A 43,590-nucleotide genomic window follows, 5' to 3' on the forward strand; every position below is an offset into this window, starting at 1 on the left:
GGCTTCTACCAGCATGGTAAACACCTGGTTTCCGGCTTCGTAGTAGGCGTCGGCTTCGGCCGGGCTTACGACAACGACTTCGTTGGTCAGATACGATAGCGTGTCGGTTCCGAGCATCCAGTTCCAGCCAATGTTGCGGAGTTGCTGATCCGGCGAAACCGGTAAAGAGCGGGTGTTGATCATATTTGATGTGGTTTACGGTATTCAGTTTACGGTTTTCGGGAGCTGTCGCACGCTTACAAAAAGAATGCGTCAGCCGCCGTAAACTGAAAACTGAATACCGAATATTGATTTAGGTCGGGTGACGATAAAATAAATGGATAAACCGGCCAGCAGGGCAGACAGCCCTTCGCGAATGGGCCATTCGGGGGCGAAGAAAATCTGGTTGCGTTGCACAACGGCCCGGGGATCACCGTCGGAACTGCTCCAAAGCCAGCGGCTGCGAAACACGCTGGAGGAGTTGAAGCGCAGTTCGCGACCGTCGTCAAACGTCAGGGAAAGTCGTCCCCACCAGCCGGTTCGAACCGTGGCAATGGATGATCCGCCCGCATCGGTCACGGCAATGGTGGTGGCTGGCGTCTGTCGCCGAATGCAGTAGCTGCCAAAACGCGAGTCGAGCGTTGCGTACTGGTGCGTTTCAATGGTTAAAACCGCCTGTGGTAGTCCCAGTTCCGAATAAATCTCGTACCGTTCAGCATCGGAAGGCTGAATCCAGTTCAGGATGGTTCGGTGCTGGGGTGCGGGATGCATGGATTAATGTTTTTTTGCCCCCACCCCCCTAAAGGGGCTTTTCATCCGGCAAAAGCCCCTTTAGGGGGTGGGGGTGTTTTAAAACCAGCCTGCGCCGGGAATGCGGAACGGCCACGGGATCGAAATCAGGATGGCAAGCAGTCCCAATCCAAAGAAGATAAAAACCGTCCGGTGTTTCTGAACAGGTCCGCTGATCCGGCGCGATTTGGAGCGGCCAATCGTGATCAACACCACGGCGATCAGCATTCCGGTAATGTGTTCGATGGTGTAAAACCGGTACAACGCCGTTTTCATGATGGTGCCCATATCGATTCCTGAATCAAACAGAGGGACTTTGGGGCTGATAAAATACAAAATCAAACCGATCAGAAACTGCGTGTGCGTGGCAATCAAGGTGAAGAGGTACAATTTGTTATTGCCCGGCGTGTATTCATCGCGGCCCTGCCATTTCCGAAATGCGGTGACGATGGCGGCAAGCAACAGAATCAATACAACCCAGCGAAGGCCCGAGTGGGCACGAACCAGTATAGTATAAAACATAGAGTGAGTAAGTTTGTCTGGAGCAAAGAAACAACATTTGTGGCTAAGACGAATGAGAAAAGCCGCAAGATTCAGGACAAAAACGACGAATTTACTGTTACTCTTTTTCAATTGACCATTGACTATCGTCCATTGACCATTGTCCATCGTCTAACTTCTTTTATTCATGATTCTTTACAACCTGACGATTAACATTGACAAAACCGTTGAGCGGGAGTGGTTACACTGGATGAAGGCCGAACACGTGCCGGCGGTGATGGCAACCGGCCTGCCGCTGAGCCACAAAATTTTGCATTTACTCACGGAAGTCGACAACAACGGTGCGACGTATACCTTTCAGTATTCCTTTCGAATCAAGCTGGATTTTTACCGCTTTCAGAAATACCACGGCGATGAACTGATGGACAGAATCCAGGCGCGGTTCGGAAATCAATTCGTCTCGTTCCAGAGTTTGCTGGAGGAAGTTTGAAAAGGGTTTAGCGTATTCAGTTTGTGGTGGCTGACACATCCAAAAATCACGAATATTGAATAGCGAATAACGAATGTAGAATGCGTCAGCCACCGTAAACGGTAAACCGAATACTGTAAACCGATTACTATACTGCACTTTCATTATTCAGCAGTTCCTTCCGGCTTTTCCTTTTGTCGAGCGAGAGCAGGAAGGCGGGGAGAAGAATCAGGTTGGCGGCCATGCCCATCAACAGCGTAATCGACACCAGAACCCCCAGCGCCACGGTTCCCTGAAAAGTCGAGAAGGCGAAAATGGCGAAACCGGCGAAAAGGATAAAAGCCGTGTAAATCATGCTGATACCGGCCTGGTGGATGGTGTTGGTGATGGCTTTGGAAATGCTGAGGCCCCGCCGGAGTTCTTCGCGATACCGGGCAATGAAGTAGATCGTGCCGTCGGACGCAATCCCGAATGCAACGCTGAAAATCAGGATGGTCGACGGTTTGAGCCGAATGCCGAAATAGCCCATAATCCCCGCCGTGATGATCAGCGGAACAATGCGGGGCAGCGAGCAGATGATAATCGTTCGGACATCGCGGAGTAAAAGAGCCAGCAAGGCCGTAATCAGAATCACCGCCAGATACACGCTTTCCTTCAGGTTATCCACCAGGTACTCATTGCCTTTCGTGAAAATGCTGCTGCTGCCGGTCAGCCGAACGTCGTACATGTCGCCGTTAGAAACACGTTTGCCGGTTTCACGGTCGATGTTAAAAATGGAATCTACCCGGGGTTGCAGGGTAGTCAGTAGCTCCCGGATGCGCACCGTGCCGACGTCGGCCATCTGGAAACTCACGCGGGTGTAGCGGCTCGTGCTGTCGATAAATCCTTTGAACAGATTGGCTTTCCCTTTCATCTGGGGCGCATAGCTGGCTACTTTGGCCATTTCCAGCGCACCGGGCAAAACGTAATATTTCGGGTCGCCCCCGCGATACGCCTGATACAGAAACTTGGCGGCTTCGACCACCGACAGCGGGCGCGTAAACTCCGGGTATTTCTCAAATTCGCGCTGCAAAAGCCGCATCTTGGTCAGCGTCTGGGGCGTCAGCACCCGGCCCGGCTGGCGGGCGTCGATGGACACTTCAAAGGGCAGAACGCCCCGGAAGTTTTTCTCGAAAAATTTCAGATCGGTATAAATCGGGTCGTTCTTCGGCAAATCATCGACCACGTAACCAACGGCCTGGATGCGCATGGCCCCGATCAGGCTGACGATCACCAGAATACCGATAAAGGCATAAATGGCCCGACGGCGGTGGTGAACCGTGTGATTGACCCAGTTCAGAAACGAAACCACCCAGCGGCTTTCCAGATGACCCCGCTGCCGCGACGACGGCTCGGGCAAATACCCGAAAACGATCGGAATCAGCACCAGGCAGAGGGCGTAGGTGACGACAACCCCCAGCGAAGCCACCAATCCAAACTGGGCCAGCATGGGGCTGCTGGCAAAATAGAAGACAAAAAAACCGATGGCGGTGGTGACGTTGGCAAAAAACGTCATCTCACCGATGGCTTCCGTAGCGGTATTCAGTGCCCGGATTTTGTCGCCGTGGTGGCTGAACTCCTCGAAGTATTTATTGATGAGAAAGATGGTGTTCGGAATCCCGATGACGATGATCAGGGGCGGCAGCAAACCGGTTAGCAACGTGATTTTGTAGCCAAACAGCACCAGAAAGCCCAGCGACCAGACCACACCCACCCCAACGATGCTGATGGCCGCCAGAACAGCCACGACGGACCGGAAGAAAAAGAGCAGAATGATGGCCGTGACGCCGAACGCCAGCGCCATGAACAACACCATTTCGTTGCTGACTTTGCCCGTAAATTTGGTGCGGATGTAAGGCATGCCCGACATGTGAACCGGGATGTTGTAGGTGGCTCCGAAGGCCCTCACTTTCTTCTCAATTTCCAGAACAATGCCGATACGGTCTTTGGTATTCAGCTTTTTCTGGTCGAACGTGACGGCCATCAGGTGCGACCGACCGGCGCTGTCGGAAACAAACCCCTGATAAAAAGGCAGATTAGCCACTTTTAAACGAATGCTGTCTACTTCAGCCTGCGTGGCGGGTGGCTGCGGAACGAGGGGCAAAAACTGAAACTGTTTGATACTGTCGTTACGGACGATGTGAAACAGACTGGCGGCCGACAACACATTTTGGACGCCATCCGATTTCTTAATGGCCTGATTTAGTGCATACCAGCCGTTAAAAACCGGCAACGTATAGAGGTTGGGCGTTTCGATGCCGATGACCATCACGCTGCCATCTTCGCCAAACCGTTTTTTAAACGATTCGTAGAGTTCAAAGTCGGGGTCGTTGGAAGGTAGAATCCGGGCAATTTCGTAGGAAAGCTGGATGCGGGTGGCCTGATAGGCCATGAATACCGTTCCTACGAAAATGACAATGAGCAGGAGAATGCGATTTTTTAAGATGAAATCCGAAACGCGGTGCCAGAACATCAAGCCAGAACAGAAGTTAAGCGCGCAAGGTACAAAATTTGGGTGTGTTTTTGAAAACGAAGGTCGAACGTTCAGCTTTGCCGTTGGTTTCTATTCCCAAGAACCGGGTCCAGGATAATTCCGCCGTAAATAAATTAAACAAATCGTGTTATTGGGAGTTAATCAGTTAGCATCCACACATAAAAGGTCGGTCATTCTTTGCTTAGTTAAATTACAAGTGCTCCAGGATTATTTCTATACCATTATTTCCATGAATAATTATGAATCTTGCTACCTTACAAAACGCGTCCCCTAGTGTGCACATGCCTACCAGTGTGGCATTTATAGGCGATTATTTACCCCGTAAGTGTGGGATTGCCACATTTACTTCTGATCTATATAAATCATTTACAGCGTTTTATCCGGAATCTTCGGCGATGGTCGTGTCGGTGAATGATGTACCGGAAGGGTATGACTATCCGGATGAGGTACGGTATGAATTTTATCAGCATGATTTGAATTCCTACAAAAAAGCCGCCGAATTTCTGAATTCCATGAATACCGAAGTCGTCTGTCTGCAGCACGAGTATGGTATTTACGGTGGGACGGCGGGCAACTATATTCTGACCTTGCTTCGGAATCTGACGATGCCGGTGGTAACAACCTTTCATACGGTGTTGCGCAATCCGGATCAGGATCAGCTCATGGTGCTGAAAACCATCGCCGATCTGTCGGCGCGGGTGGTGGTGATGACCGAGAAAGGCCGTCAGTTTCTGAAAGATATTTATGAGGTTCCCGAGGATAAAATCGACGTCATTGCCCACGGCATTCCCGACATGCCGTTTGTCGATCCGCATTTTCACAAAGACCGGTTTGGCATCGAAGGCAAGCAGGTGTTGCTGACGTTCGGGTTGCTGTCGCCCAACAAGGGGATCGAGAACGTCATCAAGGCACTGCCCCGCATTGTTGAGCGGTTTCCGGATACTGTCTACATCGTGCTGGGTGCCACACACCCCAACCTCATCCGGGATCAGGGTGAAGTGTATCGCGACAGCCTGAAAAAACTGGCTGCCGACTGTGGCGTCAAAAATAATGTGCTGTTTTTCAACCAGTTTGTCGAGCTGGACAACCTGATGGAGTTTTTAGGGGCGGCTGATATTTACATCACGCCCTACCTGAACCCGGCGCAGATTACGTCCGGGACGCTTTCCTACGCTTTCGGATGTGGCAAGGCCGTGGTTTCGACACCCTACTGGCATGCTGAAGAATTGCTGGCCGATGGCCGGGGCGTTCTGGTGCCCTTCAACGACTCGGAAGCCGTTGCCGATGCCATTATCAAGCTGATGAGCGACGAACCCCTGCGGCACGGAATGCGCAAAAAAGCGTATATGCTGGGACGCAGCATGATCTGGGAACGGGTGATGGAACGCTACGTTCAGTCGTTTGTTCAGGCCCGTCAACAGCCGATTGCGTTACCGGGAAGTCCGCTGGCGTTAATCAATGGCAATGGGGGAGGCACCTACAAATTACCGCCGATTCGGCTCGATCACCTCTATCGCCTGACGGATTCGACGGGCATCATTCAACACGCCCGCTACCATTTGCCGCACTATGAAGAAGGCTATTGCACCGACGACAACGCCCGTGCGCTGATTCTGACCGTGATGGTGGAGGAAGCCGGTATGGGAGATCGGAAACTGGCCAAACTCACCGACGATTTTGCGGCTTTTCTCAACTACGCTTACCTACAGGGGCGGGGTCAGTTCCGGAATTTTATGGGCTACGACCGCCGTTGGCTCGAAGAAGTGGGTTCCGACGACAGCACCGGCCGCGCCATCTGGGCGCTGGGAACCTGTGTCGGTCGTTCGGCCGATAAAAACCTGATTACCTGGGCGATGCCAATTTTACACCAGGCCTTGCCGTCCCTGGTTGACCTGCCCTCACCCCGGGCCTGGGCTTTCGGCATCATGGGCGCTTGTGAGTACCTCAAACGCTTTGCGAATGACCGGCTGGTGAAAACCATTTTACAGCAATTGGTAGACAAAATGCTGATCCGGTATCAGGATGGTAAATCCAAAGACTGGCCGTGGTTCGAGGGCTATTTGACCTACGACAATGCGAAGTTATCCCACGCGCTGATTTGTGCCGGTGAAACTTTGCAAGACACGAAGGTGACCGATCTGGGTATCAAAACACTGGAATGGCTGATCAGTTTGCAGATGACGGGCAACGGAATCGCCAGTACCGGTTATTTTCAGCCGATCGGTTCCAACGGTTTTTATACGAAAGGTGGAAAACGGGCGTATTTCGATCAACAACCGGTGGAAGTGCAGGGATCGGTCTCGGCCTGTCTGGCGGCTTATCGGATCACCCGCGAAGCCGTCTGGCTGAAACGGGCCACGAAGATATTCAAGTGGTTTACCGGCCATAACGATCTGGGTCTGTCGGTTTATGATCCTAACACGGGTGGTTGCCGCGACGGTTTGCATGTTGATCGGGTCAATCAAAACCAGGGTGCCGAATCGACACTCGCGTATTTAATGGCACTGACCGAACTGCATTTAACCCAAAAACAAATTTCCGACGCTGAAATTGCAAATACGGCACTAACCTTGTTAGTTTAAACGTTGAAGGCAGAGACATTGAGGGAATGAAACGCACTGTTCCGAAAACAGACGTTCATTCCCTCATTCCATAAACCTGCTGTCTGTCAACCTTTTAGTTCTTATGATAAAGGCAACCCGTACCGGCATTGTATTGCGCCCTGACCCAACGCGCGTTCTCTTTCGGCCCTTTGAACACAGTAGCTCAACGCGAACCCTGAAAATTATTGCCCGGGTCAATGCCATGACTGAGGAAGAAGCCGAGCGGAAGCTGGGCGAGGTGATTCGTGAATTTGGCAGTCGGCATTACAAACTGGAGCGGTTTTTCCTGAAACGCTTCAATCACATTAAATCCCAGCTTCTGACCGACGAGCCGTTGACACTGGAGCGGAAATTGCTGCTGGGCGCGTATTTCACCATGGAATACTCGCTGGAATCGGCGGCTTTGTTCAATCCATCGATGGTGTGGCATCCCGACCAGACCAACGTTCCGCCGGGTTTCAAACGGTTTATCCTGAGCATGCGGGCGACGGGCGAAGGCCACATTTCGTCGATCACCTTCCGCATGGGCTACATCGATCAGGACAGCAAGATCATCCTGCGCAAACCGTCGCGCTACGTGACTTCCCCGGAAATCGTGCCGAACCACCGGTTCAACCGGGCGCAGTTTGAACGGAAACTCTACGAACTCCGGTTGTCGAATCCCATTTCGGAAATGATGATGACCGGCTTAGGCGAGGAGTTTGCGCTGGAAGAAATGGAAGACCGGCTGAAACGGGTTCTGAGCCAATATCGACATCACGCTGAATATGAGGCCATTGCGAGTAGCTTGCGTACGCTGGCCCGCTCCAATTACGAACTGGATTTTGACGAAGACCAGAGCCTGGACGAACGGTGTATTTTCCCGACATCGCCCAATGAAACCAACGGAATTGAAGATGCCCGCTTCGTACGGTTTGTCGAAGACGACGGCGAAGTAACGTATTACGCGACGTACACCGCCTACAACGGCCAGGTTACCTTTCCGCAACTGCTGCTCACCCGCGACTTTACCCACTTCAGTATCAGCACCTTAAACGGAGCCGAGGTGCAGAACAAAGGTATGGCGTTGTTTCCCCGGAAAATCAACGGGCGGTATGTCATGCTTTCCCGTCAGGACGGGGAGAATATTTACATCATGTATTCGGATGATCTGTATTTCTGGCAAACGAAGGAAATATTGCTGAAACCGACCTATCACTGGGAGTTTGTTCAACTCGGCAATTGCGGATCGCCCATCGAAACCGAGGCCGGTTGGCTGGTGCTGAGTCACGGGGTTGGCCCGATGCGGAAATACGCCATTAGCGCTTTTTTGCTCGATCTGAACGATCCCGGCAAAGTGATTGGCCGCCTGACCGAACCGTTGCTGAGTCCCGACGAAAACGAACGTGAAGGCTATGTACCGAATGTCGTGTACAGTTGTGGGGGCCTGATCAACGGCAATGAACTCATCATTCCGTACGCCATGTCGGACTACGCCAGCAGCTTCGCCACCGTCAATGTGCAGGAACTCCTGAATGAACTGACTGGCAGCCAGAAGCAGGTTGAAGTGAACATCGAAGAACAAAGTTTGTAGGATAACTTAATGCGAGCTACGAGATTAGATAGTTTATAGTGAGTCGAATAAGTGCCGTTGGCACGACTCATTTTGTAGCCAAAAATGCCTTTTCCGTTTTTCAGCGTGCCTTTGGGCACGCAACCTTACTCTCAAAGTTCGAGTGAACTTATCAGTATCAAAAACCGCCCCTGTTAACGGGGGCGGTTTTTGATTTTACAGGAAATAGACTGCCTCTAAATTGTTGTCTGATTACAAGATAAAATAGGTATTATCTGTTATTTTGCAGTACATTAGGCACTGACAGAAAAACGGGCCGTAACCATCTTATGATCAGGCAATTCATTGGCAACCAAATGCTAAAGTCGCTTTGCTGGCTTTGGGTGGCCGTGCTAGGCTTGAGTTGTGATGCCTGGGAGTTACCGCGTAAACAATTTACGGTGGCAACGGGGCCGGTTGGTTCCTATTCACTCAACGGCAGCACGCTCGATGCCAGTGGCAACAACCTGCACGGGGTCTTGAAAAATGGTGCCTCCTACGGCCCGGATCGTAAATCGAACGAAAATTCAGCCCTGTTGCTGGACGGTATCGACGACTATTTTGAGATTCCCGATCACGTGCTGCTGCGACCGGCGGTTTTGTCCATCAGCCTCTGGATAAAACCGCAGCGGGTTACGTCAACGACCCAGATTTATTCGAAAGCGGTTTTTAAAGACAACGTCAATAACCAATACACGGCGCGAATTACCCCGCCTTACACGACCGGTTCAACAACGGGATACGAGATCATTGCGGATATTGAGCAGGACGGCAATTGTGAGCAGGAGGACAAAACAAAAAAGCGGGTTTTGTATTTTGATCCCGGCTTTCAACTGAATCAGTGGGTACACATCGTCACCGTTTTTGAAGGCAAAACTGGTACGTTTTACCTGAACGGGCAAAAGCAAATAGCCAATACCGAATTCAAGGACGGCCCGATCGACGCCTGTTCGGGGAGCCCGTTGCGGTTTGGCGCGGCCTGGGAGGGTGATCTCAACGAATTTTTGGGGTTGATGGACGACATTCGCATTTACAACCGCGCCTTGACGGATTCTGAAATTAAAGCCCTCTACCAGCAGTGAACCGGCTCCTCCTTTTGCTCGCTCTCCTCCTGACCGGCACCGCCTACGGGCAACCCCCGGGAAATGCCCGGCTGGCGGTTTCCAACGTTCGCGTTGAACTGGATACGCAGCGGGTGAAAATTGTCTACGATGTGGCCCATCTGATCGCTACCGATTCGGTATACATTCAGGTTGAAAGCCGCCGGAATGGATTTTTCAAGCCCAAAACCGTGACCGGAGCCGTTGGAACAGGTCTTTCGTCCGGAACCAACCAGACGATCTACTGGGATTACCGCCTGGATGGGGTCATCATCGACGATGAGATTCGGGTGACGGTTCTGGCCAAACCAATGATGCAACCGGTTTCGGGCGGAGGTCCTGCCAACGCCCTGCTGTCGGCGCTCGTACCCGGTCTGGGAAGCATACGGGTTCAGCCCAATCGGAAAATCGGCTGGCGGCCGGTCATCACGGCAACCTACGGCGGGTTGCTTGCCTACGGTCTGGTGCAACGCAGCCGGTCGAAACAGGCTTATCGGAACTACGAAAGTCAGCCCAGCGAACAACAGGCGGAACCGTATTACAACCAGGCGACGCAGCACCATCACCGGTATCTGGTGGCAACGCGGGTGGCGGCTGTGGTTTGGGCCGCCGATGTTGCGTATACGGTTTTGAAAGGAATGAAAAACAGGAAGGAAAAGCGGGTGTCGCTCCGAAATGTGGTGGCCGGTTGGGTGGGAACGACGCCAACCCTGGGGATTTCGATGCGGTTTTAAAAACCGCTGATAACCTTTTGTCTTTTTGAAGATATGCTCTGTACCGGATTCTGGACCATCACTTATGAAAAACACGCTACGTTCTCTGCTCCTCTTTCTGATCGTCTCCGGAACCGGAATGGCCCAGCAGCCTCCGGCGGTTTCGGCCCAGAGCGATTGGGTGAAAATGACGAAACCGCCCGCCGTCGCGCCACGCATCACCTGGCGAACTCCGCTGGCCCGGCGGGTGACGGAGTCCAGACCGGTTTACCGACTGAGTGTCTGCATCGAGTCGGCAGAACCCGTTACAAAACTTCTGTTTTTTTACAACGATAAAGAAATCAATGGTTTACAACGGGGCATCATCAAAGTGGCCTGCGGTACGGAATACGCCGAAGAAATTCAACTGGTGAGCGGTGCCAACGAGGTCTATGTCGTGGCTACCAATGCCGCCGGAACGACCACGTCGGAGACGCGGCTGATTATTAACCAGCCCGAAAAAACGGAGATTGCTGTCAAGTCGGCGGCTCCCAAACGGCTGGCGCTCATCATTGCCAACGGGAAGTATGCAAAATACCCGCTCAAAAATCCGGCAAACGATGGTAAAGCGGTAAAAAAGCAACTCGAAAGCCTGGGATTTGCAGTTACCTACAAAGAAAACCTGCCGCTTCGGGAGCTAAAAACCAGCTTCGATACCTTCCTGGCCGACTTGGGAAATCACAACACCGGGCTTTTCTACTACGCCGGACACGGTTTGATGGTCAACGGCGAAAACTACGTGCAGCCGGTGGACGCCGACCCGACCGCCGAGCCAGATGTTGAGTTTGAGTGTTACCCGCTGCGGAGGCTCGTTGCCCGAATGGCCAGCACCAATCCGAATGGTTCGAATGTGATTTTCTGGGATGCCTGCCGGAACAATCCCTATCGGTCGTGGCACCGGGGCGCGGGCGAACCGACTTTTGCACCTGTTCAGCCCGCCGTCGGAACGCTGATAATCTACGCCACCGAGCCGGGGAAAGCGGCCTATGATGGCAACGAAGAAAATGGACTTTTCACGAGCGAACTGGTCAAACACATCGGCCAGCCCAACGTCGATATTTTTGAGATGGTCGACCGGATCGATCGGGGCCTGGAAGAACGCGGTTTTAAACAACCGCCCTACATCGAGGGCCGGTTGCGGGGAAAATTTTTCTTTCAAATGCCATGAAAACAGGTGGTTGCCCAACGCTAACGGTTCTGTTCTGCCTGATTTTTAGCACGTTCGGCCAGGCCCAGACGTTTTATGCCCTTGTGGTGGCCGACACCAAAGACCCGGTTTTGATCGATGCCTGCAAACGGGACATGGACGTGATGCACAGGCAATTTGTTCAGATGGCGGCCGCCATTCAATACCCCCTGGACGAGCGGATTGTGGCCCAGGATGATTTCGGCCAAAAACAACTTCGAGCCGTGTTGCAGGAAATCAACCCCCAACCGAATGACATTCTTTTTCTGTATTATACTGGCCACGGCTACAACCTGAAAAACCGCACCGACCGGTTTCCGATTCTGATGCTGGAGAAAGAGGACGCCCTTGCCGCCCAGAATCCGAGCCTGTTGAGCCTACATACTCTGCTGAAAAAGAAAGGAGCGCGGCTGTGTATCACCCTGGGGGATTGCTGCAACGAAGTGATCGATGCCACCCGCACCGCCGGACGCAAACGGATTCCACCGAAGCCACTGGTGCTGACCAACGATTCCCTGAATCAGGCGTATCGGAAACTCCTGCTGGACGTCACCGGCGATGTTCTGATTGCCAGCAGCCGCCCTCCGCAGGAAGCCTGTGCGCATCCGGATTCGGGCAGTTTCTACACGCGTGCGTTCGACGAAGTGCTGGAGGTCGCGGCTCGTTCGGGAGCCGATCTGTCATGGGAAACCGTGCTGAAAAACACCCAGACGCAACTGTCCCGCTACATCGCCACGCGCTTCAAACAATCGATGTATGAAGCCAATCTGCGCGAAACCCGGCCGTCGCCGGGGCGGCTGACGGTGTATTCGTCGCCGGAACAGCCCTTGCTGAACCGGGAGGGCGTGGTGGAGGAAAACCAGCTTACCGAACAGCAACTCCTTGATTTCCGGGCGTTGACGGAGCAAAAAGTGAACGAATTTCAGCGGTATTTATCGGTTATTGCCGATCCTGAGCAGCAGGACAACATCCGGGAACTCGCCATTGAGAACGCCCTGCTGTTGTTTTTGAACGATGCCACCATGCAGGTCGGTTCGTCCAATCCCAAAACGGCGGTGAAAACCTACCCGCTCGCGATTTACCTCCGGCGGCTGAAAAACCTGGAGAAGCGGTATTTCGACATCGACATTGCGTTCTATGATCTGGCGCTGGTGGCCGACTGGGAAAAAACCGTCAGCGGGTATGAAACCACGGCGACGTACTTTCAACATTTTCAGGCCTTTAATCCAAAAGGACAGCTACTTTATGCGGCCAAAACCGCCAAGCAGATAGCGGTCGATCTGCAATCCCGGAAAGACCCTTTCTACGAAGAAAACCGCTGGACGGTGTTGTTGGGGGATGTCAGGCTCACGGAAAAAGGGATTGGAATCGGGAACAAAGCCGTCAGCAATGAGAAAAAAGACGGAAAGACAAGCAAACGCCCGTAACCGGTCAGGTTCGTTACACCCATCACTTCCCTCTAAAATGAATCAAGCGGTTTTTCGGATCATTCTGATTTTCAGTGTCTTCGCTGCAATTCGATCGGCGGTGGCGCAGACCTACTCGCGGGCTGACCAACTGAAAATTGCCGATAATGCCCGTCGGCTGGTGCGCGACCGCTATCTGACCAATCTGGAGGTCTTGACGCATTACGAGGCCAACCAGCCGTTTGAGGTGTTGCAGAGCCAGCTCAACGGCTTGCTGAAAGATGCGTTCCGAAACCGGGAAGTGCTGGTTTACAATGAGTTTCGACCGGGGTCCGATGCCTACACTTCGGTGGAGGAATATGTGAAAGATGCCCGGATTTTTTCGCCCGGAAAACCGGTGACTAACACCCTGACGCTGGGTGAGGCACGCTACCGGATCAGTCGGACGCAGGACGGTTTTCCGTTTATCAGCCTGTATGTGGAGAAACAGGCGCAGGGGGTGGGCAAGCAGGGAAAGGCGTTTTGGTTTCAGAACCGGGTCGAATTCAGGATTGTGTTTGTGTTCGACCAGACGCTGAATGCGTTTCATTCGTTCAAAATTGCGGGCATCACCAAAATTGACGCGTGGCCATCCGACGCCTTTGCCCTGAAACCGGGCGATATTGAACAGGCTGAGAAAAACGAAAACGACCTGTTTACAACGATTTCGGCACTTACGGAAAACTTAAGAAAAGTGCTTCCGGCCGGATCTACCCGCCTGGTTCTGGACCGGTTTACCTACAACCGCTGCGGGATCACCGACCCGCTGTCAGACCGGATTTTTGCCACGTTGCACAGTTGTCTGCAAAAGCAGGCGGCTGTGGTGGTCGTGCCGCCGATGCAAAGTGCCGACTCGTTGCTGTGGATTCGGGGTTACTATCGGGAAGATCTGAACAACCTGCGAATCGTTGCAGAGGTGTTTGATGCCCGCACGAATCGGGTTCTGGCGAAAACGGAGAATACGGCGTTGCCGCTGGCGTGGATCAGCGGGCAAAACCTCCGGCTTCAGCCGGAGCAATACCAGCAGGTGCGGGCCGTGCAGGATACGATCCGGCAGCATTCCGTGGCCGGTGCAACGCCACTGACGGTGGAAATGCGAACGGACCGGGGCCGGATCGGGGTCGAATACTGGCCGGGGAATCAGATCACGATCGAAGCGCGGGTAAACCGCCCGTGTCATTTGCGGCTGGTGTATGTGCTGGCGGATGGCACGAAAACCCTGCTGGAAAATGATTTTGAAATCAGGGCGGATCAGGTGAATCAGTATGTTCGGATTGCGCCGGATGCGTCGTTTGTCTGCGCGGAACCTTTCGGAACGGAATACCTGCTGGCCTATGCCAGCCAAACCGCCTTTTGCCCTATTCCGACCAAACCGGCACCGCGATTGTATCTGCGACAGGAGAACGGTTATGGCATTCTGGTGGGGTCACTGGGCGAAACGCTGGCGGCTCTGCGGTGTACAATACCGCCCGAGGGGGTTGCTGAAGATCGGATTCAGATCACGACACGGGCGGTTTCGAAATAAAAAACCGCGGTTTTGAGAGTCCATTGAACCGATTTGCCCGGTCAAAACGCTCCTGACCCCCGATAAATGAGGGAGTAAACAGGTATTTTTTTTTGATCGCTAAGTAAAAAAGCCTGCTACGATATGGTGTACATTCAAGTAAAATATGGATAAAAGCAAGATTGTCGAAATAGGAGATGAATAGTTATAGTTTATCTTGATTGTTTATTAAGCAGTTGATTATGAGTAGTATGATACTTATTTGTTAGGTGTTTAGGGGTGAGACACAGTCTTCTGATACGACGTGCGGAAAGAAAACAAATTGGATTCAAAATTTCAAACGAAACGGCTATTATTAATTTATTAATATTTTTTATTAATAGTGACTAATCGTAGGCAATTAGAACCTTACTATTTATTAGTTTTGCAAAAGATAATCACATTTCTTTCTTACTAATTCTACCACTCTAATAAACCGCCGTGTGAACGGTTCACAACATCTATGGTAAAACTCTTACTACCGCAAGCCCGGCTTGTCAGGATGATGAGATTATCCATTCCTCAACTCCTGCTGGCTTTTGTCTGCACGAATGTCGCTCTCGCAGCGAAAGATCCTAACACGGGCACTTCATCGAAAAACACGTTAGCAGTCAGTACGGTTGACAGAACCCTCTCCGGCAAAGTGACCGATGAGTCGAACTCTCCTTTACCGGGTGTGAGTATTGTTTTGAAAGGGACCCAACGGGGTACGGTGACGGATGCGAATGGTCTTTACAAGATCGAAATTCCGGATAACGGAGCCACCCTGGTTTTTTCATTTGTAGGGTATCTGTCTCAGGAAGTGAATGTTGGAACACAGACTTCCGTGAATGTCAGCCTGAAAAATGATGACAAAGTGCTGGAAGAGATCGTCGTTATCGGGTATGGTACGGCGAAGAAAAGTGACTTGACGGGGGCCGTTGGTTCCGTGAAAGAAGCAGAATTGAAAGAACGCCCGGCGGCTTCGCTGACGCAGGCGTTGTCGGGCCGGATGCCGGGTGTACAGGTTAACACCAACTCGGGTCGGCCCGGTGGTCGGACCACCATCCGTGTTCGCGGATTTAGCTCCATCAACTCCTCGAACAACCCACTGTATGTGGTCGACGGTGTGATGCTGCCACAAGGGAACCAGAACCAGTTCAGCTCGGCCATCGACTACATCAACCCGAACGACATCGTTTCGGTAGAAGTGTTGAAAGATGCCTCCTCAACCGCCATTTACGGGGCGCGGGGTGCCAACGGGGTTATCCTGGTAACAACGAAAAAAGGGAAATCGGGTGAAGGTCAGGTAACTTACAACGTCGATTTCAGCGTGAACACGATCGGACCCAACCGGCCGGAAGTATTGAACACGGCTCAGTATATGGCGGTGGAAGATCTGGCCTGGGCCAACATGGCGAAATACGATCCTGTCGGCTGGGCCGCTGGCAAATGGGCGTATCTGAACCCCAAACTGCGCCGGATCGACCCGCGGGTTTGGAATTCCGATGGCAGCCCCAAGTTTGATACGAACTGGCTGGAAGAATCAACCCAAAACAAGCTGTCGCAAAACCACCAGTTGGGTTTCAGCGGGGGTAACGACCGCACGCAATACTCGGTTTCGCTCGGTTACCGCGACGATCAGGGGTTGATCAAGACTTCCTACATGAAACGGTATTCAGGCCGGTTCACGATCGACGATCAGGTGAAATCCTGGTTGAAAATCGGGGGTACTTTGAGCTACAACAACCAGTCGGAAAACATTGTGGATCAGGGCGATGCCGTTGCCCGTCAGATTGTGGAAGATTTTCCGTTCCTGCCGGTTAAATACGAAGACGGAACCTACGCCAATAACCGGGATTTCCCATTTGCGGAAGGAACCATGAGCTCGGTTCACCGTTTGATGGGTCGGAAATACATTCTGAATACCCAGACGACGATCGGTAGCCTGTACTCCAACATCAGCCTGGCGAAAGGACTGGAAATGCGGACGATTTTGGGAGCCAACGTTCAAACCCAGGAAAACAACCAGTCGCAAACCCGGACGCTGAACATTGGCGGTAACGGTAACGCATCGGCCAGCAACCGGAAAGAAACCTTCTGGTCGTTGGAAAACTACCTGACGTATAACAAGCAGATCAACGAAAAACATGCCATCAACGCCCTCTTGGGGATTTCGTGGCAGGAAACGGATGTGTTCAGCATCAGTGCGGCTGTCAACAACTTCGCTACCGATTATTTTACATTCAACAACCTTGGTGCAGGAGCTACCAACCCTAGTGTTGGATCAGGCGCTTCCCGTTCGGCATTTAACTCGTATTTCGGTCGGGTGAACTACAGCCTGATGGAGAAATACCTGTTTACCGTGACCGGTCGGGCTGATGGTTCTTCGAAATTTGGAGAAAACCACAAATTCGCGTTCTTCCCCTCGGCGGCTCTGGCCTGGCGGGCATCGGAAGAAGAATTCCTGAAAGGCAACTCCATCATCTCGAATTTGAAAGTGCGGACTAGCTTTGGTTTGACGGGTAACTCGGAAATTCCGGCCTACTCTTCACTCTCCCTGCTTAGCTCGAACTACGCGACGATTTATGGTGATGCCCGCGTTTCGGGTACGGGAATCAGCCGGTTGGCGAACCCGGATTTGCGTTGGGAAAAAACCGCTCAGACCGACTTTGGTGTGGAACTGGGCTTGTTGAAAGGCCGGATTTCTCTGGAAGCGGACTACTACTACCGCAAGACGACGGACATGCTGCTGGATGCCCCGGTACCCCGCACAAGTGGTTACGCGACCATTCGCCGGAACGTGGGTTCGATGGAAAACAAAGGCTTTGAGTTTGGTTTGAACACGGTCAACATCGACGCGGGTGGTTTCCAGTGGAACACGACCTTCAACATTTCGTTCAACCGCAACAAAGTGCTGGCTCTGGCGACGCCTTCGGACATCTTCAACGTAGGTGGTCCGAACTTCACCAACCCCACGAACGTGATCCGCATCGGTGAGCCGGTTGGTGCCTTCTGGGGTCTGACGCGTCTGGGTACCTGGAGCGAAGCCGAGCGCGAAGAAGCCGCCCGTTTCACCAGCTACCGGAACGGGTTGACCATGTTGCCGGGTGACATCAAGTACCTGGATGTGAACGGTGACCGCGCCATCACGGATGCCGACCGGAGCATCATCGGAAACGGTAGCCCGAAATCATGGGGTGCCATGACCAACAACTTCCGGTACAAAAACTTCGACCTGACGCTGGAATTGCAGTTCTCGTACGGCAACGATGTCATGTTGATGAACCTGCACCCGAGCGAAGACCGCCAGGCCCTGGCCAACAGCTACACCTCGGTGTTGAACGCCTGGACGCCGACCAACCAGAATACGATGATCGCTGAAATCCGGGATACCCGCGCTGGTTATGTAACCAACGTAGACAGCCACTGGATCAAGGATGGTTCATTCCTGCGGGGGCGTAACCTGCTGTTCGGCTACACCTTCCCGAGCAACGTAACCAACAAACTCAAACTGAACCGCCTGCGGGCTTACGCTACCGTGCAGAACTTCTTCCTGCTGGTTGACGACAAAATCGTAGGTGACCCGGAAGTGACCCCGACCAACCAGGGTGATGGCAACAGCGCCTTCTCACAAGGGATGATCTGGCACAACTATCCGAAACCGACGACTTACATGTTCGGTCTGCAGATTGGGTTTTAATTGATTAAACGTATTCAAAAAGACAGTTGACGATGAAACATATAGTTAGTAAAGTGAGCAAAATCGCCCTGCTGGGGGCGGTGCTGCTGGGTCCGGTGGGTTGTTCCGATTTCCTCGACGAGCAGGCACCCTCCAACCTGACCCCCGACAATTTTTACACCATTCCCGACCACGCCGAAGCCGCCCTGGCTTCGGTCTACGCTGACCTGCGGTTCATGGGCGACGGCGCCGGGATCTTCTCTTCCAACTGGCAGTTGCTCGAAGCCCTCACCGGCACCTCGACTACCGAAACCGCCCAGAACTCGGATTTGAACAACCTTTACGGGCTGGTTCACGACGGCAACACCGCCCACGTGGTCAACTACTGGAACGGTCTCTACAAGGTCATCGCTCAGGCCAACCAGGTGCTCGACCGCGTACCGGCCATCACACCGATGCCCGATGCCCAAAAGGCCAAGATCCTGGGTGAAGCCCGGTTTCTGCGCGCTTCGGCCTACTTTACGGCGGTTCGGTTGTGGGGTGATATTCCCCTGATTACCAAACCCCAAACGGCCACTTCGGAAGATTTCCAGCCGGGTCGCGCTACGCAGGAAGAAGTTTACAAACTGATCGTGGAAGACCTGGTGGCGGCCGAAGCGGCTGGCCTGGCGTGGATGGATGTCAGTGGCCGGGCCAACCTGGCGGCTGTCAAAACCCAACTGGCGAAGGTGTACCTGACGATGGCGGGTTTCCCGCTGAGCAAAGGGGCGACGCACTACAAACTGGCGGCCGACAAAGCCCTGGAAGTGATCACCTACGCCAATGCCAACCCCACGGTGATCAACCTGTTCACGACGTATGAAGACGTCCACCGGGAAAGCACCGAAAACCGGCTGGAGCACCTGTTCATGCTGCAATACAACACGCTGGTGGCGGGCAATCCGATGGACAACATGTACCCCAACTTCAAACCGGTGACCTTCAACGGGCCTTCGGGCACGGGTAGCACGGTGCCGGTTCCTTCGTTTTATGCGTCGTATGAAGCGGGTGACCTGCGGGCGAAAGATCAGGAAGGGTATTTTTATTCGACCTACTTCACCGACGGCAGTGGCGCCCGGTTTGCATTGGGAGCCAACTACATTTTCAAGCACTTCAACCGGACGGCCAACGGGACGTCGGGGGTTCCGGGCACGCGTCAGAACAACCTGAACGTTCCGCAGATCCGGTTTGCCGAGACGTTGCTGATCTACGCCGAAGCGCAGAACGAACTGGGGGCACCCACGCAGGCGGCTTACGATGCCTTCAAGCGGATTCGGGACCGGGCGAAGCTGACGACCCCGGCGCTGGGGACGTACACGCAGGCGACTTTCCGGGAAGCGGTTTGGCGGGAGCGGTGGCACGAACTGGCTTACGAGCAGATCACGTGGTTCGACATGGTTCGTTTACGGAAGGTGTACAACGACAAGACGAACGGCTTCGACAACTTCGTGGGCCACGTGAACCCGAGTTCGAACCAGGCGTTGCAGGAGAAGCATTTGCTGTTGCCGCTGGGCAAGCAGGAGATGCTGAACAACCCGAATCTGAAACCGCAGAATCCGGGGTATCCGAACTAATTTCCTGAATGATTTTTTGCAGACTCCCCGATTGGCCTGGCCAGTCGGGGAGTCTTCGTTTTCAGGGAAAGCAAAGTTCGCGCCGTTAAACCTCAGAAAGCAACAAACCGGAGCCGGTTTGCGTTGTTCATTGACCGGGGTAAAACCGTAATGGTGAATCCCTTTACTCACTTTCTGATCATGAAAACCAGCCTGTTATTTAGTGTATTTTTCTGTCTCTGGACGGTCAGTGCTCAGGCACAACTCCTGGGTACTACCCCGAATTTTGCCAAATTGCCAGTCCTTCAACCGGGCGAAGCCGTTGCCACTTTTGCCGGCGGTTGTTTCTGGGCGCAGGAAGAAGCCTTCGACCAATTGAAGGGCGTGCGGGAGGTGATCTCGGGCTATTCGGGCGGGAACCTGAAAAACCCGACCTACGAACAGGTGGGAACCGACGAAACCGGTCATGCCGAAACCGTGCAGGTATATTACGATCCGAACGTCATTAGTTACCGCGATCTGCTCACGGCTTTTTTTGCCAGCCACGATCCCACAACCCTCAATCGCCAGGGGCCGGATGTGGGTCGCGATTACCGATCCGTTGCGTTTTACCGGAACCCGACCGAGAAAAAGGCCATTGAAGAAGCCATTCAGCAGGTCAATGAATCGAAGCATTATGCCAATAAAGTGGTGACGGAAGTCGTGCCGTTTTCGGTCTTTTACCCCGCCGAAACCTACCACCAGAATTACTGCAAACTGCACCCCAATCAGCCTTATATCCGGAATGTCTCGCTGCCCAAAGTGGAGAAAATGCGGAAGGCGATGCCGGGTAAGCTGAAGAAAGAAGGCAAATACACAACCTCCTGATTGGGCAGAAATGGGTCTACAGTGCTGCCGGTGTTGGCGGGTTGATCTTGTAGCCATACCGGGTAAAGCGAACCAAATCCCGGTAACTGATCCAGCAGAATCCCCGGTCGGCCCAGCCTTTTCCAAAACTATTTACGACCCGGAAAGCTCCGCCGTGCAAGGTGTCGTCGTAACCGATAATGCACAGGGCGTGACCGCGGAGCCGCTTGTTGGCCGGGTCGTCACCGGGGGCGGGTTTCCAGACTTTTCCGGCAAAAAGGAAGGATGGTGGAACCACCATACCGATAACTACCGGGCCATCGTCGGCCAGTGCTTTTTTCAGCCGGTAAATTTTCTTCTCGTCCGTTTCCTGAACATCAAAAAGCCGCTCGTACCCCTCGATTCGATACCGGGCCGCAACGGCATCGACGGCTTCGGTTTTCTGTCCGCAGGCCGGATACGGGAAATTTTTGAATGGCACCACCCCGACACTTTTCAAAATGTCGAAAGCTTTCGACAGATAGATTCCTTCCGAACAGGCATAATCCCGTTCCGACTTGGCTTTTTCGTAGAGGTAAGAGGGTGAAAAAGCGAGTTGATCCAGGGCGGTTTTGTTGGTGATCTGCTTCGGCCTGGCCGCCAGGATGGTGCGGAGGTAGTAGCCACAGGCGAATCCGACGCAGGTTCCGTAGCTACCCTGGGCCTGCACCGACGGGCAATAAGCTTCGTAGGAAACGCGGGTTGGCAATTTCTTTTTGGTGACAATTGCCTGATACGGAGCCGATTCATACACCGCATCATCGAGCAGCAGCCCCGGATTAATCTCCGTCTGGGCCGTAGCCGGGAGGGCCAGTAACAGGCCCCAAAAACCGTGTAACCACAGGGGTTTCATTCGTGTTGTTGAATATGTTCGAACAACTCGCGCGCTTCTTCCTGATAGGGATGTCCGTTTTGATCGGCCAGTTGCCGGGCTACTTTCCGGGCTTCTTCCCGTTGTTGGGCTTTCAGATAGGCCAGTGCCAGATACCAGTGGGCGGTGGCACTCCAGTGGTCGGGTTTTCCCTGACTGATCGACGTCAATTGGCTGATGGCCAGCCGGGTATCATTTAGTTTTAAGGCATCGATGGCCTCAGTGAGCCGGACGGAATCGGAGCGGGTCTGGGCCGACTCCACGGGTGCGGCCACCCGATCCGGATCGTTTGGCAGGACGGGTTGCGGTTTAGGAATCGGAGAGAAATAGATCTCGAACGACTTTTCGTTTTGAGCCATTAACGCCTGTTTATCCGACCAGTTCCGGAATAAAGCCCAACTCAGGCCCGCCAGAAGAAGAACCGATGCGGCCGCCGAAAAATAAGACCAGTTCGTGCGGAGTTCAGTCCGGCCGGTGGGGAGCGCAATGACGGGAGTTTCTGCGGAATGCGATTCATCCGCTTCCGGCTTCAAGTCTTCATCTTTTAACAAGCCCCGCTTTTCCAGGTCCGAATGCAACGTTTTAAAACGCTCTTTTTGAGCTAGAAAGGTCAATCCCTGCTTGATTTCGCGTTGTGTAGCTACTTCCTGCCGGAGCGATTCGTCGTTTCGCATCCGGTTTTCGAAAACCGCTTTCTCGGCGGGCGTCATACGGTCAGACAGGTAAAGGCCAATCTGTTCGAGTACTTCTTCCGATAACTCCATGTTACTCTCTTTTATACTGCGTATACAAAGCTTTCATGCGCTGTGCACACCGAAACCGCTTGACTTTGGCGGAGTTTTCCTGCAATCCGATGCGTGACCCGCACTCGCCCAGCGACTTTTCTTCGACGTAAAAGCAGTGCAGCATCGTCCGGCAGTCTTCGCCGACTTCCGCAAATGCCCGCCCAACGGCTTCCCAATCGGCTTCACTATCTTCCCAAAGGGCATCCCGCTCTGCCGGGCTCTCCCGATTTTCATGCTCCGGCAGGTCGTCTCCCAAATTTTCAAGGTACGTAGAAAGAAACGGATTGGGTTCATTCCAAACGAACTCATCCTCCTCCGCAACGGCTTCTGTGCTGGTATCCAGCTTCTGAATTCGTTTCTTTTTCAGGAAGTTAACCCAGCGGTTCCGGCATACGGTGAAAACGTAGGCGGTTACGGCTTTTCCCTGAAAGACATACTTCCCATTTTTTAATTTCAAGGCAAATTCGGTCAGCCCATCCTGTAAAATATCAAGCGCATCGTCTGTCGAAATGGAACTCCGTTGACTGGCGTACGGAATAAATACCCGGTAGGAGCGGATATACAAACACTCCCAGGCCTGGGTCTGGTCGGCCAGCAGTGCCTGATAAAACGCCAGATTTTCCTGATCAAAGCGTGCACAGGGAGTATCCAAATCAGTCGCCATAAAAACCGGGCTTATGTCCTCACCGGGTTGACATAGGTAATCAAAATCCTTGCAAAATCAATGAAATAGTTGGATTTATCTCAGGGGTTCGGCACTGTTCGGGGATTTACCCCGGAGACAATAGACTATCTGCCCGACCGGGTTGAGGTTATCAAAAACCCGGATCAAATTATTCTCAGAACGCCTGTTAACCTCGCGACCGCTTCGATGATATACAGTCAGAAAATTGATCCGAATTCTAAAAACTGACTGTATGAAAACGTACTTACTACTCCTGACCGGGCTTTTTCTGCTTCTCTCCACGGAAAACCGCGTGAAGGCGCAAAGCAGTTCGCCGATGCTGGTGGCTCAGGGGGCCACCTGGAAGTATCTTGACAATGGCAGCGACCAGGGAACCGACTGGCGTTCGGTTTGCTACAGCGACGGTACCTGGAAGCAGGGCGTTACCCGCCTGAGTTACGGTGAAATTGGCGATCCCACGTCGCCCACGGCCCCCAATTTTGTCAGCTACGGCCCGAGTGCTACCAACAAGTACATCACCACTTATTTCCGCAAGAAAATCATGGTCGATGTGGCACAGTTTCCCGATGGCTATGAGCTGCGGGTGCTACGCGACGACGGCATTGTGGTGTACTTCAACGGGGCGGAGGTGCTGCGCGACAACATGCCTGCGGGCACCATCACCTCGAAAACCACGGCGTCTACCAGCCTGGGCGATGGCGAAGAAGTGATCTGGAAGAAAGTGACCCTTCCAAAAACCGTATTGAATAACGGAGAAAACACCCTTGCCGTCGAAGTCCACCAGTTCAGCGCGGGCAGTTCGGACATGGCTTTCAATCTGGAACTGGTCGGTATTGGGGGAACCACGACGACCACCCAACTGGTGCGGGGGCCTTACCTGCAAATGGGAACGCCTACTGGAATGACCCTGCGCTGGCGGACCAGTTCCGCTTCGATGGGGGTGGTGCGGTATGGCTCCTCACCGGGCAGTCTAATCCAGGTGGTTTACGAAGCGGCCCAGGCTACCGACCATAGTGTCAGTCTGACCAATCTGACGCCCAACACCAAATATTATTACTCCGTAGGTGCGGCAGAAACGCCAGCGGTGGTTTTGCAAGGCACGGCGGACAACTTCTTTTTTACGGCTCCCACCACCGGAACCGCCAAGAAAACCCGCATCTGGGCGATGGGCGATTTTGGGGAAGGCACCCAGCGGCAGCTCAAGGTGCGGGATGCGTTTATGAACCACGTGGGCAGCAACTACGTCGATTTGTGGTTCTGGCTGGGCGACAATGCGTACCCCGGCGGTTTGGATACGGAATACCAGAAAAACCTGTTCGATGTCTACAAGAATGATCGGATTATTAAGCAGACGCCTTCGTATGCCACACCCGGCAACCACGATTATGCCAACAACAACCTGACGAAAACCGAGCGTACCGACCATCGCATCGCCTATTTCGACGTGATGTCGCATTTCAAAAATGCGGAAGCGGGCGGGGTGGCTTCCGGAAAAGAGGAATACTATTCGTTCAATTACGGGAATATTCACATCATCAGCCTGGATTCCTTCGGGTATGAACCGGGCCAGGGAACGACCATTTTTGGGGCCAACGGTCCGCAGATGATCTGGCTGAAAAAGGATCTGGAAGCGATCAGGAACAATCCCGCCATTCAATGGACCATTGTTTTCTGGCACCACCCGCCGTATACGAAAGGCTCGCACGACTCGGACTCACCGGCCAACCTGGCGAACGAACTGAGAGACATCCGCCAGCGGCTTTTGCCGGTTCTGGATCAGTATAAGGTCGATCTGGTGCTGAACGGCCACAGCCATGTCTACGAACGGTCGCGGCTGGTTCGCAACTATACCGGCACCGAAACGGAGTTCAATCCGGAGCTTCACAACGCCCCTGCCCTCAACAACGGCCAGTCGAGCGGACGGTATGACGGGTCGCCCAACTCCTGTTATTACTACAAAAATTCAACGGCTCCGGTCAATGAAGGCATCGTTTACGTTGTCTGCGGGGCAAGTGGTGCGGGCATCGATCCAGGTTCGACAACCCGGCCTGGCTGGCCCCACAACGCCATGCAAACGGCCATCGAAACCGTGGGCGGGTCGATGTATCTGGAAGTGGAAGGCAAACGGCTCGACGCCAAGTTCATTGCCGAAGACGGTCAGGTTCGGGATCAATTTACGATCATCAAGGATACGCAGCCTTCCCAAACGCTGATTGCAAGTGGAGCCACCTGGAAATACCTCGATAACGGTACTGACCCGGGAACTGCCTGGCGCACGGCTTCCTACAACGATGCTTCCTGGAAACAGGGCACAACCCGGTTGAGTTACGGCGAAATCGGTGATCCGACGTCTCCCACGGCCCCCAACTTTGTCAGCTACGGGCCCAGTGCCACCAACAAATACATCACGACGTATTTCCGCAAAAAGATCACCCTGTCCGACGCATCGGTTTACAACGGCTTCGATATGCGGGTGTTGCGGGACGACGGCGTGGTGGTGTATGTCAATGGCAATGAGGTCCTTCGGAATAACATGCCCACCGGAACCATTACCTCGAAGACGACGGCTTTGGCCGGTTTGGGAGATGGGGAAGAAGCGATCTGGCAGACGGTGAGCTTACCCAAAACGGCGTTTGTGAACGGCGAAAATGTCATCACGGCCGAAGTTCACCAGTTCAATGCGGGCAGCTCGGATATGTCTTTCAATCTGGAACTGATGGGAACCACTTGCGGGGCTGTGAACACACCCGCCGGGAGTCGGGAGGCTTCCAGTGCTGCGGTTTCGCCCCCTCCGTCGGCTGAAGTAAAACCGGTAACTCTGTACCCGAATCCGACGACGGGCAAGGTGTTTCTCCATCCCGCCCTTCCGTTCCAGTCGTACACCCTGACCGATTTGCAGGGGAAAACCGTCCGTGAAGTCACCCAGGCCGGTTTTCTTCAGGAAATCGATCTCTCTCCGCTGGCTCCCGGCATGTACCTGCTGATCAGCCAGGGAGAGGCCGGGAAACCCAAGCCAATCCGGATCATCAAGCAATAAAACGTTTCTTCTTCCTTCACTTTTACCTTTAAAAACCATGAAAAAGCTCATTCTTTCCTTTGCTACCCTCATTGCCGCCGGTGCTGCATTCGCACAATCCAATACGTTGTCGGTCAGCCAGACGGGCGATGGCAATACTGCACCGATTACCCAACAGGGAAATGGGAACAGCTTGTCAGTCAGCCAGAACGGCAACGGGAATGGCGTCCCGAACTACGGTTCCATCAATCAGCAGGGAGCCAGCAATGCCGGATCGATTTCGGTCAATGGGGACCAAAATCAGGTCGATTTTAACCAGACGGGCAACAGCAACCAGGGGACCATTTCGACAATCGGGAACGGGAATCAGGTGTTTCTCTACAATCTCAGGGATGTTTATGGCGCCGGATCGCAAAATGAAGCGATCATCGTGCAGGTTGGCAACAACAACGTGGGTGGGGCCGGTGATTTCGATGGCAGTGGCCATAACCAGTCTTCGGTGACCCAAACCGGCAACAACAATGAGGGCTATGCCTTCTCGATGGGGTATCAGGGGACGAATAACCGGACAGCCGCGACCCAAACCGGCAATAATAACTTTGCCTGGGCGGTCGTCAATTGGGGGCAGGGGTCGAACAATGAAATTAGTGTGACGCAGGTCGGCGATGGCAACGAGGGCAGCGCCCAGGCCATGTTTGGGAACAACAACCGGGCCTCGGTGACCCAAACCGGCAACGGGAATGTAGGCAGAGCCGCTATCGTAGGCGGTCATTTTAACCAGATCGACATCGCGCAAACCGGCGACGACAACCACGCTGCGGTCGAACAGGCCTATGGCAGTCAGAACCTGGCCGGGATCACCCAGACCGGCAGCAACAACGCGCTGGATCTACTGCAAAACGGGTCGTCCAACACGGCCACGATTCTTCAGGATGGCAATGGCAATACGCTCACCGGTCTGGAATCGGCACCCCGCCCCTATAACGGAGCCGGAGCGATTCAGGGAGGCAATGGCAATTCGCTGACGCTGACGCAGACCGGTGACGGCAATATGGTCCGCTTCGGCCAGTTTGGCAGCAACAACACGGCTACTATTACGCAGGGACCTCAAAACTAAGGACTGAACCAGCCCGGAAGCGGTTTCGGGCTGGTTCTTTATTTTTACAACCTAACAAGCTGTTTGAGTTACCCGGGGAAAGCCCTGGAAGGGCGGTCTGTCAATAGCTACCACGAGTTGATGGATGCTATTGACTATTGACAGGACAGGCCTCCGGCCTTCATTCAAACAACTTCTAACACTTTAAATCCCATGAAATGGCTTCTTTTCGTGCTGTTCAGCGGTTTTTCGCTCGGGGTTTCGGCCCAATCGGAGGTGTTTTTCAACCCGCCGCTGGCGGAGAAAACCAGCGGGAGCCGGGGCTCTCAGGAACTGATTCTGATCCAGACGGGTCAGTTAAACAACCTGCAATACCGGGAAACGGGGAGCAACAACCGGGTTCGGGTACAGCAGCAGGGGACTCAAAACAGCCTGGACCTCGACCTTTCGGGGAACGATAACCAGTATTCCATCGCGCAGAAAGGAAACCACAACAGCTTGCAGTGGGGGAGTGTTCAGCAGGATGGCGGTCTGCTCGAGGTGTTGCAGCGGGGCCATAACAACCAGTTGATCCGGGAGGGAAGCGCCACGGCTGCGGGTGTTCCGATGCGGATCGAGCAAACCGGCGGTAGTCAACTTATCCTCCGAAACGGCTTTCAACCATGAAAAACGTTTGCCGACTTTTGACACTACTCATGCTGGTAGGGTCGCCCCTGGCGGTTTTTTCGCAGGAACCGGAAATTGAGCAGGTTGACTTAACCGGAAAACTGGTGGAAACCGCAATGGATGATTCCGAAAGCGCCACCCTGATTCTGGACAACTCGCGGACCAAAGTGGGCAAAGATTTTTACGATCTGTTTTATAAAAACTGGTCGAACCAGCCTACGGTTGCCGAATCGTTGCCGGGTCGCCCGGTTTCCCCCGCGATTCCCGCCGATGAGGTAATTATTACTATCGAAGAAATTCCCTCGCCCGGTTCAGGGCATTTGATTCAAATCAGTATCGACGACCAGCCGGTTTGGCAGCAATTCGTGCAGGCGCGGTATGACCTGCTCGAAATCGATGCCGCCCAGGCCGTTGCTGCTCTTCGGCCCCGTGGGTTGTAGTCTTTGAGAATATAAATAGTTTAATAGATTGATATTCACAGTTTAACGACTTGATTTGGGTTTAGGAAATAACCTTTTCCCGGCATTTTATCGGTCATCCCTACGGGATTGGTGGCATCCTATCTTGCCGTAATTCGGCGGGTTGAAACCCACCGCTACCAGATGATCATCCCTACGGGATTGGGGGCATCTGACAATCCCGTAGGGATGATCATCTGGTAGCCCCCGGTTTATTGATTTAAACAAAATAACCGCCGGATTGAATGTTTATCAGCCCACTGCTTTAGCTGTGGGTAAAGCGAAAAGTTTCCTTTGCTTCCGAAACCGTTTTAACGGTTTTATCGGCCAGAAAACCGTTAAAACGGTTCCAGTACGATTCGATTTCGTTTCAATCTCCCACAGCTAAAGCAGTGGGCTGACAAGTCAAATATGAATCCGGCGGTTATTTTGTTTAAAGCAATTAACCGGGGTGTAGATGTAGATAAACGAAGTGAGTTTAAAATCCCGTAGGGATGACCGATAGAACATGAGGGGACGGTTTTTCCTGAGAGTTAACCCCCTGCTTATGTAAAATTCTCCTGTTCGGCTGTTAACCTTCTGCACTTCCTGCTGATATACAATCAGAAATGCACCACATTCTGACTTGTATATGAAAAAGCTAGTTGTCATCTGCTCCTTGTTGCTGGGCTTCATCAGCCTAAAATCGGTTCAGGCTCAATCGCTTACGTATCAGCCCAAGAACCCCGCGTTCGGCGGAAACACCTTCAATTACCAATGGCTGCTCAGCTCGGCCCAGGCCCAGGATCAATTCAAGGACCCGGCCGCTACCAAAACCGCCAGCGGAGCGGCATCCTTCAAACGCTCACCGGTCGATGAAATGACCGAATCTCTGCAACGGCAACTGATGAGCCGCATCACCCGCGATTTAATCGAAAAGCAATTCGGCGAAGACGGCCTGAAAGAAGGCACGTTTCAGTTTGGCGACATGCAGGTGGTGATCTCCAATTCGGCCGACGGCGTCAATATCCGGGTCAACGACGGCAAAGGCGGTGAAAGCAACATCACGGTTCCCTACTTCTAATACTGGGTCCGGATGCCAAAGTCCCCTTTAGGGGATTTAGGGGCATCAAAAGCTGAAAATCAGACTTCAACCCTTCAATCCTCATCACCATGTTCCGATTTATACGTATCCAGGCAGGAACGGCACTGGTCGTTCTGGCAGCCTTCCAACTGTTGACCGGGTGTAGCGCCTACCTGAACCAGCCCACCAAAACGCAGTCGGCCCGGTTGGGTGAAGAAACCACCATCACGGCGGAATTGCGCCAATTGCCCACACCCCGGGAGAAAATCGTGGCCGCTGTCTACAAATTCCGGGATCAGACCGGGCAATACAAGCCGTCGGAAACCGGGGCCAACTGGTCGACGGCGGTTTCGCAGGGAACCACCAACATCCTGTTGAAAGCACTGGAAGAAAGTGGCTGGTTTGTGCCCATCGAACGCGAAAACATCAGTAATCTGATCAATGAGCGTAAAATCATCCGGTCCGGGATGGCGCAGTATAAAAACGAAGCCGACAATCTGCCACCCCTGTTGTTTGCCGGGATTATTCTGGAAGGCGGTATTGTATCATACGATGCCAACACGATTACGGGCGGGGCGGGGTTGCGGTTTTTCGGCGCGGGCGGTTCGGGCCAATACCGGCAGGATCGCGTCACGGTGTATCTGCGGGCAGTTGCCACCAAATCCGGGAAAATTCTGAAAACCGTCTACACCTCCAAAACCATTCTGTCACAGGCCGTCGATGGCGGGTTGTTCCGGTACGTGAGTTTCAAGCGGCTGCTGGAAGCCGAAACCGGGTATGCCACCAACGAACCGTCGCAGATGGCGGTGACCGAAGCCGTCGAAAAAGCCGTGCAATCGCTGGTGCTGGAAGGCATTCGCGACAACCTGTGGGTGGTGGATGAAAAAGTGGTGGAGAAAACCGAGAAAATGCTGGCGGAGTATGAGCACGAAAAAACCGCGATGAGCGAAACCGATGTCTATGGTGCCCGGAATACGATCGAACCGTCGATGGTCACGTTTCATCCCTACGGATCGGTCTGGCGGTACAAAGGAGATTTTGCCACCAGCGGAATTCAAAGCGGGTTTGGGGTGGCTGCCGACCTGTACCTGAACAGATACCTGGGTTTTCAGATGAATGGGGGCATTGGAACGCTCGCCAACAACCCCGCCATCAAGTGCCGACTCACGACACTACAAGGCAATCTCATCTACCGGGCTTTGCCGTTCCGGAAAGTCACGCCTTTGCTGTACGCCGGTGCCGGTCTGGTTTTATCCCGGGCGGAAGCGTCGCCCTTCACCCTCCACGGAAAACGATATGCCCTGCTGAACGGGGGCATGGGCGTCGAATACGCGTTTAGCAAAACCGTCGGTTTTCGAACGACGCTGGACTACCAGCAACCCCTGACCGACGAACTGGACGAAACCCGCTCGGGCCGCTACTACGACTATTACCTGCGCGGCTCCATCGGCCTGACGTTTTACCTGAGCCGCCCCAATCGCCGGTAGGTTTCAGCCGGTTTCGCTACACCTCATCAACGGTACACCCTCACTTTCTACTCTTTTCTTCCCATGAAACGCTTTACCTTTTATAACCTGTTTGCCCTGTTGCTGGGTAGCCTCTGGGGATGTAACGAAGAAACGCTGGTTGAGCCAACCCAACAGGGTTCCGTCTATGGCCGGGTGAAATACAACACCAATGGAAAACACGCGGGCCAGGTTTTGATCCGGCTGAGTCCGTCGGGCCGGACGGCGGAAACCGATTCGAGCGGCTTGTTCCAATTCGATCAGGTGGCGGTGGGCCGGTATACGATTCAGGCGTCGAAAACCGGGTATCGGGAAGAAGTAACGACGGTGGAGGCCACGCCCAATGTACGGACCGAAGTGACGATCATGCTCTTCGAAGGCCCGAACAAAGCCCCGTCGGCCCCGAGCTGGGTGAGCCCCGACAGCGGCAACGTCTGGCAAAAATCGTCGGTGACCCTCAAATGGAAAGCCACCGACCCGGAAAACGACGCGCTGACCTACGAAATCAACCTCCTGAAAGGCGGGGTGCTGAGTCAGAAATTTACCGGACTGAAAGCGGATTCGCTGGTGCTGACCGGGTTATCGTACGGAACGGCGTATGCCTGGCAGGTGATTGTGCGGGACGGTTTCAATACGGTCAACGGAGCCGTTTGGTCGTTCAACACCCATGCGTTTCCGAGCTTTTCGTACGTCTACGTCCGGCGGGTCGAAAACCGGTACCAGCTTTTTACCTCCAATGAAACTGGCGAAGCGATTCAACTTACCAGCACCGGCAACAACTGGCGACCCATTTTTAGCCCCAACCGCTTGCAAATCGCGTTTCTGTCGAATGCCGAAACGGAGGTACACCTGTATCTGATGAACCGCGATGGCAGCAACATGCGCCGGGTGACGAGCGTGCCGGTTCGGGGACTGATGCCGCTTGATCTGTCGTTCTGCTGGTCGCCGGATGGGACGGAATTGCTCTACCCGTCAAACGACAAACTGTACGCCGTCCGCACTGACGGCACGGGTTTGCGGATGGTGTATCAGGCACCCGCCGGGCGGTTTTTTGCAGGATGCGCCTGGACGTCGGCTACTAAACGGATCGCAGTTCGCACCACCTCGACCGGCAGTGTATACGACAACCGGATTCTGCTGATGTCGCCGGAAGGGAAAGACACGACAACGGTTTTTACGACGAAGAGCAACCGAATGAGCAGCCCGGTTTTTTCCGTCGACGGACTCAGAATCCTGTACAGCCTGGACAAAAGCGGTTTTCAGGATGAGCAGGGGCGCCAGCTCGACGCCCGGATTTACACGATGGACGTCAAAACGAAAGGAATCGTCGACTTGTCGTCGGCCACCGGCAAAACCGCTGGTACCAATGACCTGGAACCGCGGTTCTCGCCCAACGGAGCCAAAGTGGTGTTCACCTCGACCGACAACACCGGAACCGGCGAAAGCAAGGTCATGGCCATCGACACGGACGGAAAAAGCCGGACATTGCTCATCGACTCGGCGGAAATGCTGTACTGGCGGTGAGGTCAGTACAGCATCTTAAAACGCCCGTGTCTGGATCAAAGGCTGTTTATTGGGGGCGGTCTACTTTAATCGAAATCGCGCCCCAGTTGCCTCGGTTGGGCAATGTTAGTGAATTACCGGATTGCGTATCGGGTGTAAACAGCAGTTTGGCCGACCCGGTAGCTTCGGCCGGAATCAACCCGAAGTAGGGATAAATTCCCGCGTAGCGACCCACGGCTTTCATCAGAAGGGAAGTTCCATCTTTCATTTTGGCACTCAGGGTGTAGCGACCCACGGGGATGTTCATAATGAGAACACTGGAGTTCTGAAAGCTTATTTTTTTGTTGATCATGAACTTCTTGCTGGTGCCGTAGAGACCTGGTCCGTCGGGGGTGAGGGTTACCTGAATTTCGGAGTTTTCGGGCAGGTAGTTCGGCGGATCGAAGATGCTCGTGGGATCTCCAACATTGTAGGAAATATACAGACAGCCACCCGCATAATTGGTCTGATCCCGGGGTTTCTGGCTGACCAGGTCTTTGTTGTAAACACCGTAGGACAGCAGAACGAAGTTCTTCACCAGTCCATCTACGGAGGGAAAACTTCCGAGTTTTCCGTCGGCTGCGTGCAAACTCATGACGGCTCTTCCTTCGCCGTAGTCGATGGTATACCCGGCGGCATAAAAGTCGGTGGCGCCCCAGGGAATGGTAATTTCGTAATAGCCATTGGCGTCGGTTTCGTCGGAAGCCCCGGAATACGACCCGCCCACCGCCGTTGAGCGCACGCCGATGTAGGCCCCTTCCAGCGGTTTTCCACTCAAATCGGCCACGTAGCCCCTAACGATGCCCGGTTTTACTTTTAGTGTCGGAAAGTTTGGCAAGCGGGGGTTGGTCGTTCCCATCACGTTCACGTAATCATCGGCGGCATTGAGCGTGAAAGCGGCTTCGCCATTCACCACCGGAAGGGCGGGCTGATCTCCCCAGTTGGTCGTTTCACCCCCGCCCCCTTCTACGTCGGCCGGGTCTTTTGAGCAGCCCGCCAGGAGCAGGGCCGCCAGGCTAAATACTTTGAAATTCATGTCGTGGATTTGTTTACTGTTGAAACCGCAAAGCTACATTCAGGTACCCGCGTGACTCACTCCGCTTATGTCAAGTCACATTCTGATTATTTGAAACGCAGAAATGGAAGGGTGAAGGACGGTTTTGCCGGTAAAATGAGAGAAGTTTGCAACTTGACCGCGAAAGACCAATCCATTTATGAAACAGGAAATAACGCAGCTCGCCCTGGTCGTCGACGATTACGACGAAGCCATTCAGTTTTACACCCAAAAATTAAACTTCACACTCATCGAGGACACGGTTTTGTCGGCGTCCAAACGCTGGGTGGTGGTGGCCCCGGCTGGCTCGACCGGTTGCCGGTTGTTGCTGGCAAAAGCCGACAATGAATTACAAAAAAGCCGGGTTGGCAACCAGACCGGTGGCCGGGTTTTCTTATTCATGCACACCGACGATTTCTGGCGGGATTATAAACAACTGGTTGCTAATCAGGTCGCATTTGTGCGCGATCCGACCAGGGAAGCGTACGGAACCGTAGCGGTTTTTGAGGATTTATATGGGAATCTGTGGGATTTAATCGGTCCTGCTTAAGCGGGTTTCTGACCGGTTTTCATAACCTTTTGCCGTCTTCGTTGTTATAGAATCGTGGTCTTTACAACCAACGATTCAACGGTATGGAGAAGGATAAAGATATCAACGAAGAAGACATTGCCGCAAAAGACAACCGCAACCGGTCGAGCCAGGAGAACTCGGCCAATGGACAGGACGGCGTAGCGGTTCGCGGGGGTGAGGATGGTCGTAATGACCGGTTTGTGGGCAGTACGGATATGGACAGTGCAAACGGATTGCTGCGCTTCAACGACCAGGACGACAACAACCCCAAAGATGACGTAACGGAAGAAGGCCAGCAGAGCATCGCCGGTTCACAAACCAATACATCGACGGTGGAGGTGACCACTTCCGGCCCCGACGATTATGCCTCAGCCGAGGAGGTGCCGACTCCCAAGGCCCAGAAAGAAGCAAAAGAACAGGATAAAGCGGATAAGAATGCGGGATCGGAGCAAACGAAAAGTGCCCGCGATCAGGAGAAGAAAGAGGAGGATGTGGCGCATACCGGCACATCGACAGATCACAAACCAGTGTATTAACCCATTAACTCAACAACGTTATGAGCCTTTCAAGCAAAGCACGGAAAGAAAGTACTGAATCATATGCCGCTCAACGCATGGGCAACACCATGGGTGTGCCCCCTGAATTGAGCCATTTATCAAAAATGGAACGGCCCGATGTGCAATTGCCGTCGGAATCACATCAATCCAATGATGTTGAAATCGAGGATGTTATGCCCATCGATAGTGAACCGAATCCGGCTCGGAACGATGCAAATCCCAACCCGGCCGAAGTGTCGGACCAGGAACTGAGCCGCGATGAAGACGGCGATCTGGCGGGGACAAACTGGAACAAGGACCGGGTGCCGGGTGCCGACTGGAACCGCGATACCGATGCGCCGGAACAGGAGCAGGTAGGCCATTCCTAACTCACTGATTTGCATTTTTTAAAGCCCACGAGACGTGGGCTTTTTTTGTTGGCCGGTTATTATTCCCGCTGGCTGGTGTCGGCAAATTCCAAATCCGCCCTACCTTTGCGGAATGCAAAGTCCTCTTTACCAGCGACCGGTTTTCTGGCAATGGCTCACGGTAGTGTTGCTGATTCCTGCTCTTTTTTCGTACCTCGGCTACCTGCCGCTGGATACGGGAACGGACGAACCCCGCCGGGCGCTAGTGGCTCTGGAGATGATTTTGTCGGGCGATTACCTCACGCCAACGCTGAATGGGGAATTGTATTTTAACAAACCGCCCCTCTACAACTGGCTGATTGCGGCCTCTTTCCACCTCTTCGGAAATTACTCGTCGTTTGCCTTACGCTTCCCGATGGTGGTGTCGCTGTTGCTGTATGGCCTCACGATTTACTGGCTCGTCAAAAAACACCTCGGCTCCCGGATTGCCTTTGCAGCCGCGCTGATGCTCGTGACCAATACCCGGATCTTATTGTATGATTCCATGTTGGGCCTGATCGACATCACGTTCTCATGGCTGACCTATACGGCGTTCATTCTGGTATATCATTTCGACCGGAAACGGAATTACTGGGCCTTGTTTCTGACCACCTACCTGATTACGGCCCTGGGTTTTATGATGAAAGGACTGCCGTCACTGGTCTTTCAGGGACTGACGCTACTGGCCTATTTTCTGTATACCAAACAATTCCGGAAGTTGTTCAGCCCGGCGCATTTTGCCGGGATCGGCCTTTTCTTGCTGATTGTCGGCAGCTATTACCTGGCGTATTTCGACCGCAATGCCATTTCGCCGGATAAGATCGTGTCGGTTTTGTTCGACGAAAGTGCCAAGCGAACGGTGGTGAAATTCGGCATCAAAGAGACGCTGCTCCACATGCTGACCTTTCCGTTCGAGATGCTCTATCACTACGCGCCCTGGATGTTGCTGGTGGTTGTGCTGTTTCGGAAAGGCGTTTTTAAACCGTCCCGGCAAACCACTGCCGAGGGTCAACCGGGTGAAAAACCGCTGATTACCGGACAGCCGTTTATTCTGTTCAACGCCATTGTATTTCTGGTCAACTTTGTCATTTACTGGTCTTCCCCACAGGTGTACGCCCGGTATCTGCTCATGCTGCTTCCCCTGCTTTTTACGGTTTTTGCGTATGTCTATTACGAACGAACCGACCCAACAGACTGGCGACGCAGGGGCTGGGAATACTTCATGGGCTTTGTGCTGATCGTGGTCACCATCGGGGCCTGGGTGCCTTTTTTCCATCCCGATACGAAAACCATACCCGGTTTATGGTGGAAGTGCAGTGTGCTGTTTGGGGTGCTGGCGTTCATCGTTTACCACTACATCCGGCAACCCGAACACCGGCTGATTATCCTGATTGCCTTCTTGGCGATGTTTCGGAACGGGTTCAACTGGCTGGTGATTCCACCCCGGCTGGCCCACCGTCAGGAGTATAAAGATTCGTCGGAACGCATCGCCCGGCAGTCGCTCGGCAAAGACTTATACGGTTATAAACAGACCATCGGCAGCGACGGGCAGACCGACGTAAACAGTTTTCACATCGAGGTGGTGCGGGGCGAAATTCTGCGAAAAACCAGCCAGAAACTTCCCAATACGCTCTACATCGCCGACTCGGTCAGTTTAGGCCGGGAGTCGTACCAAACTCTTTCAGAATTTAACTTGTTCGACAGACATCCGGCCAAACTCGTCCGGTTTTAATCCTGTCCGATTTTCATACCGGATCTTCTCTCCGAAAATATTTTTTTTATGCAGCCGTACCTTTCCGTCGTAATTTGTGTCTACAATGAAGAAGGGAATATTTTTCCGATGATCGATCAGGTCGAGCAGGCGTTGATGGGCTATGATTTTGAAATCGTATACGTCAATGATGGCTCATCAGACCGCACGCTGGCCGAACTGAAAGCCGTTCACAACGACCGTCTGGTGGTGGTGGATTTGCAAACCAATTACGGGCAGAGTCTGGCCCTGGCGGCCGGCATCGATGTGGCACGGGGGCAATACATCATTACGATGGACGGCGATTTGCAAAACGATCCCGCCGACATTCCGATGATGGTCAGGCTGGCCGAAGAAGGCGACTATGATCTGGTGGCCGGTATTCGGGCCAACCGGCAGGATGGGGCGTTGCTGCGCAAGCTGCCGAGCCGCATCGCCAACTGGATTATCCGGCAAACGTCGGGCGTCCACCTGAAAGATTACGGTTGCGCTCTGAAGGTGTTCCGGTCCGATCTGGCCAAAAACCTGGGTCTCTACGGCGAATTGCACCGGTTTATTCCTGTGTTGGCCCGACTGGAAGGTGCCCGGATGACGCAGACCGACGTGCAACACCACCCGCGCCGGATCGGTCAATCGAAATACGGTCTCGGTCGGACGCTGAAAGTAGTCAGTGATTTGATTTTGATGCTGTTCATGAAAAAATACCTCCGCAAACCGATGCACCTTTTCGGCAACTGGGGACTGATTTCACTGATGGTGGGGCTGCTGATCAACGGGTATCTGCTCATTCTGAAGCTGATGGGCAACGACATCTGGGGGCGCCCGCTCCTGATTCTCGGCACCATTCTGGTGTTGGCCGGGATTCAGTTGATTACGTTTGGGATCATGACCGAACTGCAAATGCGGACGTATTACGAATCACAGGATAAAAAGCCGTATAAAATCCGGCGGATTTATAAATCAGCCCTGGTTTGACGAATGCCAACGTACCTGAAAACGGCCCTGAAAATTGCCTTGTCGGCCTTGTCGTTGTGGCTGGTTTTCCGCAAGATCGAACCGGAACAGGTCTGGGACGTCATCTCAAGGGTGCAGGTGGGCTGGCTGGCGGTGGCAACGGTTTTGTTTATTCTATCGAAAGCGGCTTCTGCCGAACGTTTGCGGGTGTTGTTTGCACAGGTGGGACTGCGGTTGCGCCAATTACCCAACCTGAAATTGTACTGGCTCGGCATGTATTACAATCTTTTTTTGCCGGGTGGTATTGGCGGAGATGGCTATAAAGTGTATCTGTTGAACCGTCTGACCGGCACATCGGTTAAAGTCTTGGTAGGCGCCACGCTGATCGACCGGCTGATTGGTCTTCTACCACTTTTGTATGCGCTGGCGGTTTTTGTGGTGCTGATTCCGGAAGTGTCGCTGTGGCTGGGGTTTCAAATTGGCTGGTTGTGGCTGCTCGGAATTCCAATGGCCCATTTTGCTGCCAAGTGGCTTTTAATGCAATTCATGCCGCAGTTTGCGCCAGCTTTCGAACGCTCGGTGGATTGGTCCGGTCTGGTGCAGGGTTTTCAGATGGTACAGATTCTGATCTTGTTGCAGGCGGTCGATGCCCCGGGAAAACCGGAAGCCTACGTCTTATTGTTTCTGGTTTCGTCCATTGTTGCCACCATTCCGTTCACGATTGGCGGGGCCGGGGCGCGTGAGCTGACGTTTTTGCTGGGTGCGCAGGCCCTCGATGTGCCTGCCGATGCCGCGGTTTCGGTCAGTTTGTTGTTTTACATGATCACGGCGGTAGTATCGCTGGCGGGGGTTGTGTACAGTTTTCAATCATCCACCTTAACAAAGGATCTGAGTTCATGACCATTTTACTGACGGGTGGGGCGGGGTTTATTGGTTCAAATTTAGCCAAACAACTTTTGGAAGAAGGCCATCAGGTTATCTGTCTGGATAACCTGGATAGCTATTATGCCCCTGATATCAAATGGAAAAATGTTCAGCAAACGTTGAGCAGTCCAGCATACCACTTTCATCAGGGCGACATCCGGGATTCGGAACTGGTCGATACCTTATTCCAAACCTACGCTTTCGATGCGGTGATTCACCTGGCCGCCCGGGCGGGTGTCCGGCCATCGGTGCAGGATCCAGCCTTATATTATGACGTGAATGTGAATGGTACATTGACCTTGTTGCAGGCCATGCAGCGGTTTGGCGTAACGAAAATGGTATTCGCTTCATCCTCATCGGTTTACGGCGATTCTCCGCACGTTCCTTTCTCCGAAACCGATCCCGCCGATCGTCCTTTGTCGCCTTATGCGGCCTCCAAGCGGGCGGCCGAACTGCTGTGCCATACCTTCCACAATCTATACGGTTTCGATATTTTCTGCCTGCGGTTTTTCACCGTCTACGGTCCGCTCCAACGCCCTGAAATGGCCATCAGTCAGTTTACGGAAAGCATTCTGAACGAAAAGGCCATCAACGTTTTCGGCGACGGCTCAACGGCCCGGGATTACACCTATGTCGATGATATTGTCAGCGGCATCATTCAATCACTGAAGAACCTGAAAGGCTACGAAGTGCTGAACATCGGCGGCTCTGATCCGATTTCGTTGGCCAATCTGATTCGCGTGATCGAGCAGGCCGTGGGGAAAACCGCCCTCATCAACCGCCTGCCGATGCAACCCGGCGACGTGCAGCAAACCTATGCCGATATCCGAAAAGCGGCACAACTAATTGATTATCATCCCTCGGTTCGGGTGGAAGACGGAATCCAGCGGTTCGTCGACTGGTTTCGTACCCGGCAGGATGCAGATTTAGTCATGAAGTAACATAGAAAAGCCCCGACTCTTTTGCAGAAGCCGGGGCTTTTTTAAAACCGTATGCAGTAGGAGGTTACACTACTTTGTGCATCCAGCCAAATGCATCTTCACTCCGGCCGGTCCGGAGGTCGTTCAGGTACATAAAAATGCGGTGGGCCAGCGAATTTTCTTTCGATACTTCGCTCAGCATATAATCCTTCCCCTCATATCCGATCAGCGAATAGGGCGAGACCACCACGGCGGTTCCGGCACCAAATGCTTCGGTCAGGTTGCCGTTTTCAATGCCTTCGATCACTTCCTGAATGGAGACCTTCCGTTCTTCGACCTCAATTCCCCAGCTTTTTACCACTTTCAGGATGCTGTCGCGGGTAACGCCTTTCAGAATCGAATCGGAAGTCGCCGGGGTTACCAGCTTGCCGTCGATGACAAACATGATGTTCATCGTTCCGGATTCTTCAATGTATTTGTGCTCGGTCGCATCGGTCCACATCAACTGATCATAACCCGCCTGTTGCGCCAGCAGGGTCGGATACATCGATCCGGCGTAGTTGCCCGCACATTTGGCATATCCAACGCCCCCCGGTGCCGAACGAATATACTCCGTTTCAACTTTCAGTTTTGGCGGTTTGGTGTAATAAGCACCAACCGGACAGGTGAAAATGCAAAACCGGTAGGTTTTCGACGGCGCTACGCCTAAAAAAGTATCCGTTCCGAACATGTAGGGCCGGATGTAGAGCGAACTGTCGACCGTATTGGGAACCCACGCGGCATCGACCCGCAGCAGAGCTTCGAGGCCACCCATGAACACGTCTTCCGGAATCGTGGCCATGCACATCCGTTTGGCCGATTCGTTCATGCGTTTCCAGTTTTCGAGGGGCCGGAACAACAACACTTCGCCCTCTTCATTCTTGTAGGCTTTCATGCCTTCGAAAATCGACTGACCGTAGTGCAGGGACGATAGGGCCGGGCTGAGCGTGAAATCGTCGAACGGCACCACCTGTAGGTTTTGCCATTGTCCGTCGGCGTAATCCGCCACGAACATGTGGTCCGAAAAATGCTTGCCAAACGGCAGGTTGTTGAAGTCGACCTCCTCAATCCGGGAGCGTCCTGCTTTCCTTAGCGCGATGTTTACTAAGTCGGTAGTCATATCAGTAGGTGGCAAATCTGATCAACTAAAAAAGTCGTCAGCGGGTTGATAGTCAGCAAATGTATAGAAAACTTCCGCAAGTGTCCAGTAAAAATTAGTTGTTATGCTAATTATTTTTTTAGCGGTTTACCGGAAGACCCGCTTGCGTTGACAAACGGCGGTATGACTACACCCGTGGCTTCCAGACCACCTCTTCCGCACCGAGTTCCTGCGTCATTTTCCGGCTCAAAACGAATAAATAATCCGACAGTCGGTTGAGATACTGAATCACCAGGGGATCGACCGGTTTTTCGTCGTTCAGCGCAATCACCAGCCGCTCGGCCCGTCGGCAGACGGTGCGGGCCAGGTGGCAGAACGAAACCGACTGGTGGCCGCCCGGCAACACAAACGCCCGGAGTTCGGGCAATTCGGCATCCATCTCGTCCATCGCTTTTTCGAGCAGGGTAACATCAGAATCCAGTATCACCGGCAACGGTTTTTTTAGGGTCTTCTCGGGATCGGTGGCCAGCTCGGACCCGATCGTAAAGAGCCGGTCCTGAATCTCTTTCAGCAGCTCTTTCCGGTTTTCATTCACCGGCTGGTCGCGCACCAGGCCCACGACCGAATTCAGTTCATCGACCGTTCCGTAGGCATCGATCCGGTGGTGCGCCTTGCTGACCCGACGGCCACCAATCAGCGAGGTCTGGCCCTGGTCACCGGTTTTGGTGTAAATTTTCATGGAATAACGAAATACTGTTCCGCAAAGATGAGCAAAGGAACGCAGAGTTCGGCAAAGAACTTTGAAGCCGGGATTGGGAACACACCTCCTCAGCCCGTACCTTTGCGGCCCAAAGCCTGTAGTCAGGCGAATCGATCAACTTCATGAAAATTAGCAATTTTGCCATTCGTTTGTGGCGCCTGGCCTCCCTGGTGGGCTTCGGCACCCTCCTGATTTATACCTACGTTTCCCTTGAAACCAATGTCGCCGTGAGTTTCACACCGGATAGCCGCCCGGATGTGTTCATCAACCGGGATTATCTGTTTTACGGCTGCGTCGCCATTTTTCTGATCAACAATACGCTCATCAACACGCTCACCAAACTTTTTCCAAAAGCGTCCGGTACGGCTTTGCCCATTCCCAATCAACAGCTCTGGCTCGAACACCGGAGCCAGTTGAATGAGATTTTTCGCAACTGGTTCCACTGTCTGATGGCTGCCGTCAACACCGTGATGGCGCTGGCTTTGTATGTGCTCGGAAAGTTGAATACGCAACTGGGATCGACCAATTTGAGCGGACACCAATGGTTGTTGCCCGCTTGCACCGCCATCATTGTGATCGTGATCGTTTCGCTGCCCATTCGCCTGGCGATGAAACCCGTGGCTGAAGACTAGGATGGAGGAGTTGCAACTCAATGATTTCCAGTATGATCTTCCCGACGACCGCATCGCCCGGTTTCCGTTAACGCAGCGCGATCAGTCTAAATTGCTGGAATACTGCCAGGGAAAAATCACGCACCGGTCTTTTTTTGAATTACCGGATCAGCTACCGCAAAACAGCCTGCTGATTTTCAACGATACGAAAGTCATTCCGGCCCGGCTGCATTTTCAACGCTCGACCGGTGCGGTCATCGAGTTATTTCTGCTCAATCCGGTTCCCGCCGACCGGCTGGTTTCGGAAGCCATGCAGGACAAAAACCGGAGCATCTGGCAGTGCATGATTGGCAACCGCAAACGCTGGAAACCGGGCGAAATTCTGACGAAGGAAATCCGGTTTGGCGACCATACTATAGTAGTACGGGCGCAATGGCACGATCCCGAGCAATCGCACGTCCGGTTTGAGTGGACGCCGGGCGACGAAACGCCGGGCGACGAATCCTTTGCCGCCATTCTGCACGAAATCGGCAAAATTCCGTTGCCGCCGTATCTGAACCGCGACGTCACCGAGTCCGATAAAGAAACGTACCAGACGGTTTACTCCCGAATCGAAGGCGCGGTGGCGGCTCCAACGGCGGGCCTGCATTTTACGCCGGACGTATTCGAACGACTCGCCCAGAAAAGCATCCAAACCGATTACCTGACGCTGCACGTTGGTGCCGGTACATTTCAGCCGATTAAAACCACGGACGTTCGGCACCATACGATGCACACCGAACAGGTGGTGTATTCCCGACAGAACCTGGGAAACTTGGTGGCTCACACCGGGCCGGTTATTTCGGTTGGGACGACGTCAATGCGTTCGCTGGAAAGTCTCTACTGGTTCGGGGTGCGGTTGCTCAAAAATGAACCGGAACCGTTCCTGCTTGATCAGAATTACGCTTATTCGTTTTCTGAAGATGAATTGCCGGAGAAATATAAAGCGTTTCGGGCGGTTTTGGATCACCTTCAGCAAACCGAGCAAAATCAGATTGTTGCCCATACCGGTATTTATTGTATGCCCGGCTACCGGTTTCGGGTGGTCGATGGATTGGTGACCAATTTTCACCAACCCGGTTCTACCCTGATTCTGCTGGTAGCCGCTTTCATCGGTGAAGCCTGGCGTACGATATATAATACCGCTCTGGAGAATGACTACCGGTTTTTAAGTTACGGCGACTCTTCGCTGCTTTTACCCTGAACGTATATCTTTGCAACCGAATTTATTCAATTGAAAAGAGAAAGGAGGAATTACGCCAGTAAGGCGGTTATTCGCTCATTCACTCATTCGCTCATTCGCAATTGGTTATGATTGACTTTATTGAAGAACTCCGCTGGCGGGGCATGTTGCAGGATATGATGCCCGGCACCGACGAACAACTCCGCAAAGAATCCACAGCCGGTTACATCGGTTTTGACCCCACGGCGGCATCCCTGCACATCGGGAATCTGGCCACCATCATGTTGCTGGTGCATTTTCAGCGGGCGGGGCATAAACCGTTTGCGTTGGTGGGCGGAGCAACGGGTATGATTGGCGATCCGTCTGGCCGGTCGACCGAGCGCGACTTCCTGTCCGAAGAAGTCCTGCGCCACAATCAGGAAGGAAT

General features: G+C 53.2%; 38 protein-coding genes (2 of these 38 only partly in view). 28 read left to right on the forward strand and 10 right to left on the reverse strand.

Going from position 1 to position 43,590, the window contains the following annotated elements; translation table 11 throughout:
• From ACO064_RS24740 to ACO064_RS24750, 3 genes are all read right to left on the reverse strand, one after another.
• Positions 1 to 183, reverse strand: the 5' portion of a protein-coding gene (locus ACO064_RS24740) for a glutathionylspermidine synthase family protein (protein WP_421829883.1). The gene continues 990 nt to the left of window position 1, outside the view; the window shows 183 of its 1,173 coding nt (coding positions 1-183); its start codon is at positions 181 to 183; the stop codon falls past the left edge of the window.
• Positions 184 to 252: 69 nt separating this feature from the next.
• A complete protein-coding gene (locus tag ACO064_RS24745; RefSeq protein WP_421829884.1) occupies positions 253 to 750 on the reverse strand; it encodes a hypothetical protein in 498 nt (165 codons plus the stop codon).
• Positions 751 to 828: 78 nt separating this feature from the next.
• Complete coding sequence (locus ACO064_RS24750) at positions 829 to 1,290, reverse strand: cytochrome B (RefSeq protein WP_421829885.1); 462 nt, start codon at positions 1,288 to 1,290, stop codon at positions 829 to 831.
• Between the two features lie 166 nt (positions 1,291 to 1,456).
• On the opposite strand from ACO064_RS24750, the gene ACO064_RS24755 reads away from it, so the two are divergent.
• Positions 1,457 to 1,759 (forward strand): DUF4286 family protein, encoded by a 303-nt coding sequence (locus tag ACO064_RS24755; RefSeq protein WP_421829886.1) that lies wholly within the window; start codon positions 1,457 to 1,459, stop codon positions 1,757 to 1,759.
• A gap of 127 nt (positions 1,760 to 1,886) precedes the next feature.
• On the opposite strand, the gene ACO064_RS24760 is transcribed toward ACO064_RS24755, so the two are convergent.
• Positions 1,887 to 4,250, reverse strand: a complete 2,364-nt coding sequence (locus tag ACO064_RS24760) for an efflux RND transporter permease subunit (RefSeq protein ID WP_421829887.1) — start codon at positions 4,248 to 4,250, stop codon at positions 1,887 to 1,889.
• A 416-nt stretch (positions 4,251 to 4,666) separates the two neighbouring features.
• On the opposite strand from ACO064_RS24760, the gene ACO064_RS24765 reads away from it, so the two are divergent.
• From ACO064_RS24765 to msrA, 10 genes are all read left to right on the forward strand, one after another.
• Complete coding sequence (locus ACO064_RS24765) at positions 4,667 to 6,853, forward strand: glycosyltransferase family 4 protein (protein WP_421829888.1); 2,187 nt, start codon at positions 4,667 to 4,669, stop codon at positions 6,851 to 6,853.
• Positions 6,854 to 6,956: 103 nt separating this feature from the next.
• The gene (locus ACO064_RS24770; protein ID WP_421829889.1) at positions 6,957 to 8,447 is read left to right on the forward strand and encodes a glycoside hydrolase family 130 protein; all 1,491 of its coding nucleotides are present in this window, start codon (positions 6,957 to 6,959) and stop codon (positions 8,445 to 8,447) included.
• A 335-nt stretch (positions 8,448 to 8,782) separates the two neighbouring features.
• Positions 8,783 to 9,547 carry a LamG domain-containing protein gene (locus tag ACO064_RS24775; protein WP_421829890.1) on the forward strand — a complete coding sequence of 255 codons (765 nt, stop codon included), beginning with the start codon at positions 8,783 to 8,785 and terminating at the stop codon, positions 9,545 to 9,547.
• Positions 9,548 to 9,561: 14 nt separating this feature from the next.
• Positions 9,562 to 10,299 (forward strand): hypothetical protein, encoded by a 738-nt coding sequence (locus ACO064_RS24780; protein WP_421829891.1) that lies wholly within the window; start codon positions 9,562 to 9,564, stop codon positions 10,297 to 10,299.
• Positions 10,300 to 10,363: 64 nt separating this feature from the next.
• On the forward strand, positions 10,364 to 11,485 hold the full coding sequence (locus ACO064_RS24785; protein ID WP_421829892.1) for a caspase family protein: 1,122 nt from the start codon (positions 10,364 to 10,366) through the stop codon (positions 11,483 to 11,485).
• The gene (locus tag ACO064_RS24790; protein ID WP_421829893.1) at positions 11,482 to 12,930 is read left to right on the forward strand and encodes a caspase family protein; all 1,449 of its coding nucleotides are present in this window, start codon (positions 11,482 to 11,484) and stop codon (positions 12,928 to 12,930) included. Before ACO064_RS24785 ends, ACO064_RS24790 begins: the two co-directional genes overlap by 4 nt.
• A 37-nt stretch (positions 12,931 to 12,967) precedes the next feature.
• Positions 12,968 to 14,473, forward strand: a complete 1,506-nt coding sequence (locus tag ACO064_RS24795) for a DUF4384 domain-containing protein (RefSeq protein WP_421829894.1) — start codon at positions 12,968 to 12,970, stop codon at positions 14,471 to 14,473.
• A 520-nt stretch (positions 14,474 to 14,993) separates the two neighbouring features.
• Positions 14,994 to 18,173, forward strand: coding sequence for a SusC/RagA family TonB-linked outer membrane protein (locus ACO064_RS24800; protein ID WP_421829895.1), 3,180 nt, complete (start codon positions 14,994 to 14,996; stop codon positions 18,171 to 18,173).
• Between the two features lie 32 nt (positions 18,174 to 18,205).
• Complete coding sequence (locus ACO064_RS24805) at positions 18,206 to 19,765, forward strand: RagB/SusD family nutrient uptake outer membrane protein (RefSeq protein ID WP_421829896.1); 1,560 nt, start codon at positions 18,206 to 18,208, stop codon at positions 19,763 to 19,765.
• Between the two features lie 180 nt (positions 19,766 to 19,945).
• Positions 19,946 to 20,611, forward strand: coding sequence for a peptide-methionine (S)-S-oxide reductase MsrA (gene msrA / locus ACO064_RS24810; RefSeq protein ID WP_421829897.1), 666 nt, complete (start codon positions 19,946 to 19,948; stop codon positions 20,609 to 20,611).
• Positions 20,612 to 20,627: 16 nt separating this feature from the next.
• Here the strand turns inward: msrA and ACO064_RS24815 are convergent, their stop codons facing one another.
• Genes ACO064_RS24815 through ACO064_RS24825 form a run of 3 tightly spaced genes read right to left on the reverse strand, consistent with a single transcriptional unit; the run spans position 20,628 to position 22,949 of the window.
• Positions 20,628 to 21,482, reverse strand: coding sequence for a C1 family peptidase (locus tag ACO064_RS24815; protein WP_421829898.1), 855 nt, complete (start codon positions 21,480 to 21,482; stop codon positions 20,628 to 20,630).
• Positions 21,479 to 22,264, reverse strand: a complete 786-nt coding sequence (locus ACO064_RS24820) for a tetratricopeptide repeat protein (protein ID WP_421829899.1) — start codon at positions 22,262 to 22,264, stop codon at positions 21,479 to 21,481. Before ACO064_RS24820 ends, ACO064_RS24815 begins: the two co-directional genes overlap by 4 nt.
• A gap of 1 nt (position 22,265) precedes the next feature.
• Positions 22,266 to 22,949: an RNA polymerase sigma factor gene (locus tag ACO064_RS24825; protein ID WP_421829900.1), complete on the reverse strand. Its 684-nt coding sequence runs from the start codon at positions 22,947 to 22,949 to the stop codon at positions 22,266 to 22,268.
• A 253-nt stretch (positions 22,950 to 23,202) separates the two neighbouring features.
• Between ACO064_RS24825 and ACO064_RS24830 the strand changes: the two genes are divergently transcribed.
• From ACO064_RS24830 to ACO064_RS24860, 7 genes are all read left to right on the forward strand, one after another.
• The gene (locus tag ACO064_RS24830) at positions 23,203 to 26,007 is read left to right on the forward strand and encodes a metallophosphoesterase (protein ID WP_421829901.1); all 2,805 of its coding nucleotides are present in this window, start codon (positions 23,203 to 23,205) and stop codon (positions 26,005 to 26,007) included.
• Between the two features lie 37 nt (positions 26,008 to 26,044).
• A complete protein-coding gene (locus ACO064_RS24835) occupies positions 26,045 to 27,103 on the forward strand; it encodes a hypothetical protein (RefSeq protein WP_421829902.1) in 1,059 nt (352 codons plus the stop codon).
• A 192-nt stretch (positions 27,104 to 27,295) separates the two neighbouring features.
• Positions 27,296 to 27,748 (forward strand): hypothetical protein, encoded by a 453-nt coding sequence (locus ACO064_RS24840; RefSeq protein ID WP_421829903.1) that lies wholly within the window; start codon positions 27,296 to 27,298, stop codon positions 27,746 to 27,748.
• Positions 27,745 to 28,188 (forward strand): hypothetical protein, encoded by a 444-nt coding sequence (locus ACO064_RS24845; RefSeq protein ID WP_421829904.1) that lies wholly within the window; start codon positions 27,745 to 27,747, stop codon positions 28,186 to 28,188. Before ACO064_RS24840 ends, ACO064_RS24845 begins: the two co-directional genes overlap by 4 nt.
• Before the next feature lie 649 nt (positions 28,189 to 28,837).
• Positions 28,838 to 29,269 carry a curli production assembly/transport component CsgF gene (locus ACO064_RS24850; RefSeq protein WP_421829905.1) on the forward strand — a complete coding sequence of 144 codons (432 nt, stop codon included), beginning with the start codon at positions 28,838 to 28,840 and terminating at the stop codon, positions 29,267 to 29,269.
• An 89-nt stretch (positions 29,270 to 29,358) separates the two neighbouring features.
• Positions 29,359 to 30,756, forward strand: coding sequence for a CsgG/HfaB family protein (locus ACO064_RS24855; RefSeq protein ID WP_421829906.1), 1,398 nt, complete (start codon positions 29,359 to 29,361; stop codon positions 30,754 to 30,756).
• Between the two features lie 63 nt (positions 30,757 to 30,819).
• Complete coding sequence (locus ACO064_RS24860; protein WP_421829907.1) at positions 30,820 to 32,298, forward strand: carboxypeptidase regulatory-like domain-containing protein; 1,479 nt, start codon at positions 30,820 to 30,822, stop codon at positions 32,296 to 32,298.
• Between the two features lie 46 nt (positions 32,299 to 32,344).
• On the opposite strand, the gene ACO064_RS24865 is transcribed toward ACO064_RS24860, so the two are convergent.
• Positions 32,345 to 33,352 (reverse strand): hypothetical protein, encoded by a 1,008-nt coding sequence (locus ACO064_RS24865; protein WP_421829908.1) that lies wholly within the window; start codon positions 33,350 to 33,352, stop codon positions 32,345 to 32,347.
• A 178-nt stretch (positions 33,353 to 33,530) separates the two neighbouring features.
• Here ACO064_RS24865 and ACO064_RS24870 point away from each other — a divergent pair, with 178 nt between their 5' ends.
• The 7 genes from ACO064_RS24870 to ACO064_RS24900 all read left to right on the forward strand — a co-directional run bounded on the left by ACO064_RS24870 (position 33,531) and on the right by ACO064_RS24900 (position 39,453).
• On the forward strand, positions 33,531 to 33,920 hold the full coding sequence (locus ACO064_RS24870) for a VOC family protein (protein WP_421829909.1): 390 nt from the start codon (positions 33,531 to 33,533) through the stop codon (positions 33,918 to 33,920).
• Between the two features lie 83 nt (positions 33,921 to 34,003).
• Complete coding sequence (locus ACO064_RS24875) at positions 34,004 to 34,477, forward strand: hypothetical protein (protein ID WP_421829910.1); 474 nt, start codon at positions 34,004 to 34,006, stop codon at positions 34,475 to 34,477.
• A 20-nt stretch (positions 34,478 to 34,497) separates the two neighbouring features.
• Positions 34,498 to 34,866, forward strand: a complete 369-nt coding sequence (locus tag ACO064_RS24880; protein WP_421829911.1) for a hypothetical protein — start codon at positions 34,498 to 34,500, stop codon at positions 34,864 to 34,866.
• Positions 34,867 to 34,978: 112 nt separating this feature from the next.
• Positions 34,979 to 36,616: an ArnT family glycosyltransferase gene (locus ACO064_RS24885; RefSeq protein WP_421829912.1), complete on the forward strand. Its 1,638-nt coding sequence runs from the start codon at positions 34,979 to 34,981 to the stop codon at positions 36,614 to 36,616.
• 48 nt (positions 36,617 to 36,664) lie between these two features.
• On the forward strand, positions 36,665 to 37,609 hold the full coding sequence (locus ACO064_RS24890) for a glycosyltransferase family 2 protein (protein ID WP_421829913.1): 945 nt from the start codon (positions 36,665 to 36,667) through the stop codon (positions 37,607 to 37,609).
• 3 nt (positions 37,610 to 37,612) lie between these two features.
• The gene (locus ACO064_RS24895) at positions 37,613 to 38,488 is read left to right on the forward strand and encodes a lysylphosphatidylglycerol synthase transmembrane domain-containing protein (protein WP_421829914.1); all 876 of its coding nucleotides are present in this window, start codon (positions 37,613 to 37,615) and stop codon (positions 38,486 to 38,488) included.
• The gene (locus tag ACO064_RS24900; protein ID WP_421829915.1) at positions 38,485 to 39,453 is read left to right on the forward strand and encodes an SDR family NAD(P)-dependent oxidoreductase; all 969 of its coding nucleotides are present in this window, start codon (positions 38,485 to 38,487) and stop codon (positions 39,451 to 39,453) included. Before ACO064_RS24895 ends, ACO064_RS24900 begins: the two co-directional genes overlap by 4 nt.
• A gap of 64 nt (positions 39,454 to 39,517) precedes the next feature.
• Here the strand turns inward: ACO064_RS24900 and ACO064_RS24905 are convergent, their stop codons facing one another.
• Together ACO064_RS24905 and ACO064_RS24910 are read right to left on the reverse strand one after the other, a co-directional pair.
• The gene (locus tag ACO064_RS24905) at positions 39,518 to 40,591 is read right to left on the reverse strand and encodes a branched-chain amino acid aminotransferase (protein WP_421829916.1); all 1,074 of its coding nucleotides are present in this window, start codon (positions 40,589 to 40,591) and stop codon (positions 39,518 to 39,520) included.
• Between the two features lie 166 nt (positions 40,592 to 40,757).
• Positions 40,758 to 41,309 carry a cob(I)yrinic acid a,c-diamide adenosyltransferase gene (locus ACO064_RS24910; protein WP_421829917.1) on the reverse strand — a complete coding sequence of 184 codons (552 nt, stop codon included), beginning with the start codon at positions 41,307 to 41,309 and terminating at the stop codon, positions 40,758 to 40,760.
• 143 nt (positions 41,310 to 41,452) lie between these two features.
• Here ACO064_RS24910 and ACO064_RS24915 point away from each other — a divergent pair, with 143 nt between their 5' ends.
• The 3 genes from ACO064_RS24915 to tyrS form a co-directional block, all read left to right on the forward strand.
• Positions 41,453 to 41,962, forward strand: a complete 510-nt coding sequence (locus tag ACO064_RS24915) for a hypothetical protein (RefSeq protein WP_138995237.1) — start codon at positions 41,453 to 41,455, stop codon at positions 41,960 to 41,962.
• A 1-nt stretch (position 41,963) separates the two neighbouring features.
• The gene (locus ACO064_RS24920) at positions 41,964 to 43,184 is read left to right on the forward strand and encodes an S-adenosylmethionine:tRNA ribosyltransferase-isomerase (protein WP_421829918.1); all 1,221 of its coding nucleotides are present in this window, start codon (positions 41,964 to 41,966) and stop codon (positions 43,182 to 43,184) included.
• Between the two features lie 110 nt (positions 43,185 to 43,294).
• On the forward strand, positions 43,295 to 43,590 hold the beginning of the coding sequence (gene tyrS / locus ACO064_RS24925; protein ID WP_421831065.1) for a tyrosine--tRNA ligase. The gene runs 991 nt beyond the window's last position; 296 of the gene's 1,287 nt are visible here — the first part of the coding sequence; its start codon is at positions 43,295 to 43,297; its stop codon lies off the right edge, out of view.

Source organism: Larkinella sp. (genome assembly GCF_965227735.1).
GTDB lineage: Bacteria > Bacteroidota > Bacteroidia > Cytophagales > Spirosomataceae > Larkinella.

Excerpts from the sequence above, each read along its gene's own strand:
- ACO064_RS24845 (WP_421829904.1), top strand. The coding sequence starts at position 27,745 with ATGAAAAACGTTTGCCGACTTTTGACACTACTCATGCTGGTAGGGTCG.
- ACO064_RS24805 (WP_421829896.1), top strand. The coding sequence starts at position 18,206 with ATGAAACATATAGTTAGTAAAGTGAGCAAAATCGCCCTGCTGGGGGCG.
- ACO064_RS24760 (WP_421829887.1), bottom strand. The coding sequence starts at position 4,250 with ATGTTCTGGCACCGCGTTTCGGATTTCATCTTAAAAAATCGCATTCTC.
- ACO064_RS24785 (WP_421829892.1), top strand. The coding sequence starts at position 10,364 with ATGAAAAACACGCTACGTTCTCTGCTCCTCTTTCTGATCGTCTCCGGA.
- ACO064_RS24750 (WP_421829885.1), bottom strand. The coding sequence starts at position 1,290 with ATGTTTTATACTATACTGGTTCGTGCCCACTCGGGCCTTCGCTGGGTT.
- ACO064_RS24890 (WP_421829913.1), top strand. The coding sequence starts at position 36,665 with ATGCAGCCGTACCTTTCCGTCGTAATTTGTGTCTACAATGAAGAAGGG.
- ACO064_RS24870 (WP_421829909.1), top strand. The coding sequence starts at position 33,531 with ATGAAACAGGAAATAACGCAGCTCGCCCTGGTCGTCGACGATTACGAC.
- ACO064_RS24905 (WP_421829916.1), bottom strand. The coding sequence starts at position 40,591 with ATGACTACCGACTTAGTAAACATCGCGCTAAGGAAAGCAGGACGCTCC.
- ACO064_RS24885 (WP_421829912.1), top strand. The coding sequence starts at position 34,979 with ATGCAAAGTCCTCTTTACCAGCGACCGGTTTTCTGGCAATGGCTCACG.
- ACO064_RS24880 (WP_421829911.1), top strand. The coding sequence starts at position 34,498 with ATGAGCCTTTCAAGCAAAGCACGGAAAGAAAGTACTGAATCATATGCC.
- ACO064_RS24815 (WP_421829898.1), bottom strand. The coding sequence starts at position 21,482 with ATGAAACCCCTGTGGTTACACGGTTTTTGGGGCCTGTTACTGGCCCTC.
- ACO064_RS24910 (WP_421829917.1), bottom strand. The coding sequence starts at position 41,309 with ATGAAAATTTACACCAAAACCGGTGACCAGGGCCAGACCTCGCTGATT.
- ACO064_RS24840 (WP_421829903.1), top strand. The coding sequence starts at position 27,296 with ATGAAATGGCTTCTTTTCGTGCTGTTCAGCGGTTTTTCGCTCGGGGTT.
- ACO064_RS24800 (WP_421829895.1), top strand. The coding sequence starts at position 14,994 with ATGATGAGATTATCCATTCCTCAACTCCTGCTGGCTTTTGTCTGCACG.
- ACO064_RS24855 (WP_421829906.1), top strand. The coding sequence starts at position 29,359 with ATGTTCCGATTTATACGTATCCAGGCAGGAACGGCACTGGTCGTTCTG.
- ACO064_RS24820 (WP_421829899.1), bottom strand. The coding sequence starts at position 22,264 with ATGGAGTTATCGGAAGAAGTACTCGAACAGATTGGCCTTTACCTGTCT.
- ACO064_RS24875 (WP_421829910.1), top strand. The coding sequence starts at position 34,004 with ATGGAGAAGGATAAAGATATCAACGAAGAAGACATTGCCGCAAAAGAC.
- ACO064_RS24900 (WP_421829915.1), top strand. The coding sequence starts at position 38,485 with ATGACCATTTTACTGACGGGTGGGGCGGGGTTTATTGGTTCAAATTTA.
- ACO064_RS24770 (WP_421829889.1), top strand. The coding sequence starts at position 6,957 with ATGATAAAGGCAACCCGTACCGGCATTGTATTGCGCCCTGACCCAACG.
- ACO064_RS24830 (WP_421829901.1), top strand. The coding sequence starts at position 23,203 with ATGAAAACGTACTTACTACTCCTGACCGGGCTTTTTCTGCTTCTCTCC.
- ACO064_RS24765 (WP_421829888.1), top strand. The coding sequence starts at position 4,667 with ATGGTCGTGTCGGTGAATGATGTACCGGAAGGGTATGACTATCCGGAT.
- ACO064_RS24825 (WP_421829900.1), bottom strand. The coding sequence starts at position 22,949 with ATGGCGACTGATTTGGATACTCCCTGTGCACGCTTTGATCAGGAAAAT.
- ACO064_RS24795 (WP_421829894.1), top strand. The coding sequence starts at position 12,968 with ATGAATCAAGCGGTTTTTCGGATCATTCTGATTTTCAGTGTCTTCGCT.
- msrA (WP_421829897.1), top strand. The coding sequence starts at position 19,946 with ATGAAAACCAGCCTGTTATTTAGTGTATTTTTCTGTCTCTGGACGGTC.
- ACO064_RS24835 (WP_421829902.1), top strand. The coding sequence starts at position 26,045 with ATGAAAAAGCTCATTCTTTCCTTTGCTACCCTCATTGCCGCCGGTGCT.
- ACO064_RS24920 (WP_421829918.1), top strand. The coding sequence starts at position 41,964 with ATGGAGGAGTTGCAACTCAATGATTTCCAGTATGATCTTCCCGACGAC.
- ACO064_RS24915 (WP_138995237.1), top strand. The coding sequence starts at position 41,453 with ATGAAAATTAGCAATTTTGCCATTCGTTTGTGGCGCCTGGCCTCCCTG.
- ACO064_RS24865 (WP_421829908.1), bottom strand. The coding sequence starts at position 33,352 with ATGAATTTCAAAGTATTTAGCCTGGCGGCCCTGCTCCTGGCGGGCTGC.
- ACO064_RS24860 (WP_421829907.1), top strand. The coding sequence starts at position 30,820 with ATGAAACGCTTTACCTTTTATAACCTGTTTGCCCTGTTGCTGGGTAGC.
- ACO064_RS24850 (WP_421829905.1), top strand. The coding sequence starts at position 28,838 with ATGAAAAAGCTAGTTGTCATCTGCTCCTTGTTGCTGGGCTTCATCAGC.
- ACO064_RS24755 (WP_421829886.1), top strand. The coding sequence starts at position 1,457 with ATGATTCTTTACAACCTGACGATTAACATTGACAAAACCGTTGAGCGG.
- ACO064_RS24895 (WP_421829914.1), top strand. The coding sequence starts at position 37,613 with ATGCCAACGTACCTGAAAACGGCCCTGAAAATTGCCTTGTCGGCCTTG.
- ACO064_RS24775 (WP_421829890.1), top strand. The coding sequence starts at position 8,783 with ATGCTAAAGTCGCTTTGCTGGCTTTGGGTGGCCGTGCTAGGCTTGAGT.
- ACO064_RS24745 (WP_421829884.1), bottom strand. The coding sequence starts at position 750 with ATGCATCCCGCACCCCAGCACCGAACCATCCTGAACTGGATTCAGCCT.
- ACO064_RS24790 (WP_421829893.1), top strand. The coding sequence starts at position 11,482 with ATGAAAACAGGTGGTTGCCCAACGCTAACGGTTCTGTTCTGCCTGATT.